General features: G+C 52.6%; 56 protein-coding genes and 5 pseudogenes (2 of these 61 cut by a window edge). 32 read left to right on the plus strand and 29 right to left on the minus strand.

The features are described from left to right. From sbp to cpxP, 4 genes are all read right to left on the minus strand, one after another. Positions 1 to 603: the 5' portion of a sulfate/thiosulfate ABC transporter substrate-binding protein Sbp gene (gene sbp / locus HV037_RS23280; RefSeq protein WP_016155247.1), read on the minus strand. 387 nt of this gene lie to the left of the window's left edge; the window shows 603 of its 990 coding nt (coding positions 1–603); it begins with the start codon at positions 601 to 603; its stop codon lies off the left edge, out of view. A 207-nt stretch (positions 604 to 810) separates the two neighbouring features. After that, positions 811 to 1,773: a 6-phosphofructokinase gene (pfkA, locus tag HV037_RS23285; protein WP_003028778.1), complete on the minus strand. Its 963-nt coding sequence runs from the start codon at positions 1,771 to 1,773 to the stop codon at positions 811 to 813. A gap of 185 nt (positions 1,774 to 1,958) precedes the next feature. Beyond that, positions 1,959 to 2,861, minus strand: a complete 903-nt coding sequence (gene fieF / locus HV037_RS23290) for a CDF family cation-efflux transporter FieF (protein WP_016155246.1) — start codon at positions 2,859 to 2,861, stop codon at positions 1,959 to 1,961. A gap of 147 nt (positions 2,862 to 3,008) precedes the next feature. Continuing rightward, positions 3,009 to 3,509 carry a cell-envelope stress modulator CpxP gene (gene cpxP, locus HV037_RS23295; RefSeq protein WP_016155211.1) on the minus strand — a complete coding sequence of 167 codons (501 nt, stop codon included), beginning with the start codon at positions 3,507 to 3,509 and terminating at the stop codon, positions 3,009 to 3,011. 150 nt (positions 3,510 to 3,659) lie between these two features. Between cpxP and cpxR the strand changes: the two genes are divergently transcribed. Both cpxR and cpxA read left to right on the plus strand, forming a co-directional pair. Then, complete coding sequence (gene cpxR, locus HV037_RS23300) at positions 3,660 to 4,358, plus strand: envelope stress response regulator transcription factor CpxR (RefSeq protein ID WP_006686193.1); 699 nt, start codon at positions 3,660 to 3,662, stop codon at positions 4,356 to 4,358. Next, positions 4,355 to 5,728 carry an envelope stress sensor histidine kinase CpxA gene (gene cpxA / locus HV037_RS23305; RefSeq protein WP_016155210.1) on the plus strand — a complete coding sequence of 458 codons (1,374 nt, stop codon included), beginning with the start codon at positions 4,355 to 4,357 and terminating at the stop codon, positions 5,726 to 5,728. The genes cpxR and cpxA overlap by 4 nt, the downstream gene beginning before the upstream one ends. Before the next feature lie 40 nt (positions 5,729 to 5,768). On the opposite strand, the pseudogene HV037_RS23310 reads toward cpxA, so the two are convergent. Next, positions 5,769 to 6,656, minus strand: a pseudogene (locus HV037_RS23310) (MFS transporter); the annotation flags it as partial. A 68-nt stretch (positions 6,657 to 6,724) separates the two neighbouring features. On the opposite strand from HV037_RS23310, the gene HV037_RS23315 reads away from it, so the two are divergent. Next, complete coding sequence (locus tag HV037_RS23315) at positions 6,725 to 7,705, plus strand: IS5-like element ISKpn26 family transposase (RefSeq protein WP_000019445.1); 981 nt, start codon at positions 6,725 to 6,727, stop codon at positions 7,703 to 7,705. After that, the gene (locus tag HV037_RS24860; protein WP_326926170.1) at positions 7,687 to 7,890 is read left to right on the plus strand and encodes a hypothetical protein; all 204 of its coding nucleotides are present in this window, start codon (positions 7,687 to 7,689) and stop codon (positions 7,888 to 7,890) included. Before HV037_RS23315 ends, HV037_RS24860 begins: the two co-directional genes overlap by 19 nt. On the opposite strand, the pseudogene HV037_RS23320 reads toward HV037_RS24860, so the two are convergent. The 4 genes and pseudogenes from HV037_RS23320 to yiiM all read right to left on the minus strand — a co-directional run. Continuing rightward, a pseudogene (locus HV037_RS23320) lies at positions 7,851 to 8,219 on the minus strand (MFS transporter); the annotation flags it as partial. The gene HV037_RS24860 and the pseudogene HV037_RS23320 sit on opposite strands and share 40 nt — an antisense overlap. Positions 8,220 to 8,337: 118 nt before the next feature. After that, the gene (locus HV037_RS23325; protein ID WP_047497555.1) at positions 8,338 to 9,294 is read right to left on the minus strand and encodes a TIM barrel protein; all 957 of its coding nucleotides are present in this window, start codon (positions 9,292 to 9,294) and stop codon (positions 8,338 to 8,340) included. An 8-nt stretch (positions 9,295 to 9,302) separates the two neighbouring features. Beyond that, a complete protein-coding gene (locus tag HV037_RS23330) occupies positions 9,303 to 10,007 on the minus strand; it encodes a GntR family transcriptional regulator (RefSeq protein ID WP_019077919.1) in 705 nt (234 codons plus the stop codon). A 227-nt stretch (positions 10,008 to 10,234) separates the two neighbouring features. Beyond that, on the minus strand, positions 10,235 to 10,909 hold the full coding sequence (yiiM, locus tag HV037_RS23335; RefSeq protein ID WP_049282362.1) for a 6-hydroxyaminopurine reductase: 675 nt from the start codon (positions 10,907 to 10,909) through the stop codon (positions 10,235 to 10,237). Positions 10,910 to 11,061: 152 nt separating this feature from the next. On the opposite strand from yiiM, the gene HV037_RS23340 reads away from it, so the two are divergent. After that, positions 11,062 to 11,958 (plus strand): dihydrodipicolinate synthase family protein, encoded by an 897-nt coding sequence (locus HV037_RS23340; RefSeq protein ID WP_103284382.1) that lies wholly within the window; start codon positions 11,062 to 11,064, stop codon positions 11,956 to 11,958. 41 nt (positions 11,959 to 11,999) lie between these two features. Here HV037_RS23340 and kdgT read toward each other — a convergent pair whose 3' ends face one another. Together kdgT and sodA are read right to left on the minus strand one after the other, a co-directional pair. Further along, the gene (gene kdgT / locus HV037_RS23345) at positions 12,000 to 12,983 is read right to left on the minus strand and encodes a 2-keto-3-deoxygluconate transporter (RefSeq protein WP_181545567.1); all 984 of its coding nucleotides are present in this window, start codon (positions 12,981 to 12,983) and stop codon (positions 12,000 to 12,002) included. A gap of 235 nt (positions 12,984 to 13,218) precedes the next feature. After that, positions 13,219 to 13,839 (minus strand): superoxide dismutase [Mn], encoded by a 621-nt coding sequence (gene sodA / locus HV037_RS23350; RefSeq protein ID WP_016155203.1) that lies wholly within the window; start codon positions 13,837 to 13,839, stop codon positions 13,219 to 13,221. 289 nt (positions 13,840 to 14,128) lie between these two features. On the opposite strand from sodA, the gene rhaT reads away from it, so the two are divergent. Next, entirely contained in the window at positions 14,129 to 15,163 is a 1,035-nt protein-coding gene (rhaT, locus tag HV037_RS23355; protein WP_046276208.1) for an L-rhamnose/proton symporter RhaT, read from the plus strand. Here rhaT and rhaR read toward each other — a convergent pair. Further along, entirely contained in the window at positions 15,160 to 16,008 is an 849-nt protein-coding gene (gene rhaR, locus HV037_RS23360) for an HTH-type transcriptional activator RhaR (protein ID WP_016155201.1), read from the minus strand. The genes rhaT and rhaR overlap by 4 nt on opposite strands. A 105-nt stretch (positions 16,009 to 16,113) precedes the next feature. Next, positions 16,114 to 16,962 (minus strand): HTH-type transcriptional activator RhaS, encoded by an 849-nt coding sequence (rhaS, locus tag HV037_RS23365; protein WP_016157890.1) that lies wholly within the window; start codon positions 16,960 to 16,962, stop codon positions 16,114 to 16,116. Positions 16,963 to 17,262: 300 nt separating this feature from the next. Between rhaS and rhaB the strand changes: the two genes are divergently transcribed. The 5 genes from rhaB to rhaM all read left to right on the plus strand — a co-directional run bounded on the left by rhaB (position 17,263) and on the right by rhaM (position 22,545). Beyond that, complete coding sequence (rhaB, locus tag HV037_RS23370; protein WP_103284384.1) at positions 17,263 to 18,732, plus strand: rhamnulokinase; 1,470 nt, start codon at positions 17,263 to 17,265, stop codon at positions 18,730 to 18,732. Then, on the plus strand, positions 18,729 to 19,988 hold the full coding sequence (rhaA, locus tag HV037_RS23375) for an L-rhamnose isomerase (RefSeq protein ID WP_019077926.1): 1,260 nt from the start codon (positions 18,729 to 18,731) through the stop codon (positions 19,986 to 19,988). The genes rhaB and rhaA overlap by 4 nt, the downstream gene beginning before the upstream one ends. Before the next feature lie 143 nt (positions 19,989 to 20,131). Further along, entirely contained in the window at positions 20,132 to 20,959 is an 828-nt protein-coding gene (rhaD, locus tag HV037_RS23380) for a rhamnulose-1-phosphate aldolase (protein ID WP_016155197.1), read from the plus strand. A 126-nt stretch (positions 20,960 to 21,085) separates the two neighbouring features. Next, positions 21,086 to 22,234, plus strand: a complete 1,149-nt coding sequence (gene fucO, locus HV037_RS23385; protein ID WP_016155196.1) for a lactaldehyde reductase — start codon at positions 21,086 to 21,088, stop codon at positions 22,232 to 22,234. Then, positions 22,231 to 22,545, plus strand: a complete 315-nt coding sequence (rhaM, locus tag HV037_RS23390; protein WP_080859893.1) for an L-rhamnose mutarotase — start codon at positions 22,231 to 22,233, stop codon at positions 22,543 to 22,545. Before fucO ends, rhaM begins: the two co-directional genes overlap by 4 nt. Positions 22,546 to 22,839: 294 nt before the next feature. Here rhaM and HV037_RS23395 read toward each other — a convergent pair whose 3' ends face one another. The 4 genes from HV037_RS23395 to HV037_RS23405 form a co-directional block, all read right to left on the minus strand. Then, entirely contained in the window at positions 22,840 to 24,240 is a 1,401-nt protein-coding gene (locus HV037_RS23395; RefSeq protein ID WP_103284482.1) for a carbohydrate porin, read from the minus strand. Next, positions 24,185 to 24,382: a hypothetical protein gene (locus HV037_RS24865; RefSeq protein ID WP_146053239.1), complete on the minus strand. Its 198-nt coding sequence runs from the start codon at positions 24,380 to 24,382 to the stop codon at positions 24,185 to 24,187. Before HV037_RS24865 ends, HV037_RS23395 begins: the two co-directional genes overlap by 56 nt. Then, positions 24,364 to 25,344 carry an IS5-like element ISKpn26 family transposase gene (locus HV037_RS23400; protein ID WP_000019445.1) on the minus strand — a complete coding sequence of 327 codons (981 nt, stop codon included), beginning with the start codon at positions 25,342 to 25,344 and terminating at the stop codon, positions 24,364 to 24,366. Before HV037_RS23400 ends, HV037_RS24865 begins: the two co-directional genes overlap by 19 nt. A gap of 429 nt (positions 25,345 to 25,773) precedes the next feature. Continuing rightward, positions 25,774 to 26,322 (minus strand): XRE family transcriptional regulator, encoded by a 549-nt coding sequence (locus HV037_RS23405; RefSeq protein ID WP_016155192.1) that lies wholly within the window; start codon positions 26,320 to 26,322, stop codon positions 25,774 to 25,776. A gap of 101 nt (positions 26,323 to 26,423) precedes the next feature. Between HV037_RS23405 and HV037_RS23410 the strand changes: the two genes are divergently transcribed. The 6 genes from HV037_RS23410 to HV037_RS23435 all read left to right on the plus strand — a co-directional run bounded on the left by HV037_RS23410 (position 26,424) and on the right by HV037_RS23435 (position 32,296). After that, a complete protein-coding gene (locus HV037_RS23410; protein WP_103284385.1) occupies positions 26,424 to 27,083 on the plus strand; it encodes an AzlC family ABC transporter permease in 660 nt (219 codons plus the stop codon). Further along, complete coding sequence (locus tag HV037_RS23415) at positions 27,083 to 27,406, plus strand: AzlD domain-containing protein (protein ID WP_016155190.1); 324 nt, start codon at positions 27,083 to 27,085, stop codon at positions 27,404 to 27,406. The genes HV037_RS23410 and HV037_RS23415 overlap by 1 nt, the downstream gene beginning before the upstream one ends. A 182-nt stretch (positions 27,407 to 27,588) precedes the next feature. After that, a complete protein-coding gene (locus HV037_RS23420) occupies positions 27,589 to 28,035 on the plus strand; it encodes a PTS fructose transporter subunit IIA (RefSeq protein WP_016157883.1) in 447 nt (148 codons plus the stop codon). 10 nt (positions 28,036 to 28,045) lie between these two features. Further along, positions 28,046 to 29,491 (plus strand): PTS fructose-like transporter subunit IIBC, encoded by a 1,446-nt coding sequence (locus tag HV037_RS23425; RefSeq protein ID WP_103284386.1) that lies wholly within the window; start codon positions 28,046 to 28,048, stop codon positions 29,489 to 29,491. Beyond that, positions 29,481 to 30,551: an aminopeptidase gene (locus HV037_RS23430; RefSeq protein ID WP_103284387.1), complete on the plus strand. Its 1,071-nt coding sequence runs from the start codon at positions 29,481 to 29,483 to the stop codon at positions 30,549 to 30,551. Before HV037_RS23425 ends, HV037_RS23430 begins: the two co-directional genes overlap by 11 nt. Continuing rightward, positions 30,551 to 32,296: a putative frv operon regulatory protein gene (locus HV037_RS23435; protein WP_103284388.1), complete on the plus strand. Its 1,746-nt coding sequence runs from the start codon at positions 30,551 to 30,553 to the stop codon at positions 32,294 to 32,296. Before HV037_RS23430 ends, HV037_RS23435 begins: the two co-directional genes overlap by 1 nt. 56 nt (positions 32,297 to 32,352) lie before the next feature. Here HV037_RS23435 and HV037_RS23440 read toward each other — a convergent pair whose 3' ends face one another. Both HV037_RS23440 and fdhD read right to left on the minus strand, forming a co-directional pair. Further along, the gene (locus HV037_RS23440) at positions 32,353 to 32,565 is read right to left on the minus strand and encodes a DUF1471 domain-containing protein (protein ID WP_003825262.1); all 213 of its coding nucleotides are present in this window, start codon (positions 32,563 to 32,565) and stop codon (positions 32,353 to 32,355) included. A gap of 128 nt (positions 32,566 to 32,693) precedes the next feature. Then, on the minus strand, positions 32,694 to 33,530 hold the full coding sequence (fdhD, locus tag HV037_RS23445) for a formate dehydrogenase accessory sulfurtransferase FdhD (protein WP_103284389.1): 837 nt from the start codon (positions 33,528 to 33,530) through the stop codon (positions 32,694 to 32,696). Positions 33,531 to 33,724: 194 nt separating this feature from the next. On the opposite strand from fdhD, the gene fdnG reads away from it, so the two are divergent. From fdnG to fdhE, 4 genes are read left to right on the plus strand one after another with little or no spacing between them, the layout of a single operon-like run. After that, positions 33,725 to 36,775: a formate dehydrogenase-N subunit alpha gene (gene fdnG / locus HV037_RS23450; RefSeq protein ID WP_088583081.1), complete on the plus strand. Its 3,051-nt coding sequence runs from the start codon at positions 33,725 to 33,727 to the stop codon at positions 36,773 to 36,775. Between the two features lie 12 nt (positions 36,776 to 36,787). Continuing rightward, positions 36,788 to 37,690 (plus strand): formate dehydrogenase O subunit beta, encoded by a 903-nt coding sequence (gene fdoH, locus HV037_RS23455; protein WP_003028691.1) that lies wholly within the window; start codon positions 36,788 to 36,790, stop codon positions 37,688 to 37,690. Further along, complete coding sequence (gene fdoI / locus HV037_RS23460) at positions 37,687 to 38,322, plus strand: formate dehydrogenase cytochrome b556 subunit (protein WP_003028686.1); 636 nt, start codon at positions 37,687 to 37,689, stop codon at positions 38,320 to 38,322. Before fdoH ends, fdoI begins: the two co-directional genes overlap by 4 nt. Continuing rightward, positions 38,319 to 39,248 carry a formate dehydrogenase accessory protein FdhE gene (gene fdhE / locus HV037_RS23465; protein ID WP_003028685.1) on the plus strand — a complete coding sequence of 310 codons (930 nt, stop codon included), beginning with the start codon at positions 38,319 to 38,321 and terminating at the stop codon, positions 39,246 to 39,248. Before fdoI ends, fdhE begins: the two co-directional genes overlap by 4 nt. A 36-nt stretch (positions 39,249 to 39,284) precedes the next feature. Here the strand turns inward: fdhE and HV037_RS23470 are convergent, their stop codons facing one another. Together HV037_RS23470 and HV037_RS23475 are read right to left on the minus strand one after the other, a co-directional pair. Beyond that, positions 39,285 to 39,659: a type II toxin-antitoxin system VapC family toxin gene (locus HV037_RS23470; RefSeq protein WP_049269424.1), complete on the minus strand. Its 375-nt coding sequence runs from the start codon at positions 39,657 to 39,659 to the stop codon at positions 39,285 to 39,287. Continuing rightward, positions 39,659 to 39,901 carry a CopG family transcriptional regulator gene (locus HV037_RS23475; RefSeq protein WP_016155181.1) on the minus strand — a complete coding sequence of 81 codons (243 nt, stop codon included), beginning with the start codon at positions 39,899 to 39,901 and terminating at the stop codon, positions 39,659 to 39,661. Before HV037_RS23475 ends, HV037_RS23470 begins: the two co-directional genes overlap by 1 nt. Before the next feature lie 205 nt (positions 39,902 to 40,106). Here HV037_RS23475 and HV037_RS23480 point away from each other — a divergent pair, with 205 nt between their 5' ends. The 3 genes from HV037_RS23480 to HV037_RS23490 all read left to right on the plus strand — a co-directional run bounded on the left by HV037_RS23480 (position 40,107) and on the right by HV037_RS23490 (position 41,602). Further along, positions 40,107 to 41,015 carry an alpha/beta hydrolase gene (locus tag HV037_RS23480; protein WP_049269423.1) on the plus strand — a complete coding sequence of 303 codons (909 nt, stop codon included), beginning with the start codon at positions 40,107 to 40,109 and terminating at the stop codon, positions 41,013 to 41,015. A 64-nt stretch (positions 41,016 to 41,079) separates the two neighbouring features. After that, a complete protein-coding gene (locus HV037_RS23485) occupies positions 41,080 to 41,322 on the plus strand; it encodes a type II toxin-antitoxin system ParD family antitoxin (RefSeq protein WP_016155179.1) in 243 nt (80 codons plus the stop codon). Continuing rightward, complete coding sequence (locus HV037_RS23490; RefSeq protein WP_049269420.1) at positions 41,315 to 41,602, plus strand: type II toxin-antitoxin system RelE/ParE family toxin; 288 nt, start codon at positions 41,315 to 41,317, stop codon at positions 41,600 to 41,602. Before HV037_RS23485 ends, HV037_RS23490 begins: the two co-directional genes overlap by 8 nt. A 5-nt stretch (positions 41,603 to 41,607) precedes the next feature. Here the strand turns inward: HV037_RS23490 and fabY are convergent, their stop codons facing one another. The 8 genes and pseudogenes from fabY to HV037_RS23530 form a co-directional block, all read right to left on the minus strand. Continuing rightward, positions 41,608 to 42,549, minus strand: a complete 942-nt coding sequence (gene fabY / locus HV037_RS23495) for a fatty acid biosynthesis protein FabY (protein WP_003825286.1) — start codon at positions 42,547 to 42,549, stop codon at positions 41,608 to 41,610. A gap of 44 nt (positions 42,550 to 42,593) precedes the next feature. Then, positions 42,594 to 43,031, minus strand: coding sequence for a D-aminoacyl-tRNA deacylase (dtd, locus tag HV037_RS23500; RefSeq protein WP_003028671.1), 438 nt, complete (start codon positions 43,029 to 43,031; stop codon positions 42,594 to 42,596). Beyond that, positions 43,028 to 43,900: a virulence factor BrkB family protein gene (locus HV037_RS23505; RefSeq protein WP_019077938.1), complete on the minus strand. Its 873-nt coding sequence runs from the start codon at positions 43,898 to 43,900 to the stop codon at positions 43,028 to 43,030. Before HV037_RS23505 ends, dtd begins: the two co-directional genes overlap by 4 nt. Beyond that, positions 43,894 to 44,423, minus strand: a pseudogene (yihX, locus tag HV037_RS23510) (glucose-1-phosphatase); the annotation flags it as partial. The pseudogene yihX and the gene HV037_RS23505, both read right to left, overlap by 7 nt. Continuing rightward, positions 44,417 to 45,528 (minus strand): IS3 family transposase gene (locus tag HV037_RS23515; protein WP_103283726.1). Its coding sequence is split into 2 segments (ribosomal slippage): positions 44,417 to 45,267 and positions 45,267 to 45,528, totalling 1,113 coding nucleotides; the frame shifts between segments, so codons are not numbered across the junction. The pseudogene yihX and the gene HV037_RS23515, both read right to left, overlap by 7 nt. Positions 45,529 to 45,608: 80 nt before the next feature. Beyond that, positions 45,609 to 45,704 (minus strand): annotated as a pseudogene (locus HV037_RS24870) (glucose-1-phosphatase); the annotation flags it as partial. A 104-nt stretch (positions 45,705 to 45,808) separates the two neighbouring features. Then, positions 45,809 to 46,612 (minus strand): DeoR/GlpR family DNA-binding transcription regulator, encoded by an 804-nt coding sequence (locus tag HV037_RS23525; protein ID WP_016155173.1) that lies wholly within the window; start codon positions 46,610 to 46,612, stop codon positions 45,809 to 45,811. Between the two features lie 33 nt (positions 46,613 to 46,645). Further along, positions 46,646 to 47,542 (minus strand): sugar kinase, encoded by an 897-nt coding sequence (locus tag HV037_RS23530; protein ID WP_103284390.1) that lies wholly within the window; start codon positions 47,540 to 47,542, stop codon positions 46,646 to 46,648. 166 nt (positions 47,543 to 47,708) lie between these two features. On the opposite strand from HV037_RS23530, the gene yihU reads away from it, so the two are divergent. From yihU to ompL, 8 genes and pseudogenes are all read left to right on the plus strand, one after another. Further along, positions 47,709 to 48,599 (plus strand): sulfolactaldehyde 3-reductase, encoded by an 891-nt coding sequence (gene yihU / locus HV037_RS23535; protein WP_103284391.1) that lies wholly within the window; start codon positions 47,709 to 47,711, stop codon positions 48,597 to 48,599. A gap of 19 nt (positions 48,600 to 48,618) precedes the next feature. Then, positions 48,619 to 49,494: a sulfofructosephosphate aldolase gene (gene yihT / locus HV037_RS23540; RefSeq protein ID WP_103284392.1), complete on the plus strand. Its 876-nt coding sequence runs from the start codon at positions 48,619 to 48,621 to the stop codon at positions 49,492 to 49,494. 12 nt (positions 49,495 to 49,506) lie between these two features. Continuing rightward, entirely contained in the window at positions 49,507 to 50,748 is a 1,242-nt protein-coding gene (gene yihS, locus HV037_RS23545; protein ID WP_016155169.1) for a sulfoquinovose isomerase, read from the plus strand. Positions 50,749 to 50,766: 18 nt separating this feature from the next. Further along, complete coding sequence (locus HV037_RS23550) at positions 50,767 to 51,609, plus strand: aldose-1-epimerase (RefSeq protein ID WP_103284393.1); 843 nt, start codon at positions 50,767 to 50,769, stop codon at positions 51,607 to 51,609. A gap of 48 nt (positions 51,610 to 51,657) precedes the next feature. Beyond that, positions 51,658 to 53,694, plus strand: a complete 2,037-nt coding sequence (locus HV037_RS23555) for an alpha-glucosidase (protein ID WP_103284394.1) — start codon at positions 51,658 to 51,660, stop codon at positions 53,692 to 53,694. Between the two features lie 45 nt (positions 53,695 to 53,739). Further along, positions 53,740 to 55,122, plus strand: a pseudogene (locus HV037_RS23560) (MFS transporter). Positions 55,123 to 55,168: 46 nt separating this feature from the next. Continuing rightward, positions 55,169 to 56,590, plus strand: coding sequence for an MFS transporter (locus HV037_RS23565; protein ID WP_103284395.1), 1,422 nt, complete (start codon positions 55,169 to 55,171; stop codon positions 56,588 to 56,590). 66 nt (positions 56,591 to 56,656) lie between these two features. Next, positions 56,657 to 56,855, plus strand: partial view of a porin OmpL gene (ompL, locus tag HV037_RS23570; protein WP_019077945.1) — the 5' portion only. Its footprint extends 494 nt past the window's final position; 199 of the gene's 693 nt are visible here — the first part of the coding sequence; its start codon is at positions 56,657 to 56,659; the stop codon falls past the right edge of the window.

Below are 56,855 nucleotides of genomic sequence, written 5' to 3' on the forward strand. Positions count from 1 at the left end.
TTCAACGAAGGTATTGGTTGAGCCACGCGCACCGGAGTCCAGCACTTCAACATTCTTATACAGGGCCTTCACGAAGTCTTGTGCCTTGGCCTGATCGTTGTTGTTGTGGTGCAAGGCGTAGCCCCATGCCGCCAGATAGTTCCAGCGTGCGCCGCCTGAGCTTTTCGGGTTTGGTGTAATGACCGACACGCCTGGTTTGATCAGATCGTTCCAGTCATGAATTTGTTTGGGGTTGCCTTTGCGGACCAGGAAAACGATGGTGGAGGTGTATGGCGCGGAGTTATCCGGCAGACGCTTAATCCAGTTTTTATCGATACGACCACGTTCAGCAATGGCATCCACGTCGTAAGCCAGTGCCAGCGTCACGACATCGGCTTCAATGCCGTTAATGACGGAGGTCGCTTGTTTACCCGAACCGCCATGCGACTGGCGGATCACGACGTTGTCGCCCGTTTCCTGCTTCCAGTGCGCGCTAAAGGCCTTATTGTACTGCTCGTACAGTTCACGCGTTGGATCGTACGATACGTTAAGTAACTGAATATCCTTTGCCAGAACGCTGGTCGATGCCAGCAATAATGTTAACCCTACGCCCCATTTGTTCATCGCCCAGCTCTCTTATGTGGTGTTGTGATGAGCAAAGCGTGCCAGAAAGGTATCCAAACATTAAAGAATAAAAAAAGATTTGCTATAACTTGGGGGAATAAATGCGGGGAATTGTGCCGAATGGTGGTTAGCGGCTCATCAGGCCTACAAGTCTTTGCAACCTGTAGGCCTGATGCGCTTAGCGCCATCAGGCGCGTAAAAAAACAATCAGTACAGTTTTTTCGCGCAGTCCAGCCAGTCACCTTTGAACGGACGCTTCATGTTTTCAATCGCGTCGATGATGTCGTGGTGAACCAGTTGTTCGTTCTGAATACCTACACAGCGACCGCCGTGACCGGCCAACAGCAGTTCAATGGCATATGCGCCCATACGGGACGCCAGGATACGGTCGTAAGGCACCGGAGAACCACCACGCTGGATGTGACCCAGTACGGTTGAGCGCGTTTCACGACCCGTTTCTTTCTCGATGTAATGCGCCAGTTCGTCAACGTCACACATGTGCTCAGTGATCGCCACAATCGCGTGTTTTTTACCTTTCGCGATGCCTGCTTTGATTTCAGCAACCAGATCGTCACGGCTGAATTCCACTTCCGGAACCACCACGAACTCACAGCCGCCAGCAATGGCAGCCGCCAGGGTCAGATCGCCACAGTAGCGGCCCATCACTTCAACGATGGAAATACGCTGGTGAGAAGAAGAGGTATCACGCAGACGGTCAATCGCTTCGACTACGGTACCCAGAGCGGTGAAATAACCGATGGTGTAGTCGGTGCCTTTGATATCGTTGTCGATAGTGCCTGGCAGACCGATGCATGGGAAGCCCATTTCAGTCAGGCGTTTTGCCCCCATGTATGAACCATCACCACCGATAACAACCAGTGCGTCAATGCCACGCTTTTTCAGGTTTTCGATAGCCACGGCACGCACGTTTTCGTCGCGGAATTCCGGGAAGCGGGCAGAACCGAGGAATGTACCGCCACGGTTGATCATGTCGGACACGCTGTAGCGGTCAAGTTGAACCATACGGTCTTCATACAAACCCAGGTAGCCATCATGGATCCCCATGACTTCCAGCCCTTCCGTCAACGCTGCACGTACAACACCACGGATTGCTGCGTTCATGCCCGGCGCATCACCGCCGCTTGTCAACACACCGATTTTCTTAATCATGACTACCTCTGAACTTTGGAATGCAAAATGAAATCTGCTGCCGGAAGTCGATTCCGCATATCGAAACGATCCAACGAATATGCAGATAGTATAACAATCACTTCCTGCTGAATTGATTCAGGTCAGGCCAAATGGTGGTAATTTATACACAAAATGCTGGCCCGGTTCACTTTTTTTACAACGAATTATAAAAGCTCAAACATCTTGCCTTCCTTGGGTACGACCGAACAGGGATCCTGATGAATGATGACATCCGATCCCGGGAAACGCCGTAAAATTGCCTGCTCTACCTGTTCAGCCACTAAATGCGCCTGAACGAGCGGCAGATTATCTTCCATTTCCAAATGAATCTGAATAAAGCGGGTCGGCCCTGACTGCCGCGTGCGAAGATCGTGAGCGCCGCTGACTCCAGGCCATGACGTCACAATATCAATAATTTCCTGACGTTCTTCATCGGGTAAAGCGCGATCCAGCAAAGACTGTACCGCCTCATAACCCATGCGTAATGCACTATATAAAATATAGATGCCAATCCCGAGCGCAAACAAGGCATCTGCGCGATGCCAGCCGTACCATGCCAGCCCAAGCGCCACGAGAATTGCACCGTTCATCATAACATCAGACTGATAATGAAGCATATCCGCCCTAACGGCCTGACTTTGCGTGCGCTTCACCACCCAGCGCTGAAACGAGACCAGAATGATTGTACACACTAACGCAATGATGGTGACAACCACCCCGACGCCAGGATCTTTCATTGGCGTGGGTTGGATGAGATGCTGAATCCCGGTCAGGAATAAAAACAGCGCCGAACCGGAAATAAACATGCTTTGCGCCAGCGCCGCCAGCGATTCCGCTTTTCCGTGTCCGAACGTATGTTCATCATCGGCCGGTTGCAAAGAATAGCGCACCACCAACAGGTTGGTTAACGACGCGGCGATGTCCACCAAAGAATCCACCAGCGCAGCCAGAATACTGACCGATCCGGTGTACCACCACGCAAAAATCTTGATCAAAAGTAACAGCGATGCCATTACGGTCGCCGCGATTGCCGCCCGGCTAACCAGCCGCCCATAGGTTTGATTCATAAACACTCCTGCCAGGATATGCCGCTAGTATAACGGATGAAGTAAAACAGTCAGGCAATAACCGAGTGACAAATTTTGGGCAAAAAAAACCCCCACATCATGTGGGGGAAGACAGGGATGGTGTCTATGGCAAGGAAAACAGGGTTACTACTGGGAACGTGAGTTGCTACTACTCAATAAATTCAACGATGAGCTTTTTTTCCAGTGCGCTACGTCGCGCAGTTGCTCCATTCGTTGTTCATGTCTCTCATTTAAAACCGCTTGCTGCTCGGGCGTTAACAGGCGATACATCTGGTTGCGAACCTTGGCTATTTCAACCTGGCGGGCAACCTGTTCTTGCGCCATTCTTTCTGCCTGAGCGCGCACAGCGCGTTCATCAAATTTCTCTGCGGTGACAAGGCGATGCATTGTCTCCATTTCGCTAACATTAACAGGAGGCTGTTCGTGTCTTGCCTGCTGCATTAAATCTCGCATCTGTTGACGTTGATGTTCGGTTAAACTGATACCGTCGAACATGTGGCTCTGAACGCTGCGTTGCGCGGAGCCTTCACCCAGGTGCCAGTGATCGCCTGTGACGACTTCAGCTGCATGGCTTAAAGTACTCAGTGCCAGCGTTGAGGCCATGACGGCAGCGGTAACTTTGCCCATCACTTGCTCCCAAAATCTTTTCTGTCGCGATTCAACGAGAGACAGTTTACGATTCGGGCTGCAAACATGCGTCAGGGGGTGTAAAACAACGTAAAGTCATAGATTAGCGACGCCTGATGACGTAATTTCTGCCTCGGAGGTACGTAAACAATGAATAAAATCCTGTTAGTTGATGATGACCGAGAGCTGACTTCCCTGTTAAAGGAGTTGCTCGAAATGGAAGGTTTCGATGTGCTGGTTGCCTATGATGGGGAACAGGCGCTTGAGCTTCTGGATGACAGCATCGATTTACTTTTGCTCGACGTCATGATGCCGAAGAAAAATGGCATTGATACGCTGAAAGCACTTCGTCAGACACACCAGACACCCGTAATCATGCTGACCGCTCGCGGCAGCGAATTGGATCGCGTACTTGGCCTTGAGCTGGGCGCGGACGACTATTTACCCAAACCGTTTAACGACCGTGAACTGGTCGCGCGCATCCGCGCTATTTTGCGTCGCTCACACTGGAGCGAACAGCAGCAGAACAGCGACAACGGTTCGCCGACTCTGGAAGTGGATGCGTTAAGCCTTAATCCGGGTCGCCAGGAAGCCAGCTTTGACGGGCAAACCCTGGAATTAACTGGCACCGAATTCACCCTGCTCTATTTGCTGGCACAGCATCTCGGTCAGGTGGTTTCGCGTGAACACCTGAGCCAGGAAGTGCTGGGCAAACGCCTGACACCTTTCGATCGCGCGATCGACATGCATATCTCGAACCTGCGTCGTAAGCTGCCAGAACGTAAAGACGGACACCCGTGGTTTAAAACCCTGCGCGGTCGCGGCTACCTGATGGTCTCCGCTTCATGATAGGGAGCTTAACCGCACGCATCTTTGCCATCTTCTGGTTGACGCTGGCACTGGTGTTGATGTTGGTACTGATGTTACCCAAGCTTGATTCACGCCAGATGACCGAGCTACTGGACAGCGAGCAGCGCCAGGGGTTGATGATTGAGCAACACGTTGAAGCTGAACTGGCGAACGATCCACCCAACGATTTAATGTGGTGGCGTCGCTTGTTTCGGGCGATAGACAAGTGGGCGCCGCCAGGACAGCGGTTATTGCTTGTTACGACGGAAGGACGCGTGATCGGCGCAGAACGCAACGAAATGCAGATCATTCGTAACTTTATTGGTCAGGCCGATAACGCCGACCATCCGCAAAAGAAAAAATACGGTCGCGTTGAGATGGTCGGGCCTTTCTCCGTCAGAGACGGCGAAGATAACTACCAGCTGTATCTCATTCGACCTGCCAGCAGCTCACAATCTGACTTTATCAATCTGTTGTTCGACCGACCGCTGTTGTTGCTGATTGTCACCATGTTAGTCAGCTCTCCACTACTGCTCTGGCTTGCCTGGAGTCTGGCGAAACCGGCGCGTAAGTTGAAAAACGCGGCGGATGAGGTGGCCCAGGGCAACCTGCGCCAGCATCCGGAACTGGAAGCCGGTCCGCAGGAGTTTCTGGCGGCAGGCGCCAGCTTTAACCAGATGGTGACGGCGCTGGAGCGAATGATGACCTCGCAGCAACGCCTGCTGTCGGACATCTCCCACGAGTTGAGAACGCCGTTGACGCGTCTGCAGTTGGGCACCGCGCTGCTGCGCCGTCGTAGCGGTGAAAGCAAAGAGCTGGAGCGTATTGAAACAGAAGCACATCGGCTGGACAGCATGATCAACGACCTGCTGGTGATGTCACGCAATCAGCAGAAAAACGCGCTGGTCAGTGAAACGGTGAAAGCCAATCAGCTGTGGGGCGAAGTGCTGGATAACGCCGCCTTTGAAGCCGAGCAGATGGGTAAATCACTCACGGTGAATTTCCCGCCGGGCCCGTGGCCGCTGTACGGCAACCCAAATGCGCTGGAAAGCGCGCTGGAAAACATTGTGCGCAACGCCCTGCGTTATTCACACACGCAGATTGAAGTTGGCTTCGCGGTGGATATCGATGGGATTACCATCACTGTCGACGACGATGGCCCGGGCGTTAGCCCTGAAGACCGAGAACAGATTTTCCGTCCGTTCTATCGTACCGATGAGGCGCGCGATCGCGAGTCTGGCGGAACAGGTCTGGGTCTGGCGATTGTTGAAACCGCAATCCAACAGCATCGTGGCTGGGTGAAGGCCGAAGACAGCCCGCTGGGTGGTTTGCGGCTGGTAATTTGGTTGCCGCTGTATAAACGCGCTTAACAGGCTTCCCCGGTAACGTCGTACCGGGGAAGTTCTCACATTATGCTGCCACAGTCGCAGCCGCTAGCTTTTGCTTTTTAATCCGCTTCACCAGAATGGTCGAACAGATAAAGCCCATTAAGCTGAACGCAATCATCACGCTAAAGACATAGTTATAGCCCGTGATGCCGCTATTGGTATCCAGTAAATAGCCGTATAACGTATACGCAAACATGGCGGGCATATAACCGATAATACAGCCAAATGCCATCGCCGAACCGGCATATTCACGCGGGGTACCAATCTCATCCATTGGTGCAAAGAAAATGGCGCGCTGTGAGAAAATAATCGCCCCAAATCCTAGCGTCGCCGCCATACCGATATACACATTCATCGTTTGATGTGGCAACAGCATAAAAACAACCATAGCAGCAGCAGAGATCAGAAACGTCCACTTCAGGTAAACCGTAGGTGATTTAGCAACCTTATCCGCCAGCAGCCCACCAATCGGCCCTCCCACCATTTTCAATGCATACTGGTTGATGATGCCGTACGCGCCGACGAGCGCTACCGGCAGCATGTAGATATCTTTTAAGAATGGGATGAAGTAAGTCAGGCCACAGTACGCGGCGTAAACGAAGAAAATCCCTAAAGAAGCCAGCCAGACGTTAGGGCAGGACAACACATGTTTGATACCCTTTAAGACTTCCATGTTGGCACTGGTTTTCTCGCCGCCTTTCACTTTGTCATCATCGACAATAAAGTAAGTGAGAACGCCCGCAGCCAGCGTAATTAGCGTATAAAACAGCAGTCCAGCCTGCATCCCCGCTTTACCTTCACCAAACTGGACGAAAACAAACAGAGCGCCAGAAGCGACGATAACATCCACCACGCCGCGTCCGGCTTCTAAAAAGCCAAACATGCGCCCTTGTTCTTCTTGCGTACCTAGGGAAGGTGCGAACAAGTTCCTGATATGAGATCATCATATTCATCCGGAGCGCATCCCAGAGGGACATCATGAGCCATCAACTCACCTTCGCCGATAGTGAATTCAGCACTAAGCGCCGTCAGACCCGAAAAGAGATTTTCCTCTCCCGCATGGAGCAGATTCTGCCATGGCAGAATATGACCGCTGTCATCGAGCCGTTTTATCCCAAGGCGGGCAATGGCCGACGGCCCTATCCGCTGGAGACCATGCTGCGTATTCACTGCATGCAGCATTGGTACAACCTGAGCGACGGTGCCATGGAAGATGCCCTGTACGAAATCGCCTCCATGCGCCTGTTTGCCCGATTATCCCTGGATAGCGCCCTGCCGGATCGCACCACCATCATGAATTTCCGCCACCTGCTCGAGCAGCATCAACTGGCCCGTCAATTGTTCAAGACCATCAATCGCTGGCTGGCCGAAGCAGGCGTCATGATGACCCAAGGCACTTTGGTGGATGCCACCATCATTGAGGCACCCAGCTCTACCAAGAACAAAGAGCAGCAACGCGATCCGGAGATGCATCAGACCAAGAAAGGCAATCAGTGGCACTTTGGCATGAAGGCCCACATTGGTGTCGATGCCAAGAGTGGCCTGACCCACAGCCTGGTCACCACCGCGGCCAACGAGCATGACCTCAATCAGCTGGGTAATCTGCTTCATGGAGAGGAGCAATTTGTCTCAGCCGATGCCGGCTACCAAGGAGCGCCACAGCGCGAGGAGCTGGCCGAGGTGGATGTGGACTGGCTGATCGCCGAGCGTCCCGGCAAGGTAAAAACCTTGAAGCAGCATCCGCGCAAGAACAAAACGGCCATCAACATCGAATACATGAAAGCCAGCATCCGTGCCAGGGTGGAGCACCCGTTTCGCATCATCAAGCGGCAGTTCGGCTTCGTGAAAGCCAGATACAAGGGGCTGCTGAAAAACGATAACCAACTGGCGATGTTATTCACCCTGGCCAACCTGTTTCGGGTGGACCAAATGATACGTCAGTGGGAGAGATCTCAGTAAAAACCGGAAATAACGCCAGAAATGGTGGAAAAAATAGCCTAAATAGGCTGATTCGATGTGTTTGCGGGAAAAAAATCGGCCCAGATCCGCGAAATTTTAATCAGCGAGTCAGCTTGGGAAGAAATGACCTGCTTATTCGCACCTTCCCTAGCAGACGCACAGCTTTCAGTAACACCGGCCAATAAACCACATCGGCAAAGAACGCCATTGCGGCAAAGCAAATAAGATAACCGGTAAATGACGGTAGCGTCGCCAAATATAAACCGCATAACCCAACGCCGATCAGACCAAATGGTAATAATATTTTCTTGGAATAACGGTCTGCGATATAGAGCGACAGAAAAAGTCCGGTTGTCTGAACAATCGTATAAACAGTAAAACTTAAACCAATTTGCGTATTGGTTAAACCCCAGTCACTTTGCATTGGCACATAGAAAACATCTTTCATACTTGAAAGTTTGAATATTGTGCCGCCGCCTAAAATTAAAAAACAGAGCCTTGCCCATTTATTCATGAACATAGTTAAACCCTCATTACTTGTTGAGAGAAATATTTAATTTAAATCATATAACTAATAAATTAAGAGAGTTATTTTCATAACCCTTTTCGTATTTAATAATATTTAAAGAAGTTTATTTATTACTTGTAAACTTGTCGCATAAATCACGGATATACTTTATTTGAGCAAGAGCATGTTCTTTTTCCTGCGCCAGTCGCGCATCAATCATGTCACTGTCGGGCAGCGGCGTATAGCTTGCATCGCGCCATGGGATCCAGGGATTATCACCTTCATCATCGAAACGAAATGCCGGAGCATAATATTCAACTTCCTCTTCCAGACCAAAAGCATTTACTTGCGGTTTATCCTCACCTAAAAGTAATAATGCCTTAAGCATCTCTTCCATTGGTAAATCACCGTATCCTGAACGACAAGCCTCATGCCCCCAGCCTTTACCTTCTTTAATAATTTTTGCGTCTTTGATATGCACCTGAGTGATTAGAGGGGACATGACCTCTAACGCAGAAAGCGGCTGCTCATTGGCGTTAATCATGTTGCCAAAATCAAACAGAATAGAGAGATTCTTCATTCCACTATTATTAACCAGCGTCACCAGTTCATGGCCTTGCAGATCTTCATGCTGTTCGATAGTAAAGCTTAGTCCGCAATCGTCATACTGAGACAACCACGCAATATCATTGGCAATCTTTGCCATGACATCGTTGAGATGTCCTTCATAGCGCGGGTAGAAACGTACTGAAGTTGCGCCAGTTGCCACAGCAATACGGATCGCATCCGTCAATGTCGCCTTGTCCGATGCGCTCGTTTCAATATGTACATCGAGGTTATATTTTTTTGCCTTTTCTTTAAAATCGTGCAACTGCCGATCGTTTAGTTTCTGCAGCGATTGGGACTCACCATCCTCAACATGTATTTTCACTCCCTTTAATTGTTGCTGATGCGCAATATCCAGAAGATCGCCCGGAAGGACTCTCTCATAGCGCATATTCAGATGAAAGGCATAAGCATGTAGGTACAGTGGTATATTTCTCGCACGTTCAGCGAGAAGTTCTTGGTTGCATTTTCCCATTATTTTTCTCATTCATCACGAATAACAAGTTCCACAGATTCAAGTCGCCAGTATTCAAAATCAACCTGAACCACTTTTTTATCTCGGGTAGCCCGATGTTTTTCTACTAAAATTCCATAAGTATTAGGCGCAACGCCCAACTCTTTGCAGGCCACTTCTGGCATATTAACCGGTTTAAAAATCATTTCTTTGATATTTAAAGCATGACCAAACGCATCTTCCCAGACGCTGGCAAAAGACTGATTGCCCAATTTGTTAATGAATCCTGGCGCAACATCAGCATCAATATAGGACTCATGGTAAAACACTTTATGCGAATCAAGACCACACCAACCGGTAACTAAATAGCGATCACCGGAGGAGAGAAAAACATCATCAACATGGTGCGGAACCGTCGCAATCGTTTCTTTGGTTAAATACCCCCAAAAAGGCTTGCGCCCCTGAGCACAGGCTTCAGCATTAAAGCTGGAAAGTGATTTGGGATTATAAATAAATCGCTTCGATGAAATAAACCAACCACTGCGGTTCTTTCGGAAGATACGCGCATCGATCTCAAGCTCAATCAGAACCTGACGTAAGGTCATGCGCTTCGCATCCAGCAACTCACATAACTCTCTCTCCGAAGGCAATTTAGAGCCCGCTGGCAAATTATTCTCGTTTAACCAGCTTTCAAAGCGCTCTCTAAGCACATCAACATTGTTTTTCTTTTTCATCTTGCTCATCTGGTTTAAACCAATTTGAAGCTAAGATATTTGAGTGCAGGAAATACTCAAGTTTTTTTTCAACGCAGAGTTTCTTTTTGTGGGCCAGGTATCAAGAATGGACTGAAAACATGGCGTGACAGGCAGGTTTTTTACCCGCTTTAGTATGCAGAGATAAGAACCACGAGAGAGGCAAATCAGGTGTTACCACCTGATTTAATTGCATGGCCAGAATGGCTTTATTTTCCCCACAAACGGCGGGAATTGTCTTCGATCTTGCCGCTTAAACGACGCTTTTGCATCGTTCGGGTCCAGCTTTTCGATAACCCGGCAGCCGAGAGTAAACGGTGATATTGTGAGTCATCAAACGGCATATGCCAGGCAATGGCAATCGCCTCCCGCACGCTGACGTCGCTGACGCGTGAAGCCAGGATCAACGGCGCGTCCGCCGATACCTGGCCTGGAGCGATGACGCTGCACAACCAGCCCGTCTTGCCTGCATCCTGCATCTGGCTAGCCATATCGCTGATGCCAAAATGGAAATTCAGCTTAAAGCACGGCGAGCGCGGCTGCGTGACCTGAATCAGCGCATCTCCCCACTGGAAAATATCGCCAATGAATACATTCTCTTCCGTTAGCCCCTCAGTAGAGAGATTCTCGCCAAACGCGGGCGCGACAAAGCGCTCTGCCTGCTCCGGAAACTCTTGTCTCCAGTGCTGATAGTGTTCACGCGGATAGTGGCACAGCGCGCGATCCGGCCCACCGTGAATTTTCGTTTCCGCCTGTTCATCACCCGTCAGCCCCAGTTCGGTCAGCATCAGCTCGCCGTCAACCTGGACCTTAGCAATCGCGCTGGGACGGCTTCCCGTGTAGTCCCGAACCTTGCCTGTAAAAACATCGACCGGATATCGCATCTGTTCCCTCTCCCGATAAATTTCCCCCATTACACCACATTTATTTTACCCCAGTCGCTCAAAATGAGAGCACGGTTCACATGAAACTTAGGGACACATGCTATCAATGCAATCTGGTTTTGAAACATCATTTCAAATAAGGAGTCAACAACGTGACTGGTCAATCGCAATTTGCTGGCGTCTGGTGTCCTTCCATTACGCCAATGGATAATGACGGCAAGATCGATCTTAACGGTCTGAGCCAGCATCTCAAACGCCTTACCGAGGCCAAAATCGACGTGATTTTGCTGATGGGTAGCATCGGGGAATTTGCCTCCTTTACGCTCGAAGAAAAGCTGTTACTGATCCGCGAGGCCCGCGCTATGAGCTCGCTGAAGATGGTCGCCAACGTCTCATCCACCTGCCAGAATGATGTGCTGTTGATGGCGCAGGAAGCGTATCGCGCCGATTACGATGCCGTGATGATCCTGCCGCCTTACTACTACGGGCAAACGGCAAAACAGCTGGTGAGCTACTTCCGTCAGTTGGGGCAGAAGCTCAGCGGTAAATGGTTTGCCTATAACTTTCCGGCGCGCACTGGCTGCGATTTAACGCCCGAACTGGTTGCCACCCTCGCCGCCGAGTTCCCCAACTTCGCAGGCATTAAAGATACCGTCGACTGCCAGTCCCATACTCGCAGTATGATCCAGACCACCCGCGCCGTACGGGAGGATTTTGCCGTGTTGTCCGGCTATGACGAATACTACATTCCTAACCTGCTGGCAGGCGGCGCGGGGGTGATTTCAGGATTAAACAACGTCATGCCTGAACTGTTTGTCAGCGCACGGGAAGCATTTAAACAGGGCGACCTGACAGCACTTCGCGACATTCAGGACCAGATTGGCACCTACATGTCCATCTACGCCATCGGCGAAGATTTCGTCACCACCATCAAAACCGTGGTATCGCGTAAGTTTGGCTATTGCACCGGCGTGTCACGAAATGCCGGCGGAGAGTTGAACGAGGGTGAGTGTCGGACCATCGATGAGGTATTTGTCGTCAAAGCGTAAATCGTTAAGCCGGATGGAACAGACCATCCGGCAAAAGAGACTTACTTCACGGCGCTACGAATATCAATTTCCGCCGCCCTGGCTTTAACTCTTTTCGACCAGATGGAAGTGATAATCGGCACCAGAATGGAGGTCACAATCACCGACGTGGCGACAAGGGAAGTTGCTGCCGGCGCCATCGGTTTAAATGCCGGAACCATTTCAGCAATCAGCACTGGCGTAGCGACCGCCGCACCAGCTGAGCTGGAGGCCGCAATCCCCGCTGTGCCATCGCCGCCGCCAATCAGTTTATCGGCGATAATCAATGGAATACCGGTAATGATAATTACCGCCACGCCCAGCAAAATACCCAGTACACCGGTCTGCGCAATCACGCTCAAATCAATGGTGTTACCAAGCGCGAAGGCAAAGAAAGGAATCAATGTCTGCACCGCTTTGCTGAAGAACTCCCGCAGCTCAGGGTCCAGATTCCCCAGCGCAAAGCCAATCAGGAACGGTAATACGGCCCCCACAAACACGTGTGGTTCAAACGAAGCGATCCCGGCGGTTCCCAGAATCACCATAGTCATCAGCGGGCCAGACTCCAGCGACATCAGGACAAACGCCCCGGCCTCTTCTTTGGTGCCGTACTGCTGCATAATCGAGGCATACAGCCCGCCGTTGGTCATATCCATGGCGGCCACCAGCGCCAGCGTAGACAACCCGGCGAAGAAACCAACTTCTACACCATTTTCCGGCAGAATACGTGAAGCAATCGCCGCGACCACCCACGCTACCAGGATCTTGGTTATGACCAGCGAGCCTGATTTACGCAGTACGGTACCGGTAGCGCTTAGCTTGATCGACGCCCCCATACAAAAGAACCAGACCGCCAGAATAGGCACCGTACCGGTGATCATACCGTTGGTAAAGGAGCCGAAGTATTTCCCGGCGCCGGGGGAAAAGGTGTGACACAACGCGCCCAAAAAAAGCGGCACCAGCATCATGCCGCCTGGGATTTTCTCTATCGTTCGTTTGATCTGCATTTCCATCACCTGTAGACATAAAAATGGGGCAATTTTTATGGGCGATTGCATCTTGCTTATGAGATGCGCCCGTCTTGATGAAACGAAGATAGACATTCATAGAGACTATAAAAGTGATCCCACTCGCATAATAAAACCTTGTTTCAATTTAAGTGGATCATTGTTTTTATATTGATTTTGATCACAAAAAAACCCCCACAAGCATCGCTTGCAGGGGCTTGTTAAAGCGTAGAACTTATTTTTTCGCTGCGAAACGCGCGGCAGCTTCGTCCCAGTTCACCACGTTCCAGAACTCTTTGATGTAGTCCGGGCGACGGTTCTGGAATTTCAGGTAGTAAGCGTGTTCCCAAACGTCCAGGCCCACGATCGGGAAGCCGGAGGCGCCAGAGATAGCTTCACCCATCAGCGGGGAATCCTGGTTAGCAGTGGAAACAACAGCCAGTTTGTCACCTTTCAGAACCAGCCACGCCCAGCCGGAACCAAAACGGGTTGCCGCAGCTTTTTCAAATTCAGCTTTGAAGTTGTCCACGGAGCCGAAGTCACGTTCGATAGCCGCTTTCAGGTCGCCCTGCAGCGTAGTACCGGTTTTCAGACCTTTCCAGAACAGGCTGTGGTTAGCGTGGCCGCCCGCGTTGTTACGCAGTACGGTTTTCTTGTCTGCTGGCAGTTGATCCAGTTTGGTGATCAGCTCTTCAACAGGCAGGCTCGCGAATTCAGGCAAGCTTTCCAGCGCAGCGTTCGCGTTGTTTACGTAAGCCTGGTGGTGTTTGGTATGGTGGATTTCCATCGTCTGCTTATCAAAGTGCGGTTCAAGGGCATCATAAGCGTACGGCAGGGATGGCAGTGTATAACTCATAATCATCTCCAGTATTGTCGGGCGGCCAGTGTTAACGCCGCGTAAGCAGTTGGGTCATTATAGTTAATTAAATGATATTGAAAATGATTATCAATGCCGTACTTTTTACAAGGTTTTGATGACTCAAGTCCATTGCTAAAGATGTGAGCCGAATCACCCACTTAACGTGATGATTGCCAACATGCGCCAAATGGCGGCAATCGTTAAAAGGTTAACTACCTGCATAATTTTTAAACTCGTTTGGTCGGAGGGGTAATTACCGACGATAAAAAATAACGAGGATTAAGTCATGAGTAACGCGATTACGATGGGTATCTTTTGGCATTTGATAGGCGCAGCCAGTGCCGCCTGTTTCTATGCCCCATTCAAGCAAGTCAAACATTGGTCATGGGAAACGATGTGGTCGGTTGGCGGGATCGTCTCCTGGCTTATCCTCCCATGGACCATCAGCGCCATGTTACTTCCCGATTTCTGGGCCTACTTCAGCTCCTTTAGCCTCTCCACGCTGGCGCCGGTGTTTCTGTTCGGTGCGATGTGGGGGATTGGTAATATCAACTATGGCCTGACCATGCGCTATCTCGGTATGTCGATGGGCATCGGCATTGCGATTGGTATTACGCTGATTGTCGGCACGCTGATGACCCCGATTATTAACGGCAACTTTGATGTACTGATCAACACCTCTGGCGGACGCATGACGCTGCTTGGCGTGCTGGTCGCGCTGATTGGCGTGGGCATTGTTACCCGTGCGGGTCAGTTAAAAGAACGCAAAATGGGCATCAAAGCGGAAGAGTTCAATCTGAAAAAAGGGCTGGTTCTGGCGGTCATGTGCGGCATTTTCTCTGCCGGGATGTCATTTGCGATGAACGCTGCTAAACCAATGCACGATGCCGCCGCCGCGTTGGGCGTTGATCCGCTGTATGTCGCCCTGCCAAGCTATGTGGTTATCATGGGCGGTGGCGCGCTAGTCAACCTGGGTTTCTGCTTCATTCGTCTGGCAAAAGTGAAAAACTTGTCGATAAAAGCTGACTTCTCGTTAGCCAAACAGCTAATTATCACCAACGTGCTGCTCTCCGCACTTGGTGGCTTGATGTGGTATCTGCAATTCTTCTTCTACGCCTGGGGCCACGCTCGTATTCCGGCACAGTATGACTATGTAAGCTGGATGCTGCACATGAGCTTCTATGTTCTGTGCGGCGGAATTGTCGGACTGGTATTGAAAGAGTGGAAAAACGCGGGTCGCCGTCCGGTCAGCGTGCTAAGTCTTGGCTGCGTAGTGATCATTGTCGCGGCAAACATTGTTGGTCTGGGAATGGCCAGCTAATCATGTTGGGTACTGAGATGACGCCACTGGCTCGGCGTCATCCCGGTTTCGCGCGTGAATACCACCGAAAAGTAGTTACTATCCTCAAAGCCGCAGCGCATGGAAATCTCACTAATCATCAACCGACTATGCTTGAGCAGATACTGTGCATGGCACACCCGCACCTGGCGCTGATACTGGTTGATAGTCATCCCGGTCTGGCTGCGAAACTGCTGGCGCAAAACGCGTTCGCTGCACCGTTCACGCTCGCAAAACGTATCCAGTTCGAACGCATGCTCATGGCTACCGGCTAACGCGGTGATCAGTTTATCCAGCAGCGTTTCACTTGACGTCGCCGGGAGCGTATCCGTGGCATAACGATGACGTTTAAGGTGAGTTACCAGTTGACCAAACAGCAGCTCAGCCATGGTAAAGGCCTGCGCATCGCGCTGATTACTTTCATGCTCAAGCTGGCTTATCACCTGTCTGGCCTGGGTCATGCCAACGCTGCCGAGTCGCCAGTGCGGCTGCCTTGGCGTACCGTCAAATCCGGGGATCGCCCCTTGCCAGTCAACATTCAGCGTTAACCGCTCCGGGCAGTAGATGATATTTTGCAACACAAGGTCGTTAACGGAGGTGTAGGAGTGTTTATCTTCGGCGCGAATGTAAAACAGATCGCCACGGGTTATCCGGTACGGACGATCGTTAAGGACATGCAGTCCATTGCCGCGCCAAACCAGAACCAGCTCGCAAAACTCGTGGGTATGCTCAGCAAAGACATCCTGCGGATAACGATCGGCCACGGCGACAGCCTGCTGCTCATGCGCAAAAAAGTCTGATTTCAAAAGAACCAGATGATTCGCCATCATATCACCTCAACCTGTACGCTTGCCGGATGCGCTGCGCTTATCCGGCATGAAAGGGTATGATTATCAGCAAACGGACGGTAAAAAACGTTGATAGCTTTCGCGTTACTGAAGGCTGCTTCCCGCTATAAGGTCACGCCCCTGACGAATATCGCGTGGCGACCACTCGAACTCACGGCGAAAAAGCGTCGAAAAGTGGTTACTGTCACCGAAACCGCAGAGATAAGCGATATCAGTCACGCTGTCATCACTGTGGCGGAGCAGATGTCGGGCTTTAATCAGTCGCAGACGGTTAAGGTAGCGCTGCGGCGTCAATCCTGTTTGCTGTTTAAGCTGGCGATGCAGAGTGCGTAAAGAGAGCGAAAACTTCTCGGCCAGCGCCTCCCAACACACCTCTTCGGCAAAGTTATCCTCCAGCCATGCCATCAAAAGGTTAAGCCGCGCATCGTTATCGGTCGCCGCTTCCATCAGGCTGCTTTTACGCAGCAGTACCAGCAACTGCATAAACAAGATCTCGCGATTTGCCGCCGTGGGCGTATCCATCTCCTCGCCGAGCGTCTCCATCTGCCCCACCAGGTGACGAACCTGCTGCAGTACGCCCTGGTTTACGCGCCAGTGGGAGGGATACTGCCCATTTTGTTCCTGAGGCAAAAGCTGATTCAGCCCGGCCAGAAATTGAAACGCATCCGGAGAGCGATACAAAACATTGGTCAGACACAGATTGTCAGTATGTTCATATAAATGCCTGTCATGATCGCGGACGAAACACACCGTACCACCGCTGATGGTGTAAGGCTGTCCGTTGAACACATGGATCCCCGTTCCATGTTCGACCACCACAATTTCATGAAAATCATGATGATGTTCAGGAAACGCGGGCTGAGGAAGCCGCGGTTCAATAGCCACAGGCGCTTTACCTGTCGGAAAAAAATCCACGCAATGCAGTACGGTCATGACGGCTCCCCCTGATTAACGAATATGGCTGAATAGTAATTAAGGGTTCCTACCCTCACCTTAATTTTTTGACGCCAAAGTGCGTAAACACGGTTAATTCTTCAAGAAATGACAGGAAAGATCGGGAAATGCGGAAGGCGTCACATCCGCCAAAATCCGCGCTATTAGTGGAAACTGTGAACAACATCACGTTCACCTTTGCCATGTTGCCAGCCGCTAATTGGGGCTGTCACTGTCAAGAAGGTACGCTTTATTCGGGGTTCTTAGACTGAGTGCAATAAAACTCAGAAGGACCTCGCCATGACTTTTCGCCATTGTGTCGCTGTCGATCTCGGCGCATCCAGTGGGCGCGTAATGCTCGCACGTTACGACAGTAAACACCGCACCCTGACGCTGCGTGAAATCCACCGCTTCGTTAACTGTCTGCAAAAAACGGACGGTTTTGACACCTGGGACATCGACAGCCTGGAAAACGACATTCGCCTTGGACTGAAAAAAGTCTGTGATGAAGGCATTCGGATAGACAGCATTGGCATTGATACCTGGGGCGTGGATTACGTATTGATCGATAACGCCGGACAACGTGTTGGTCTGCCGGTCTCTTACCGTGACAGCCGCACGACCGGCATTATGTCACAGGCGATGGCGCAGCCAGGTAAAGGTGAAATCTACCGCCGTAGCGGCATTCAGTTTCTGCCGTTTAACACCCTGTATCAGCTGCGTGCGCTGGTTGAACAGCAGCCAGAACTGCTTGCGCAGGTGGCACATGCCCTGCTGATCCCCGACTACTTCAGCTTTCGCCTGACCGGCAAATTGAACTGGGAATACACCAACGCCACCACCACCCAGTTAGTCAATATCAACACCGACGACTGGGATGACACGCTGCTGGCGTGGACCGGGGCAGACAAAGCCTGGTTTGGTCGCCCGACGCATCCGGGGAACGTCATTGGTCACTGGATTTGCCCGCAGAAAAACCAAATTCCGGTTGTGGCCGTCGCCAGTCACGACACCGCCAGCGCGGTCATCGCTTCACCGCTGGCCGATAAAAATAGTGCGTATCTCTCTTCCGGTACCTGGTCGCTGATGGGCTTTGAGAGCAGAACGCCGTATACCAACGATGCGGCGCTGGCGGCGAACATCACCAACGAAGGGGGCGCGGAAGGGCGCTACCGCGTACTGAAAAACATCATGGGACTGTGGCTGCTCCAGCGCGTTTTAAAAGAGCGCCAGATTACCGACCTGCCAACGCTTATTGCCCAAACGCAAGCGCTGCCGGCCTGCCAATTCCTGATAAACCCGAACGACGATCGCTTTATCAACCCCGACGATATGAGCGCGGAAATTCAGACTGCCTGTCGTGAATCGGGTCAACCCGTTCCCCAGCAAAACGCTGAACTGGCGCGCTGTATCTTCGACAGCCTGGCATTGCTATACGCTGACATTCTGCAAGAACTGGCACAACTGCGTGGTGCAGCATTTAGCCAACTGCACATCGTTGGCGGCGGCTGCCAGAACGCCCTACTGAACCAGCTGTGCGCGGATGCCTGCGGTATTCGCGTGATGTCCGGGCCGATTGAGGCCTCCACGCTCGGCAATATTGGCATCCAGTTGATGACGCTGGACGAGCTTAACAACGTCGATGATTTCCGTCAGGTGGTGCGTGCCAACTACGACCTGACCACCTTCATTCCAAATCCTGAAAGTGAAATTGCCCGCTACCAGGCGCAGTTTCCATCACTACGACAGACAAAGGAGCTTTGCGCATGACCACTCAACTTGAACAAGCCTGGGAACTGGCAAAACTGCGTTTCGCCGCGGTAGGCATTGATGTCGAGGCGGCCTTACGCCAGCTCGATCGTCTGCCGGTCTCCATGCACTGCTGGCAAGGCGATGATGTCGCCGGTTTCGAGAATCCGGAAGGCTCGCTCACAGGCGGTATTCAGGCTACCGGCAACTATCCGGGCAAAGCGCGTAACGCCACCGAACTGCGCGCCGATCTGGAGCAGGCGCTGAGCCTGATCCCGGGTCCAAAACGTCTGAATTTGCACGCGATCTATCTGGAGTCCGATACGCCGGTTGCCCGCGACCAAATCAAACCTGAACATTTTAAAAACTGGGTCGAGTGGGCGAAAGCAAACCAGTTAGGGCTGGATTTCAACCCCTCCTGCTTCTCTCACCCGCTGAGCGCCGACGGCTTCACGCTGGCCCACGCCGATGACACCATTCGCCAGTTTTGGATTGACCACTGCAAAGCCAGCCGTCGCGTCTCAGCGTATTTTGGCGAGCAGTTGGGTACGCCGTCAGTGATGAATATCTGGATCCCGGATGGCATGAAAGACATTACCGTTGACCGGTTAGCGCCGCGCCAACGTCTGCTTGAAGCACTGGATGAAGTGATCAGCGAAAAACTCGACCCGGCGCACCATATCGACGCCGTCGAGAGCAAGCTGTTTGGCATCGGCGCCGAAAGCTACACCGTGGGCTCCAACGAGTTCTATATGGGTTACGCCACCAGCCGTCAAACCGCGCTGTGCCTGGATGCGGGTCACTTCCATCCGACTGAAGTGATTTCCGACAAAATCTCCGCCGCCATGCTGTACGTACCGCGTCTGCTGCTGCACGTCAGCCGTCCGGTGCGCTGGGACAGCGATCACGTGGTGCTGCTGGATGACGAAACGCAGGCGATTGCCAGCGAGATCGTCCGCCACAACCTGTTTGACCGCGTACACATCGGCCTCGACTTCTTCGACGCCTCTATTAACCGCATCGCCGCGTGGGTTATCGGCACCCGCAATATGAAAAAAGCCCTGCTGCGCGCGCTGTTAGAACCGACCGAGCAACTGCGTCAGCTTGAAGCCAGCGGCGACTACACCGCTCGTCTGGCCCTGCTGGAAGAGCAAAAATCGCTGCCGTGGCAGGCCGTCTGGGAGATGTATTGCCAGCGTCACGACACGCCAGCAGGAAGCCAGTGGCTGGACAGCGTGCGCGCCTATGAGAAAGAGATTTTGAGCAAACGTAGCTAACCGTGACACCAGGCTTACAGGCCGGATAAGACGCCCCACGTCGCTATCCGGCAATGAATGAAACACGATTGCCGGATGGATCTTCACTTATCCGGCCTACGTAAGACCCGATAACGATCGGGCAATCAACAGGATCACCGAATATGCAAAACATGACTAATTCCTGGTTCGTCCAGGGGATGATCAAAGCCACTTCCGACGCGTGGCTGAAAGGCTGGGACGAACGTAACGGCGGCAACCTGACGCTGCGTCTGGATGAGGCTGACATTGCGCCATTTAGCGCCGATTTCCACGAAAAACCGCGCTATATCGCGCTAAGTCAGCCAATGCCTTTGCTGGCGAACACGCCGTTTATCGTCACCGGTTCCGGTAAATTTTTCCGTAACGTTCAGCTCGATCCCGCGGCAAATTTGGGCGTGGTGAAAGTAGACAGCGACGGCGCGGGCTACCACATCCTTTGGGGCCTGACCCACGAAGCGGTGCCAACCTCTGAGTTGCCGGCTCACTTCCTCTCCCATTGCGAGCGTATTAAAGCGACGAACGGCAAAGACCGCGTGATCATGCACTGCCATGCTACCAACCTGATCGCCCTGACCTACGTGCTGGAAAACAACACCCCGCTGATTACCCGCAAACTGTGGGAAGGCAGCACCGAGTGTCTGGTGGTGTTCCCGGATGGCGTCGGCATTCTGCCGTGGATGGTGCCGGGTACGGATGAAATCGGCCAGGCAACCGCCGAGGAAATGCAGAAACACTCGCTGGTACTGTGGCCGTTCCACGGCGTGTTCGGCAGCGGTCCCTCCCTCGACGAAGCATTTGGCTTGATAGATACCGCAGAAAAATCCGCCGAAGTTTTAGTCAAAATCTATTCGATGGGCGGTATGAAGCAGACCATCACACGTGAAGAGCTGGTAGCACTGGCTAAACGCTTTGGCGTGACCCCGCTGGCCAGCGCCGTAGAGCTGTACTGATACCTGCCAACTCAACGCCGGATGCGGCTTCGCTTTATCCGGCCTACATGACGATGCACGTTTCACCGTCGGCCCGATAAGCGTAATGCCATCGGGCACCAGGGATTTTTTTTAAGGAGAATAGTGATGAGCTTTATGTTGGCACTGCCAAAAATTAGCCTGCATGGCGCCGGCGCGATTGCCGATATGGTGAATCTCGTGGCGAATAAACAATGGGGCAAAGCGCTGATCGTCACCGATGGTCAACTGGTGAAGCTGGGCCTGCTGGATAGCCTCTTTGCCGCACTGGATGAACATCAAATGTCTTACCACCTGTTTGATGAGGTGTTCCCGAATCCGACAGAAGAGCTGGTACAGAAAGGTTTTACGGCATATCAGGGGGCAGAATGTGACTATATTATCGCCTTCGGCGGCGGCAGCCCGATCGATACCGCCAAAGCGGTGAAGATCCTGACCGCCAACCCTGGCCCTTCTACCGCTTACTCCGGCGTGGGCAAAGTGAAAAATGCGGGCGTGCCGTTGGTTGCCATCAATACCACAGCTGGTACAGCAGCAGAGATGACCAGCAACGCGGTCATTATCGACTCTGCCCGTAAGGTCAAAGAGGTGATCATCGACCCGAACATCATCCCGGATATCGCCGTGGATGACGCCAGCGTGATGCTGGAAATCCCAGCCTCCGTTACCGCCGCAACCGGCATGGACGCCCTGACTCACGCGGTGGAAGCCTATGTTTCCGTTGGCGCGCATCCGCTCACCGACGCCAACGCCCTGGAAGCAATTCGCCTGATCAACCTGTGGCTGCCGAAAGCGGTCGACGATGGTCATAACCTCGAGGCCCGTGAGCAAATGGCGTTTGGTCAGTATCTGGCGGGTATGGCATTCAACAGCGCCGGTCTTGGACTGGTTCATGCGCTGGCACACCAGCCAGGCGCGACCCACAACCTGCCGCACGGCGTCTGCAACGCCATCCTGCTGCCGATCATCGAAAACTTTAACCGTCCGAACGCCGTGGCGCGTTTTGCCCGAGTGGCGCAGGCGATGGGAGTGGACACCCGCGGGATGAGCGACGAAGCGGCAAGCATGGAGGCCATCACCGCGATTCGTGCCCTGAGCAAGCGTGTAGGTATTCCGGCTGGTTTTAGTTCCCTTGGCGTGACGAAAGAGGATATTGAAGGCTGGCTGGATAAAGCGTTGGCCGATCCATGCGCACCGTGTAACCCACGCACCGCCAGCCGCGACGAAGTCCGCGAGCTGTATCTGGAGGCGTTATGATCCGCAAGGCTTTTGTGATGCAGGTGAATGCCGACGCGCACGTTGAGTATCAACGTCGGCACAATCCCATCTGGCCAGAACTGGAAGCGGTGCTGAAAGAGCACGGTGCCCATCACTACGCAATTTATCTCGACCAGGAACGCAACCTGCTGTTCGCCACCGTCGAGATTGAGTCAGAAGAGCGCTGGAACGCCGTTGCCAGCACCGATGTTTGCCAGCGTTGGTGGAAGCATATGCGTGATGTAATGCCGGCAAACCTGGACAACAGCCCGGTCAGCGCTGAGCTAAAAGAAGTGTTTTATCTGCCTTAACCGCTCTGTTTCCTCCCCTGACGGACGGGGGAGGAAACCTTTTTCTCCCGTCAGCAGCATTGCGTTCGTTTTGTCATCCACGCCTTTTCCTCACAACCCGGCACCTGCTCAGGCTTGCCAATGCTGAAAGTCTCCGGCGTCACCAAACTGGAAGACGGGACGGCATTTAACTACTCATGTAGCTACAACCGCGCCGACAAGTTCAAAATCAAAAATAACTGGGTGGGAAAATAAAAGCCTGATGACCAGGCTCTAAGAAAAAGCGCCTGAATCCAGGCGCCTGAGAACAGAAAATCAGAAGAAGTATTTGAAGCGGAGACGCGCGCCGTAACGGTCGTCGTCGTCGGTATAATTCTCCGGATTGCTGTTATCGCTGTTAATCATCGAATAATAAGCGCCGAGATAAATATTAAAGTTCTGCATATCCATCACGTTCGGAATTAAATAAGACGCGTGAATGGTATGAATATCGTAAGTGCCCTCATTGTAGAACCAGTCATTATCATCGTGATCGATCAGACCGTTAAATTCGTCGATCTTGTTATGAGCATAGATATAGCCCAGTTCAAAGCGCTTCCACAGAGCGTTGACCGCCGCCGTAAAATCTTTTTCGTTATCCGCATCGAGATAAGCGGTGTTCAGGTTAAACACCAGGCCATTTTCCGGATCGGCTTTCAGACCGTTCCAGGTCATCGTCATACCGTAACCGGTACGATCGGACTGATCGACAAAGTTGCCCTGAGCATCGGTATATCCATAGGCGTTATTGATAACGTTCGATTCCATGGCCGCAGAAATCGTCAGCGCATCCACCGGTGTCCAGGCGACGACCGGGCGCAGATAAGCCACGTTTTTCTCCTGCGACATTTCACGACCATGATAGCGGCTATCCTGATAAAGCGAGGTACCATCTTCCAGCAGGGTATTTAACTCGAAATACCAGTTATCGAGCTGTTTGCTCATCAGGAAGCTGCCGCCGGAATCTGAACGGCCACGACCTTCTTTCATCATGTAGATGTAGCCGCTACCGTCATCATACAAATCGTTGGCGGTATGCCCTGAATGCTCAACAAAGGTATCCTGATTCAGCGGGAACATATCGTAAGCTTCGAAACGACCGACTTTTACTTTCCAGTCATTTTCCTGACCGAAGAAGAAAGCGGCGTCATCAAGATTGACCGAACCCGTCATGTCAGCCAGCGGTTGCGCTGAGAAACCGGCGAAATAGCCGTTATCCAGCTTACGCATACCGTCAAAGCCCAGCAGGATGCGTCCGTTCAGATCCCAGCGTTCATTAGTTGGGTCGCCCACATTCGAATTGGTTGCCGCCAGCACGCCTTTGTTGCTTTCCGCATCCATGTTGAATTCCACGTCGCCGTAGATTTTCAGATCGCCATAGCCGGAGAGCACCAGGTTAGGGGTGGTGGCGTTCTTTTTGGTCTCTTGCGCGGGCGTAGTGCCGTTGACTGGCGTATTTCCCTGAGCAACTTTAATTTCCTGGATCTCCGCAGCCTGCTGTACCTGCAATTGCTGCACCTGATTTTCCGCTTTTGCCGCGCGGTTTTCCGCAGCTTCCAGCCGAGCCTCCAGCTGTTCGAGCCGCTGTTCCAGAGTCATTTTTTGCGTTTTAGCAAAGCCATTATTTGCCACTAATAATAGACCTATTGCTAAGGAAGGTGCGAATAAGCAGGTCATTTCTTCCCAAGCTGACTCGCTGATTAAAATTTCGCGGATCTGGGCCGATTTTTTTCCCGCAAACACATCGAATCAGCCTATTTAGGCTATTTTTTCCACCATTTCTGGCGTTATTTCCGGTTTTTACTGAGATCTCTCCCACTGACGTATCATTTGGTCCACCCGAAACAGGTTGGCCAGGGTGAATAACATCGCCAGTTGGTTATCGTTTTTCAGCAGCCCCTTGTATCTGGCTTTCACGAAGCCGAACTGCCGCTTGATGATGCGAAACGGGTGCTCCACCCTGGCACGGATGCTGGCTTTCATGTATTCGATGTTGATGGCCGTTTTGTTCTTGCGCGGATGCTGCTTCAAGGTTTTTACCTTGCCGGGACGCTCGGCGATCAGCCAGTCCACATCCACCTCGGCCAGCTCCTCGCGCTGTGGCGCTCCTTGGTAGCCGGCATCGGCTGAGACAAATTGCTCCTCTCCATGAAGCAGATTACCCAGCTGATTGAGGTCATGCTCGTTGGCCGCGGTGGTGACCAGGCTGTGGGTCAGGCCACTCTTGGCATCGACACCAATGTGGGCCTTCATGCCAAAGTGCCACTGATTGCCTTTCTTGGTCTGATGCATCTCCGGATCGCGTTGCTGCTCTTTGTTCTTGGTAGAGCTGGGTGCCTCAATGATGGTGGCATCCACCAAAGTGCCTTGGGTCATCATGACGCCTGCTTCGGCCAGCCAGCGATTGATGGTCTTGAACAATTGACGGGCCAGTTGATGCTGCTCGAGCAGGTGGCGGAAATTCATGATGGTGGTGCGATCCGGCAGGGCGCTATCCAGGGATAATCGGGCAAACAGGCGCATGGAGGCGATTTCGTACAGGGCATCTTCCATGGCACCGTCGCTCAGGTTGTACCAATGCTGCATGCAGTGAATACGCAGCATGGTCTCCAGCGGATAGGGCCGTCGGCCATTGCCCGCCTTGGGATAAAACGGCTCGATGACAGCGGTCATATTCTGCCATGGCAGAATCTGCTCCATGCGGGAGAGGAAAATCTCTTTTCGGGTCTGACGGCGCTTAGTGCTGAATTCACTATCGGCGAAGGTGAGTTGATGGCTCATGATGTCCCTCTGGGATGCGCTCCGGATGAATATGATGATCTCATATCAGGAACTTGTTCGCACCTTCCCTAAAGCTAATGTCGATTTCTTCATTATTTGCTTTCCTTGAAATAAAGATCGTCCAACGTCTTCCGACCGGAAGACGCGCAACATGCAAATCCAAAAAATATTTTTATAGGTAATACGATACCGATGACTGAAATAAAATCAGAACATTAAAACGTGGCACCAGTGCAGGCTAATATTTATTATCATACTGATTTTTTTATGTGTAACGTAGATATAATTAAGAATGTGAGGGATATAACAATAGTGCTGAAATTAACGAAAAATAATAAAAACAATTTTATATGAATAACAACAATATATAATTAAAAATAATAAAAGCGCGAACAATAATCGCCGCGCCTTTATTTAATATGCGTTCAATTAACTTTGCTCAGAAACCAGAATCGCCTGAGTGTCAGGCTCCAGTGCTTTAAAGATATGCGCTTGATCGGCAGGGTAACAAATATAATCGCCCTCACCTAACTCCTCCGGCGCTTCCGTCAATCCCACCATCGCCTTACCCTGCGTTACGATAATATGTTCAACCGATCCCGGTGGATGCGGTTGTGAAATACGATCCGCGCCCGGCTGCGTCAGCAGCAGATAGATATCCCGCCGCGCACCCGGTGGGCAGGCGGCCAGTAAAATGGCCTGATAGTGGGCCTGCTCAGCCACGACTTTTGTCCCTTCGCCGCGGCGAATCACCTGCGTTTTTTGCTCCTGCGGTTCCAGCAGGCGCGCAAAGGGAATATCTAACGCCACACACAGCGACCAGAGCGTTTCCAGGCTAGGATTTCCATTGCCCGCTTCCAATTGCGAGAGTGTCGATTTTGCAATCCCCGCGCGACGGGCAATCTCCGCCAGCGACAAACCAGTGCGCTGACGTTCACGCACCAGACTTTTCGCGATCATACTGATGGGCTGGGTCATTCACGACTCCATGTTTTTTATATCGAACGAATTGTTCGACTTGTAAAGCCAATTGGTCGCGTTCATTATAATGGAAACTCGTTCGATATGGCTAAAACGGTATGAAACATTATTTTTCCAGTCTCAAAGGCGACACGATAAAAGCAATATTTTTAGTCTGTCTGGCCGTCGGTGTAGTCGGCATGTCATACGGCTCGCTGGCGATGGCCTACGGCTTCCCGCTGTGGGTACCGTTTGTACTCTCTATTACTGTGCTGGCGGGCGCGTCCGAGTTTATGTTTATCGGCATTATCGCCAGCGGTGGTAATCCACTGGCGGCTGCGGCTGCCGGTTTACTGGTTAACGCCCGACACGTGCCGTTCGGCGTCACCGTGCGCGATCTGGTAGGCACCCGAGCTGCCAGTTTCTTCGGCTGTCATATTATGAATGACGAAAGCGTGGTCTTTGGCCTGTCGCAAAAAACGCCTGAGCAACGTAAAGCCGCCTACTGGCTGTGCGGTCTGGGCGTCGCAATTTTCTGGCCTGTTGGCACCCTGATCGGCGCAGGCGTCGGCAAACTGCTCCCTGCCCCGGAAACCATCGGTCTGGATGCCGTCTTCCCTGCCATTCTGCTGGCTCTGGTCGTCCCGGCATTCAAAAACCGCACTACGCTGATTCGTGCCTGTAGCGGCGCCACGTTGTCGCTTGCCGCCATTCCCTTTGCGCCGGTCGGTTTACCGGTTTTGCTCTCACTCTTTGGCTTACTGACGAGGAAAAAATAATGGGCAACATGACGCTGTTTATCGTCGGTATCGCCATGCTATCTCTGGGAACGTATTTAATGCGTTTAGGGGGAGCCAAGCTTGGAAGCCGTTTAGCGTTCTCAGAACGCTCGCAGGCGCTGCTTTCCGACGCCGCAACGGTATTACTGTTCTCCGTTGCGCTGGCGACCACCTTTTACGAGGGCGAACACTTTGCCGGAATGGCGCGCGTACTCGGCGTGGCTTTTGCGGTATTTCTCGCCTGGCGTAAGATGCCGCTGATCGTGGTGATCGTTGCCGCTGCGGTGGTAACCGCGCTGTTACGAATGGTGGGTATACACTAAGAATATAATTACCCTGGCGAAATATTCATCAGGGTAATCACCTGTAGCGTTATGTGTTTTACCCCACAAAACCAGGCGCTAACTCTGCCTCAAATTGTCACTTCCCGCTGACATATTGCTGCTCATCTCTTCACCATCTCACCGTTAAAATCAAATCAAACAGTTTTTAACGGAGTCCCACCATGACAGCCCTTACAGCTAACTGCATTGACCTGAATATTCAGGGGAATAGCGTTTATGCCATCCTCAAGCAACTGGCGAATATGGCGCTTCAAAATGGCTACGTCTCTGACCGCAGCGCCTTCCTGCAAACGCTGCTGATACGCGAAAAGCTGCATTCCACCGGCTTTGGTTCGGGCATTGCCGTCCCACACGGTAAAAGCGTCTGTATCACACGCCCCTTCGTCTTGTTTGCGCGCAAATCAGAAAAAGTGGACTGGAAAGCCAGCGACGGCGAGGACGTTAACTGCTGGATCTGCCTCGGCGTGCCACAAACGGGCGAGGACGATCAGGTCAAAATTATCGGCACCCTGTGCCGCAAAATTATCCATCAAGATTTCATCAACCAACTGAAGCAAGGCGACACCGACCAGGTACTCGCCCTGCTCAATCAGACCTTAACCTCATAAGGAAGCGGCTATGGAGTCATCCTTGCGTTTAGTGGCGATTACCAACTGTCCGGCGGGTATCGCCCACACTTATATGGTGGCAGAAGCGCTGGAGCAAAAAGCGCGCTCGCTCGGCCATACGATTAAAGTCGAAACCCAGGGCTCAAGCGGCGTCGAAAACCGACTGACCAGTGAAGAAATTGCCGCTGCCGATTACGTTATTCTGGCTACAGGTCGCGGCCTGAGCGGCGAAGACCGGGGGCGTTTCGCCGGGAAAAAAGTCTATGAAATAGTCATTTCCCAGGCGCTGAAAAATATCGACCTGATTTTTACGCAGTTACCGACTCATTCACAACTTTTTGCCACTGATAGCAGCGTGAAGCTGGGAAAACAGGAGGTCCAGCACGGTAGCGTGATGAGCCACCTGATGGCTGGCGTTTCCGCCGCGCTGCCGTTTGTTATTGGCGGCGGTATTCTGGTTGCCATCGCTAATATGCTGGTGCAGTTCGGTTTGCCCTATGCCGATATGTCGAAAGGTGCGCCGTCGTTCACCTGGGTTGTTGAATCCATCGGCTATCTGGGCTTCACCTTTATGATCCCCATTATGGGGGCATACATCGCGTGGTCGATTGCCGATAAGCCCGCTTTTGCCCCGGCGTTTCTGGTGTGTTACCTGGCGAACGATAAAGGTCTTCTCGGCACCCAGTCCGGTGCGGGGTTTCTCGGCGCGGTCGTACTCGGGCTGGCAATTGGCTACTTTGTGCTTTGGTTTCGCAAGGTTCGGCTCGGCAAAGCGTTGCAGCCGCTGCTCGGCTCCATGCTGATCCCGTTTGTCACTTTGCTGGTGTTTGGCGTACTGACTTATTACGTCATCGGTCCGGTGATGTCCGACATCATGGGGGGCCTGCTGCACTTCCTGAACACTATTCCACCATCAATGAAAATGGGCGCAGCCTTCCTCGTTGGCGCAATGCTGGCATTTGATATGGGCGGGCCAATCAATAAAACGGCCTGGTTCTTCTGCTTCTCACTGCTGGAAAAACATATCTATGACTGGTACGCCATCGTCGGCGTGGTGGCACTGATGCCGCCCGTCGCGGCAGGTATCGCTACCTATTTAGCGCCAAAACTGTTTACCCAGCAGGAGAAGGCCGCCGCCAGCAGTGCGATTGTGGTGGGTGCCACCGTCGCCACCGAACCGGCAATCCCCTATGCGCTGGCCGCGCCGCTGCCGATGATTACCGCCAATACGCTCTCCGGTGGTATTACCGGCATGCTGGTCATCGCCTTTGGAATCAAACGTCTCGCGCCGGGTTTAGGTATCTTTGATCCGCTGATTGGCCTGATGTCTCCGGTGGGGTCATTTTACCTGGTGCTGGCTATCGGTCTGGCGCTGAACATTTCGTTAATTATCATCCTGAAAGGATTGTGGCTGAAACGTAAAGCCGCACAGCAGGAGCTTGCCCATGAACATTGAGTTACTTCAGCAGTTATGCGAAGCCAGCGCCGTCAGCGGTGATGAGCAGGAAGTTCGCACTCTTCTCATTAATGCGCTGGATTCCAGCGTCGATGAAATCACTTTTGACGGCCTCGGCAGCTTTGTCGCACGCAAGGGCAACCGTGGGCCGAAGGTTGCCATCGTTGGTCACATGGATGAAGTGGGCTTTATGGTCACGCATATCGACGAAAGCGGCTTTTTGCGCTTCACCACCATTGGCGGTTGGTGGAGCCAGTCGATGCTGAACCACCGGGTCGCCATCCGCACCCGCAAGGGCGTCAAAATCCCTAGCATAATCGGCTCCGTAGCACCGCACGCCTTAACGGAAAAGCAGAAACAACAACCTCTGACATTTGACGAAATGTTCATCGATATTGGTGCCAACAGCCGCGAAGAAGTAGAAAACCGCGGAATTGCGATCGGTGACTTCGTTAGCCCGGAAGCCAATTTCGCTCGCTGGGGCGAAGATAAGATCGTCGGCAAAGCGCTGGATAATCGCGTCGGCTGCGCCCTGATGGCCGAGCTTTTACAAACCGTGGATAACCCTGAAATTACCCTGTACGGCGTGGGCAGCGTGGAAGAAGAAGTGGGTCTACGCGGGGCGCAAACCTCAGCGGAGCATATCAAGCCCGATATGGTGATCGTGCTGGATACTGCGGTTGCGGGCGATGTGCCCGGAATCGACGGCATTAAATACCCACTCAAGCTTGGCGAGGGCCCAGGGCTGATGCTGTTCGATAAGCGCTATTTCCCTAATCAGCAGTTGGTTGCCACATTAAAAGCGTGTGCAGAAAGCAGCGGCGCGTCATTGCAGTTTTGCACCATGAAAACCGGGGCGACGGACGGTGGACGCTATAACGTTATGGGCGGCGGTCGTCCGGTGGCGGCGCTATGCCTGCCGACTCGCTATCTCCACGCCAACAGCGGCATGATTTCCGCATCGGATTACGACGCGCTGTTTACGCTGGTGCGCGAACTGCTCACCTCGCTGTCGACCGAAAAGGTCCGCGCGCTTACTGACTTTCGCCGGGAGAGTTAATGCTTTCGGAACGCCAGTTAAAATTGGTGGATCTTCTTGAACAGCAGCCGTGTTTGCTGGGCGACCTGGCGCGGCAAACTGGCGTTTCAGGCAGAACCATCCTGCGCGATATTGACTACCTCAATTTTACCCTCAGCGGTAAGGCCCGCATTCAGCCCGGTGGCAGTGCGGGCTATCAGTTGGAAATTGTCGACAGACGCGGTTATTTTCAGCTTCTGCAACGCCATGATAATGATGACCGGTTGCTGGCCTTTCTTCTGCTCAATACCTTTACACCGCGTGTACAGCTGGCTTCGGCGCTCAATTTACCTGAAACCTGGGTGGCCGATCGTCTCCCACGGTTGAAGCAGCGCTATGAGCGGGCCTTTTGTCTTGCCAGCCGCCCGGGCGTCGGTCATTTCATTGATGAACCAGAAGAAAAGCGCATTATCCTGTTGGCGAATCTGCTTAAAAAAGATCCCCTCTTAATTCCACTGCCGGGTATTACCCGAGACAACATCGACAGGCTCAATGCAGCATGTGAAAAACTTAATGAATTCCCGCTCATCTCGGGAGAGTACCTGGCAAGTCTGGTGCTGGCCGTCTATGCCCTGCGTAACCAGCTCTCCGGGGCATGGCCGGAGTGTCGGTATGTTTCACTGAAAAATGCGGTGGAACAAGGAGGAGTCTACCTGGGCGAGAACGCCTTCAGAACACTGACCGGCCTTCTGGAAATCAGACAACGGCAGGCAATGACAATCTCTGCCGATGCGGTGACCTTGTTGTTAAAAAGCGTTCCCGGCATCGCTGCGTTGAACGTTATCGATACCCAACTGGTTGATAATATTACCGGCCACCTGCTGAGATGCGTCTCTGCCCCGGTTTGGGTACCGGAACATCGCCAGAGCAGTATGCACAACCTGAAGTCGACCTGGCCTGCCGCCTTCGATTTGAGTCTGCGTTTTATTGCCCTGTTGCGTGAAAAACTGGATATCCCACTGTTCGATAGCGACCTCATCGGGCTTTACTTCGCCTGCGCACTGGAGCGCCATCAAAACGAGCGCCAGCCGGTCATTTTGTTATCCGACCAGAATGCTATCGCCACCATCAACCAACAGGCCATTGAGCGAGATGTTCTGAATTGTCGGGTGATCATTGCGCGAAATACGAGTGAAGTCAGCGCCATCAGTGAAGAAATCACCCCACTGTTAATCATCAACAATAGTCACTATTTACTTGATGAATCTATAAAAAATACCTTAACCATCAAGAACATCATCACCGCTGCAGGTACCGAGCAGATTAAACACTTCCTCGCGACGGCCTTTATCCGCCAGCAGCCCGAACGTTTCTTTTTACAGCCGGGCAGCTTCCATTACGCCAATATGAAGACCGAAAGCTGGCAGAGTATCATCGGCCGGATCTGCGGCCAGCTTGTGGCACAGAGCCATATCACCGAGGACGAAGCGCTGCGCATTTGCGCCCGGGAGCATGAAGGTGAAAACCTGATCGTGAATCGCCTGGCGATTCCTCATTGCTGGAGCGAACAGGAGCGCCGCTTTCGTGGTTTCTTTATTACCCTCGCACACCCTATTCTGGTGAATAACGAACCGGTCAGCCATGTCCTAATCGCCTGTGCCGCCGCCGAGGCGCGGCATGAGCTAAAAATCTTCAGTTATTTATCCAGCGTGCTGAGCAGCCATCCGGCAGAAACTATTGCGGGATTGAAAGACTATAACGCGTTTATCGCATTGCTCAGGCAGTGAATGCCGGAAATGAAAAAAGCGCCTCAAGGGCGCTCTTTCGACAGTACTGAGGTATCTTATTTCAGCAGTTCAGCGGTCATGTGCACGCGGTTGCCGGTGTATGCCTGAGTGATTTTATAATCGCTGGCACCTGCACGTTCAGCCTGAGCGGCAATTTTTGCTTCAGCGCTTTCCAGTGTAGAACCAGTTGCGGTAACTGTCTGAGCAGCGAAAGAACCGAAAGAAGTAGCCAGAGCGATAACTGCGACAAAAGTTTTGATGCTTTTCATGATATAAACCCTTTAACTTAGTTGTTTGATTAAGGCACCGTGCCTTGATGTGATAAATAATAGCCATCTCATCGCACAACTAAAAGCGGAAGGATTTGCCAGTCTTATTCAAATTAATTGAATACTGGTTACTCAGTTATCAGACGCTCGGGATGTGTATAAATCGTCGCCCGGCCCGGTTTGCAAAAACCCACCAGCGTCAGGTTACAGCGTTCGGCAACTTCCACAGCGAGCGTTGTCGCCGCAGAAACAGCAAACAGGATTTCCACGCCGCACATTGCCGACTTCTGCACCATCTCGTAGCTGGCGCGGCTGGAGACTAATACCGCGCCCTGCCGCCAGGTTTCCCCTTCGATCGCACGTCGTCCCAGCAGTTTATCCAGCGCAACATGACGTCCAACATCTTCATGTCCGCCCGCCAGATGACCTGACGGCTGTACCCAGGCAGCCGCGTGCGTGCAGCCTGTCAGTTGCCCAACAGGCTGGAAATCAGGGAGATGCCTTAAGGCGTTATCGAGATGCGCCAGATTGAATGTCTGGGTAAACGGCAGCGGCTGGACCGGTTTGCCAATATCATTAAGTTGTTCCACGCCACAAACACCGCAGCCAGTCCGACCGGCCAGTGCGCGACGACGCTCTTTCAGCCCCATAAAGCGCCGGCTGGACAGCTCAACCTGCACTTCTAATCCGTTGCAGGAAGGCACCACGTCCATCCCGTAAATATCTTGCGAGGACTCAATAATGCCTTCAGAAAGTGAAAAACCCATCGCAAAGTGCTCAAGATCTTTCGGTGATGCCATCATCACCACGTGTGAAATCCCGTTGTATACCAGCGCCACAGGCACTTCTTCAGCTACCTCATCTGGCTGAGGATGTTGCAAGTCCTCGCGCTTCCAGAGGGTCAACTGACGAGATCCTGTCGGAGATGTCACATTCTTGATGTTTTCTTGAATAATCTTATTCACTTTCTTTTAACCGTATTGGAACACGCATACCAACATTGTGGTATTCTTTACAAACCCCTCCTGGACGGAGGGAAATTCACCCAATTCTGGACCTTTGCGGTCCCGTCCGCAAAGAAAAATAACAACCACTTCCCTCGCGTTCGCGTTATAGGAAAACGAAGGGAACGTGACAATGTCGAAACAAGGAGCGAACCATGCAGGTCAGCAGAAGGCAGTTCTTTAAGATCTGCGCTGGCGGTATGGCAGGCACCACGGCAGCGGCACTGGGCTTTGCACCCGGCGTAGCGCTAGCGGAAACACGGCAATATAAATTGCTGCGCACCCGCGAAACCCGTAACACCTGCACTTACTGTTCCGTTGGCTGTGGACTGTTAATGTACAGTCTCGGTGACGGAGCAAAAAACGCCAAAGCATCCATCTTCCATATCGAAGGGGACCCGGATCACCCGGTGAACCGTGGCGCACTGTGCCCGAAAGGGGCAGGACTTGTGGACTTCATCCACTCTGAAAGCCGCCTGAAATTCCCGGAATACCGCGCACCTGGCTCTGATAAGTGGCAACAGATTAGCTGGGATGAGGCATTTGACCGCATCGCTAAGCTGATGAAAGAAGACCGCGACGCTAACTACGTTGCACAAAACGCCGAAGGCGTAACCGTTAACCGCTGGCTTTCCACCGGGATGCTGTGTGCTTCCGCTTCCAGTAACGAAACCGGCTATTTAACACAAAAATTCTCCCGCGCGCTTGGTATGCTCGCGGTCGACAACCAGGCACGCGTCTGACACGGACCAACGGTAGCAAGTCTTGCTCCAACATTTGGTCGCGGTGCGATGACCAACCACTGGGTCGACATTAAAAACGCCAACCTCGTTGTGGTAATGGGCGGTAACGCCGCTGAAGCTCACCCGGTCGGGTTCCGCTGGGCGATGGAAGCCAAAATTCACAACGGCGCGAAGCTGATTGTTATCGATCCGCGCTTTACGCGAACCGCGGCGGTGGCTGATTTCTATGCTCCGATTCGTTCCGGTACTGACATTGCTTTCCTGTCAGGCGTTTTGCTGTACCTGCTGAACAACGAAAAATTCAACCGCGAATACACTGAAGCCTATACCAACGCCAGCCTGATCGTGCGTGAAGATTACGGTTTCGAAGATGGCCTGTTTACCGGCTACGACGCGGACAAACGCAAGTATGACAAAACCAGTTGGAACTACGAACTGGATGAAAAAGGCTTCGCCAAACGCGATGTCACCCTGCAACACCCGCGCTGCGTATGGAACCTGCTGAAACAGCACGTCTCCCGCTACACGCCGGACGTCGTAGAAAATATCTGCGGTACGCCAAAGGCCGACTTCCTGAAGGTCTGTGAGTACATCGCAGAAACAAGCCGCCCAGATAAAACCGCGTCGTTCCTGTACGCACTGGGCTGGACGCAACACTCCGTTGGTGCGCAGAACATCCGTACCATGGCGATGATCCAGTTGCTGCTGGGCAATATGGGGATGGCAGGCGGCGGCGTTAACGCCCTGCGCGGACACTCTAACATTCAGGGTCTGACCGACTTAGGTCTGCTGTCACAAAGCCTGCCGGGCTATATGACGCTGCCAAGCGAGAAGCAAACTGACCTGCAAACTTACCTTGCCGCCAACACGCCAAAACCGTTGCTGGAAGGCCAGGTGAACTACTGGGGCAACTACCCGAAATTCTTCGTTTCGATGATGAAAGCCTTCTTTGGCGATAAAGCGACAGCGGAAAACAGCTGGGGCTTCGACTGGCTGCCGAAGTGGGATAAAGGGTACGACGTCCTGCAGTACTTCGAGATGATGAACCAGGGCAAAGTGAATGGCTATATCTGCCAGGGCTTTAACCCGGTCGCATCATTCCCGAATAAAAACAAGGTGGTGGCTTCGCTATCCAAACTGAAGTTCCTGGTCACCATCGACCCGCTCAACACAGAGACCTCCACCTTCTGGCAGAACCACGGTGAGTCGAACGATGTTGACCCGTCGAAAATCCAGACCGAAGTCTTCCGTCTGCCGTCCACCTGCTTCGCCGAAGAGAACGGTTCTATCGTCAACTCCGGTCGCTGGCTGCAGTGGCACTGGAAAGGTGCGGATGCCCCAGGAATTGCCGTTACCGATGGTGAAATCCTCGCCGGTATCTTCCTGCGTCTGCGCAAGATGTATGCCGAGCAGGGTGGCGCGAACCCGGAACAGGTACTGAGCATGACCTGGAACTACTCCACACCACACGAACCGGCTTCGGAAGAAGTGGCGATGGAGAGCAACGGTAAAGCCCTGGCCGACATTATCGACCCGGCCACCGGTGCCGTTATCGTCAAGAAAGGCCAACAGCTTAGCTCGTTCGCCCAACTGCGTGACGACGGTACCACCTCCAGCGGCTGCTGGATTTTTGCCGGTAGCTGGACGCCGGAAGGCAACCAGATGGCACGTCGCGATAACGCCGATCCTTCAGGCCTTGGCAATACGCTGGGCTGGGCATGGGCGTGGCCGCTCAACCGCCGCATTCTGTATAACCGCGCCTCCGCTGACCCGCAGGGGAATCCGTGGGATCCAAAACGTCAGATCCTGAAATGGGACGGGGCGAAATGGAGCGGGATGGATATTCCTGACTACAGTGCCGCCGCACCGGGCAGCAACGTTGGGCCGTTCATCATGCAGCCGGAAGGGATGGGACGCCTGTTTGCTATCGATAAGATGGCAGAAGGTCCGTTCCCGGAACACTACGAGCCGTTTGAAACGCCGCTGGGGACTAACCCGCTGCACCCGAACGTTATCTCTAACCCTGCCGCACGTATCTTTAAAGGTGACGCGGAAGCACTGGGTAAAGCGGATAAGTTCCCGTACGTCGGTACGACCTACCGTCTGACCGAGCACTTCCACTACTGGACTAAGCATGCGCTGCTTAACGCTATCGCCCAGCCGGAGCAGTTTGTGGAAATTGGCGAGAAGCTGGCGAATAAGCTCGGTATCTCTCATGGCGATACCGTCAAAGTCTCCTCTAACCGTGGCTACATTAAAGCCAAAGCGGTGGTGACCAAACGTATTCGCACGTTGAAGGCCAACGGTCAGGATATCGACACTATCGGAATCCCGATTCACTGGGGCTACGAAGGTGTGGCGAAAAAAGGCTTTATCGCTAACACGTTAACGCCATTCGTCGGTGATGCGAACACGCAGACGCCGGAATTTAAGTCCTTCCTCGTGAACGTGGAAAAGGTGTAACGGAGACGACCTATGGCTTATCAATCGCAAGACATCATTCGTCGTTCCGCCACTAACGGTTTCACCCCCGCGCCTCAGGCGCGGGACCATCAGGAAGAGGTGGCGAAGCTTATCGACGTCACCACCTGTATCGGCTGTAAAGCGTGTCAGGTGGCGTGTTCAGAATGGAACGACATCCGTGATGAAGTGGGCAACAACGTTGGGGTGTACGACAACCCGGCTGATTTGACCGCTAAATCCTGGACGGTAATGCGCTTCTCGGAAGTGGAACAAAACGACAAACTGGAGTGGCTAATCCGCAAGGATGGCTGTATGCACTGCGCCGATCCGGGCTGCCTGAAGGCGTGTCCGGCCGAAGGAGCAATCATTCAGTATGCCAACGGTATCGTCGACTTCCAGTCCGAGCAGTGCATCGGCTGTGGCTACTGTATCGCGGGCTGCCCGTTCGACGTGCCGCGCCTCAACCCGGAAGACAACCGCGTTTACAAATGTACGCTGTGCGTTGACCGTGTAGTGGTCGGACAAGAACCAGCCTGCGTGAAAACGTGTCCAACCGGCGCTATTCATTTCGGCACTAAAGAGTCGATGAAAACGCTGGCCGGTGAGCGCGTGGCGGAGCTGAAAACGCGTGGTTACGAAAACGCGGGTCTGTACGATCCGGCAGGCGTTGGCGGTACGCACGTGATGTACGTATTGCACCATGCGGACAAGCCGAATCTGTACCACGGTCTGCCGGAGAACCCGGAAATCAGCGCCACCGTGAAGTTCTGGAAAGGCATCTGGAAACCTCTCGCAGCCGTCGGCTTTGCAGCGACATTTGCGGCCAGTATCTTCCACTACGTCGGCGTAGGCCCGAACCGTGCGGAAGAGGAAGAAGACAATCTGCATGAAGAAAAAGACGAGGTGCGCAAATGAAACGTCGTGACACCATCGTGCGCTACACGGCGCCGGAACGCATCAACCACTGGATCACCGCCTTCTGCTTCATTCTGGCGGCAGTGAGCGGGATGGGTTTTCTCTTCCCGTCTTTTAACTGGCTGATGCACATCATGGGCACGCCGCAACTGGCGCGAATTGTGCACCCGTTTGTCGGCGTGATCATGTTTGCCTCGTTTATCATCATGTTTTTCCGTTACTGGCACCACAATCTAATCAATCGGGATGATATCTTTTGGGCGAAGAATATTCGTAAGATTGTCGTCAACGAGGAAGTAGGTGACACTGGACGTTATAACTTCGGCCAGAAATGCGTATTCTGGGCGGCGATTATCTTCCTGGTCCTGTTGCTGGTGAGCGGAGTGGTCATCTGGCGTCCGTATTTTGCGCCTGCTTTCTCAATCCCGGTGATCCGATTCGCGTTAATGCTGCATTCATTTGCCGCAGTAGCGTTAATTGTGGTTATCATGGTGCACATTTACGCCGCCCTTTGGGTGAAAGGCACCATTACCGCGATGGTGGAAGGATGGGTTACCAGCTCATGGGCGAAGAAACATCACCCGCGCTGGTACCGTGAAGTCCGCCAGAAACAGGAAAAGTCATCTGAATGAGTATTCGCATAATCCCGCAAGATGAGCTGGAGAAGAGCGAGAAACGCACGGCGGATATGATTCCGCCGTTATTATTCCCCAGACTCAAAAATTTGTATAACCGCCGCGCTGAACGTCTGCGCGAGCTGGCCGAGAACAACCCACTGGGTGATTACCTGCGTTTTGCCGCGCTGATCGCTCACGCGCAGGAAGTGGTGTTGTACGACCATCCGCTGCAGATGGATCTGACCGCTCGCATCAAAGAAGCGAACGATCAGGGCAAACCGCCACTGGATATCCACGTTCTGCCACGCGACAAGCACTGGCAAAAACTGCTGCAATCGCTAATTGCTGAGCTGAAGCCGGAAATGAGCGGCCCTGCGCTGGCCGTGATCGAGAATCTGGAAAAAGCCTCGGAGCAGGAGCTGGAACTGATGGCCAGCGCGCTGTTTGCCTCCGATTTCGCCTCCGTCAGCAGCGACAAAGCACCGTTCATTTGGGCTGCCCTGTCGCTCTACTGGGCGCAGATGGCGAGCCTGATTCCCGGCAAAGCCCGTGCGGAATACGGCGAACAGCGTCAGTACTGCCCGGTGTGTGGTTCAATGCCGGTCTCCAGCATGGTGCAAATCGGTACCACTCAGGGGCTGCGCTATTTGCACTGCAACCTGTGCGAAACCGAGTGGCACGTGGTGCGCGTGAAGTGCAGCAACTGTGAGCAGAGCCGTGATTTGAACTACTGGTCGCTGGATAACGAACAGGCGGCAATTAAAGCTGAAAGCTGCGGCGATTGCGGGACTTACCTGAAGATTCTCTATCAGGAAAAAGACCCGAAAGTCGAGGCCGTAGCCGACGATCTCGCTTCACTGATGCTGGACGCACACATGGAGCAAGAGGGCTTTGCCCGCAGCTCCATCAACCCGTTCCTGTTCCCGGGTGAAGGGGAGTAAGTTCTTCGCACTACCGGGCGGCGCAGGTCGCCCGGGTTATAACGTATACGGTGTGACCACGCCGGATATGCCTGCAAAATCCCTGGTATTACGCGTAACCAGTGTAAGACGATGAATCTGCGCAGTGGCCAAAATGATGGCATCCGGCAATTTCATCCCATATTCCTGCCTGATACTCACGCTTCGTTCAGCAATATCCTGTGAAACACCTATCACATTAAAAGCGCCTAGCGCAACGCGTGTGCGAGATTCCTGATGATATTTTTTTGCGCCCACCATCAACTCCATCCATGTAATGAGGCTGATTGCGTTCTGCGGCGGCCATGTTTCTATCGCTAGTTTTGCTTCACTTCGCCCGCTAAACAGGTCGATGAGGATGTTGGTATCAAAAAGCGCAGATCCTGTGGCCATTACCATTCCTCACGGAGTTTACGCTGATAATCAACGCCATCTTCCTCACAACCTTGCCATAGCCCAAGAGCACGTGAAATTGTCGTTTCAGCTTGATCCTGCCTCTCAAGATACTGTTCAACAGCCTCCCGCAAAAGCTCGGCCCGCGGCAGATTACGCTGCACCTTGAGATCATCAAGACGTTTGATCACTTCGTCTGATAAATCGAGTAAAATTCTGCCCATATCCATCCCAGCCATCATACTCACATATACCTCCAGTATATCATTGGCGATTAATTTCCACACAACATACACCCGAGAAAAGCGAGAAAATAGCCTTCACGCGAACGATTTTTACTTTTGCGAGCCGCTTTCCAGAATCGTACACCCCGCCACTTTTCCCATTCTCATTCGTGGTTATCCAGGTTATAAAACTGTATATCCATACAGATAAGGAAAATAATAAATGGCACTGGAAAGCGGGATTGCACAGCTGGTTGAGGCATTTATCGCGGCGGGACGCCCTTCTTCGCGCGAGCAAAATATTGATGACCGGAGAGCAGGCTACATTGCCAGCACGGTACTGGCAGGAGAAACTGAAACCCGCGTACAGGTTGAAGATTTTGAACTCGATGCAATGACATTTCGTGTTGTTTCGCCGCGGGACGCCACGGGAAATCTCCCCTGCGTTATCTATTATCACGGTGGCTGCTTTGTCAGTGGCGGATTCGCGACGCATGATAACCAGCTAAGGCAGCTCGCCTGGTACAGCGGCTGTCGAGTCATTGCGGTGCATTATCGCCTCGCACCAGAGCATACTTTCCCGGCTGCACATAACGACGCTGAAACGGGAGCCAATATTATCTGGAAGTATGCCCAGAAACTGGGTGTCGACCGCGGCAGGATTACGCTTGCTGGCGACAGCGCGGGCGGGCATCTGGCGCTGGTCACCGCACTGCGCCTGAAAGCTGCCAATCAATGGCAACCTGCGCAGCTAATACTGATTTACCCGATGCTGGACGCAACCGCCAGGTTTGAGAGCTACGATCGAAATGGGCAGGATTACATTATCACGCGTGACACGTTGCTTTCGGGCTACGAGATGTATTTGCCGCAAACCGACCTGCGGCATCCTGAAGCCAGCCCTGTCTGGCGTGAAGACTTCAACGGTCTGCCGCCCACGCACATCATTACAGCCGAATTCGACCCACTGCGCGATGAGGGCGAGGCCCTGTATCAACGGTTCCAGGAGCAGGGCGTGGAGTGCACCTGCCAACGCTATCTTGGCGTTATCCACGGATTTTTCCAGTTGGCAGGAGTGAGCCAGGCGGCACGAAATGTTATGCGAGATGTGGCCTGGCGGCTTGGCCGTTAGGGTTGTTTATGTTTTCGTCCACGGGTGCTATCTTGTGTGAATAGATAACACAAAGGACAAACTTATGCCCAGAACTACCAGCATTACAATCGGCGAGCATCTCGATCGTTTTATTAACGAAATGATTGAAAGTGGGCGCTATGGCTCCACCAGCGAAGTTGTTCGTTCGGCATTGCGTTTGCTGGAGGAACAAGAATTGCGAAATAATGCATTGCGCGACGCGCTGGAGGATGGGATACACAGTGGCACAAGCGACCTGACTCTACAGGAGGTCGCGCTCCGGAAGAAGCGCAGTCTGAATGTATAAACTCTCTAATCGGGCAGTCGAAGACTTTGAATCTATCTATGAATACACCTGGAGAAAATTCGGTTATCAACATGCAGATAAATACACGACAGAGTTGGAGCAGCTTTTATTACTATTAGAGAAAAACTCTTTGATGGGTCGCAACAGCTCTGAAATTAAGGAAGGTACCCGTCAATACAACCACCGCCAACATGCAATTTTTTATCAAAATGCGGATTATGGCATTTTCATAATCCGCATTTTACATCAGCAAATGAACCCAATATTGCATATTAACTAGAGAAACTACTCTTCCTCATTCCCGCCCTCTTCATATGCGCCAAACGGTTTCGCGGGTAGCACAATGTAGGTACCTTCAAACACGACGCCCGGCGTGTCATCGCCAAACACCCCGACCTGCATCTGAACGCGCGCCTTGCGGCCTCTTGCCAGACGGTCCAGGTCACCGCTCAGCGAGCCCAGATCGGCAATAGCGGTAGGTTTCCCGGTAATTGGCCTGCTGTATCGGATATGCGCGTCGGCGAGGATTATCGTCCCCCCCAGATGACGCTCGCGCAGCATCAGCCAGATAAGCCCCCAGCCCGTTAACGTCGCCAGTGAAAACAGGCTTCCGGCAAACAGCGTATGGTGCGGGTTCTGATTGCCTGTCTCTGGCATCGTAGTAATAAATTTCTGCCCGGTGTACTGCTGAATGCGCACGCCCATTTTCTCACTCAATGGAATATGTTCGTACCAGGCTTGCTGTAGCTGTCCGCACCAGTCCCCGCGATGGAGAATGTCGTCCAGCGTTGCGATGGGTTTAATCATCAAAAAATGGCGCACCGGCGTGGTTTGCGGCGTGGTAATTTCGCCCTGACTCACAAACCCCAGTTTGGCGAAAAATTCGACCGCATCTTCACGGGCGCTACAGGTTACGCGTTTTACCCCTTCCTGACGCGCCACAGACTCCAGGGTCATCGCCATCAGCGTGCCCAACCCTTTCTCCTGCACAGAGGGGTCAACGGCCATAAAGCGTATGGAGGCTTCGTTATCCGCATTGATATACAGACGCCCGACCGCGACCAGATTTCCCTCTTCGTCCACCACCATCTGGTGATGCGCCATCGCGTCCCAGGCATCCCGTTCGGAGCCTTTGGGCTGGTGCAACGGTTTACGCAACATCTCCCAGCGAAACTGGTAGTAACGCTCCAACTCTTCTTCTGTTTGCGGTACTCGAAGGTGATACATAGTCGTATTCTCTCTTGTTGCCCGCGGCCACACCGGTAGCTGGTTCATACTTGTAACCAGAACGTCACGGGGCCATCATTAACCAGTGAAACCTGCATATCCGCAGCGAATCGACCGGTTTGCGTATTCATTTCCTGTTGGCGGCAACGCTCAACAAAGTATTCATACAGCGCTTCTGCCCGCTCGGGCGCAGCGCCTTTCGAAAACCCCGGGCGCATGCCACGTTCGGTATCTGCCGCCAGCGTGAACTGTGAAACCACCAGCACACTGCCACCTGATTGCTGCACGTTGAGGTTCATTTTTCCTTCGGCATCGCTAAAGATTCGATAGCCGAGTACGCGCTCGCACAGACGGTTCGCTTTCTGTTCGTCATCATCCCTTTCGACACCTAACAGGACCAAAAGTCCTGGGCCAATTTCACCCGTCACCTCGCCCTCCACGGTGACGCTGGCCCGGGTTACGCGCTGAATTAATGCAATCATGGTTGATCTGCTTCTTCTTGTTCTGCGGCTTGTTTAAGTTTGCGGTATTCCCCGAGAGTGACAGTTATTTCTGCACCAAGCAAGACGATACACCACGTCCAGTATACCCAGACAAATAAAATGGGGATCACCGCCAGGACACCGTAAATGAGCTGATACGACGGGAACATCGTGATGTAGAGCGCAAATCCTTTCTTTCCGGCCTCGAACAACACGGCGGCCACAAAGGCGCCAATAACCGCATCACGATTGGGCACACGCGTAGTTGGTACAATGCTGTAAAGCAGCCAGAACGAGAGCCAGGAAAGCACCAGAGGGAAAATACGCAAGACGTCATCAATCACCGAGTTGAGATCGCTGGCCCAGCGCAATGACAACAAATAAGAGCTGATCGCCAGACTAGCCCCCGCCAGCAGCGGCCCCAGCGTTAAAATCATCCAGTAGACGGCGAAAGAGTAAACTTTGGGACGAGTGCGCTTACTGCGCCAGATAGTATTCAGAGCATTATCAATGGCATACATCAGCAATAACGCCGTGACAATCAGCCCACATGCCCCAACGGCCGTCATTTTGTTCGAGTTGGCGACAAACTGTTCGATATAACGCTGGATGACGTCTCCCGTTGCCGGGATAAAATTTGCGAAAATAAAATGACGTAGCTGGGCACTGACGTCGGAAAACATCGGAAATGCGGCGAAAAGAGCAAACACAACGGCGATAAGCGGCACTAATGAGAGCAGTGAAACGTAGGCAAGATTCCCTGCCAGCGTCGTCATGTTGTCCTCATCAATCCGCTGCCATAGTAGCTTCAGCCAGGCCCGTACAGGACGCGTATGGTGCCTGGCTTGTTGCTGAACATTTTTTAGCATAACAACTTCGCGAAATAGTCAGGAATGGTCGTTTTATCGACGACCTGGATACTGGTAATCCCTAACCGGTTAGCTCCTTCAATATTATCGGCGTTGTCGTCAAAAAAGACCGCATCGTCCGCAGAAAAACCTTCAGACTGCAGGACATGCTGGTAAATCCGCGCTTCCGGTTTTCGCATGCCCAGATCCTGGGAAAGATAAATATGGTCAGCGGCCTGACGAATTTCAGGATATTCATCCGGCCAAAATGTTGTGTGCAGACGGTTAGTATTCGACAAGACGACCACCCGATGCCCCTGCTCACGCAGCTTATGCATGATGTCGATGACTTCAGGGCGCAATGCCACAAAAACGGCCTGCCAGCCGTGAGAGAACTGCTCGTAACTTAGCGGCAGCGCCATGTCATGACATAGCGCCTCGGCAAAGGCTTCATCCGTTATTTCACCTCGCTCGTGCTGGTGAAAAGCCTCCCCCATGGTGAAACTTTGCTTCAGCGAGGCTGTAAATAGACCCGTTTTAGTTCCATGCATTTTTTGAGATCCCGGCCAAATAATGGTGCTGTCGGTATTCCTCCGGTGTCATATTGTTCAGTGATTCATGCGGGCGTTCACAGTTATATTCTGACAACCATTTCTCCGTAATTTCCCGCACTTCATTCAGCGTTCTGAACAGATAAAAATCGAGTATTTCTGTACGGTATGTCCGGTTAAAGCGCTCAATAAAAGCGTTCTGCGTCGGCTTACCCGGCTGAATAAATTCCAGTTTTACTGCATGTTGCTCTGCCCATTCAGCCAGTGCCAGAGAGATAAATTCCGGACCATTATCCATGCGTAGCATGACCGGATAGCCGCGATTTGCCGCAATCCTCTCGAGTACACGGACCACGCGCAAAGCTGGCAGATTCAGATCGATTTCAATCGACAATGCCTCACGGTTAAAGTCATCAACGACATTGAACGTGCGAAAACGACGGCCACAGACCAGAGCATCATGCATAAAATCGACAGACCAGCTCTGGTTCAGCGCTTCCGGTGTGGCCAGTGGCGAGGGATTACGCACCGGCAACCGTTGTTTGCCTTTACGGCGAAAATTCAGCTTCAGCAGACAATAAATACGATGGATCCTTTTGTGATTCCACGGGTATCCCTGCCGCCGCAGAACCTGGAAAAGTTTTGGAAAACCGTATCGTGGGTATCGCTCTGCCACTGCCTGCAACGCGACAATAACAGGTTCGTCACGCGTGGTATCCGGACGGTAATGGTAAACCGTTCTGCTCAGGTTCAGACTCCGGCAGGCCTGACGGATACTGAGTCCAAATGTCGTTATCAGATGAGTGACCAGCTCACGCTTAAAGGCTGGTTTTAAAGCTTTTTTTCGATAACGTCTTTCAGCGCCCGGTTCTCAAGGCTCAGGTCGGCAAACATCTGTTTGAGACGTCGGTTCTCGTCCTCAAGATCCTTGATCTTTTTAATATCAGAAGCCTCCATGCCGCCGTATCTGGACTTCCAGTTGTAGTAGGTGGCTTCAGAGATACCGGCCTCCCGGCAGACATCTTTAACAGTTCGTCCGCCTTCAACCGACTTAATCACAGCGATGATCTGATGCTCAGTAAAACGGGCTTTACGCATAGCGATCTCCTTCGTTGGCAGATTGGTTATGCCGGATGATCTCTAAATGTGAATGGCACGATTATGCGGGATGTTTACAAGGCCAGCGGTACACGGCTCAGATCGCTCCATGTGCCCAACACGCGGTTGAAGTCGATATCGACAATCACATTACCTAAATCAAAGATATAGAGCATGCCCTTCTCCTTATTCGCCGTGGATGAATAACTGTAGCGGGAAAGGAGAAGTTTGACTATGTGAGAGTGATGGCTTCGAACTTATCGAGCCATCATCTGAGGAATTACACGGCCAGAGCATCATCTTGTGAAGGACTCACCTGCACAATTTCAACCTGTTGTGACTGGAGTAAATTATGCAATGCGGGACCTGGGTATTCATCGGTAAACAGCGCGGTCACCTGAGAGACGTTACCAATTTCTACCGCGGCAGAAGCCGTATATTTCGTATGATCCGCTGCCAGCAGAATGTGTCTTGAGTGCGACATCATCGTTTTCACTACGCTGGCTTCATTGACATCAAACTCCAGCAGCGCGCCATCACTTTCGATCGCGCCAACGCTGGTTACCAGGTAGTCGGCCCTAAAATCAGCGACAAATGCCGAGGCAGAAGGACCAATGATGCCACTGTTGTGCGGGCGTAACGTTCCCCCCGGCACCATGACTTCAAAACGTGGATTGTTATAAAGAATGTGCGCCACGCGCAGACTGTTGGTGATAATGCGCAAATGATTATGGTTTAACAGCGAGCGGGCCACCTGCTCAACGGTGGTGCCAATGGTAATAAACACCGTTGACCCATCGGGAATGTAGTCCGCCACCGCTTCCGCGATGGCTTTTTTCTCCTCCGTCCAGGAGACTTCACGCTGCTCAAACGCCGTATTCACCACGCTGGAGGCTCTACCCGCGCCACCATGATGACGCGTAATTAATCCCTGCTCGCTGAGTTTACGAATATCACGACGCACGGTCTGCGTGGACACGTCCAGCAGGCTGGCCAGCTCGTCGATATTCATATAACCGCGCTCGCTAATCAGCATAAGCAGTTGATCGTGTCGCGGGTTACCGGTCAGTTCGGTAAGACTCATGAAATTTCCTCGAAAAACCATTGCCCTGGCATTTTATACAAAAAGTGACAGAAAAGATCGGGTTTGATCACAGTCAGGGATTCCGGCCCTTCCTCCCGGACGCGTATATTTTAGCGCAGCAACCCCGCTGGCAAACCTGACGGCCTCTTCCGGGAGGTCGCCACCGGCCAGGCTAAACGCGAGCGCACCATGGAAAACATCCCCCGCCCCCGTAGTGTCAACAACGTCGACTTTAAATCCAGATTGATGCTGCAACGTATTATTTTTTATCCAGTCGCAGCCTGCACTGCCCCGCGTTACATATACGTGACCATTTGTGAGCGTTTGTGCTTGTTTCAGTCCGGCTTCAGGATCGTTTATCCCGGTTAAACGCGCCAGACCGGGTTCAGAAAACGCAGCATGATCGCTTAACGCCACCAGCTCGCGGATATCTTGTGGCGTTACGTCACCATCCAGTACCGTCATCACTCCCGCCCGACGTGCCAATGTGAACGCCTGCCTGGCCCCTTCGTGCCAGCGAACATCCGCCAACACCACATCCCACTGGGTAAAATCGATCTCATTGAGCCAGTCAGCATCATGCAGTAAATCCGGGCTGGGATAGTTAACGATAATCCGTTCCCCTTGCGCATCAACCATAATTGCCGATTGTGAAGACTTCGCCCCCGCGTAGCGCCGGGAATAGCGGGTATTTACCCCCAGGGACTCCAGCTCCGCCAGCAAGCTATTTCCGGTGTCGTCATCGCCCACACGGCCAATAAAGTCCACCTTAGCGCCCAGCTTCGCTGCAGCCACTGCGGCCGTTGCAGCAGGCCCGCCGCCCACTTCCGTATAACGCTTCGCCACATACTTACCTCCTTCAGTCGGTAAACCTTCCACGTAATAGATGCGATCCATCACGGCAATACCTACACAAGCAATACGAATCATGGTCGTTCCTTAGGCGTTTCAAGATGGGATCATTTTAATTTCACAAAATGTTTAAAAAGTGACGGCTGTCAATTTTTTGACCATAAATTACAAATACGATCAAAAACAGACAGAAACAAACGACCTTAAATGACAAAAAATGACATCCACGTCTCAGGAGAACGTTATGGCAGTTATAGCATTTATCGGATTAGGTCAGATGGGTTCACCCATGGCGAGCAACTTGCTGAAGCAGGGTCATCAACTCAGCGTCTTTGACGTTAACCCGGATGCCGTTCAGCGCCTGGTGGAAAAAGGAGCACAGCCTGCCAGTAGCCCGGCTCAGGCAGCAAAAGGTGCAGAATTTGTCATCACCATGCTGCCAAACGGCGATCTGGTGCGCAGCGTATTGTTCGGCGAGCAGGGTATTTGCGAAAGCCTCTCCCTGCAGGCGTTAGTAATTGATATGTCGACTATTCACCCACTGCAAACCGATAAACTCATCGCCGATATGCGTGCCAAAGGCTTCGATATGATGGATTGCCCGGTTGGACGCACCTCCGATCACGCCATAGCGGGAACGCTGTTGCTGCTGGCAGGTGGAACGGCACAGCAGGTAGAACGCGCCACACCGGTTCTGATGGCGATGGGTAATGAATTGATCAATGCAGGTGGTCCCGGCATGGGGATCCGCGTGAAGCTCATCAACAACTACATGAGTATCGCGCTAAACGCCCTCTCTGCCGAAGCCGCCGTGTTGTGCGAGGCACTTGGTCTCTCCTTCGATGTGGCTTTGCAAGTCATGAGCGGCACCCCCGCCGGAAAAGGCCACTTTACTACCTCCTGGCCGAACAAAGTGCTGAAAGGCGATCTTTCCCCGGCTTTCATGATCGATTTAGCTCACAAGGATCTTGGCATCGCCCTGGACGTTGCCAACCAATTGCACGTGCCGATGCCGCTCGGCGCCGCTTCCCGCGAAGTCTATAACCAGGCACGCGCCGCTGGCCGTGGCCGGGAAGACTGGACCGCAATACTCGAGCAGGTTCGGGCATCTGCCGGACTGAATTCCCAACTTTGATAAGTAAAAGGACTGAACAATGACCAAGTACACCCTGAAAGATATCACCCGAGCTTCCGGCGGGTTTGCCATGCTGGCGGTCGATCAGCGCGAAGCCATGCGCTTAATGTTTGCCGCCGCGGGTGCAAAATCCCCGGTCAATGACAGCGTGCTGACTGATTTCAAAGTCAATGCGGCGAAGATCCTTTCCCCCTATGCCTCCGCCATTCTGGTCGATCAGCAGTTCTGCTACCGCCAGGTTGTAGAGCAAAACGCGGTCGCCAAAAGCTGCGCCATGATTGTGGCCGCTGATGAGTTCATTCCGGGTAACGGTATTCCGGTCGATAGCGTGGTGATTGATAAAAAAATCAACCCGCAGACCGTGAAGCAAGATGGTGCCAAGGCCCTCAAACTGCTGGTGCTGTGGCGTAGCGATGAAGATGCCCAACAACGTCTTGATATGGTGGGAGAATTCAATGAACTGTGCCATTCCAATGGCCTGCTGAGCATCATCGAGCCGGTTGTTCGCCCACCACGTCGTGGCGATAAGTTCGATCGTGAACAAGCCATTATCGATGCCGCGAAAGAACTGGGTGATAGCGGTGCCGATCTCTACAAGGTCGAAATGCCTCTGTACGGCAAAGGAACCCAACAAGAGCTGCTTAGCGCCTCTCAGCGCCTGAATGAAAATATCAACATGCCGTGGGTCATTCTCTCCTCCGGTGTGGATGAAAAACTTTTCCCACGCGCGGTCAGCGTAGCAATGACCGCTGGCGCATCCGGCTTCCTGGCCGGACGTGCGGTCTGGTCATCCGTGGTTGGCCTGCCGGATACCGAACTGATGCTGCATGATGTTTCCGCACCTAAGTTGCAGCGTCTGGGCGATATCGTCGATGAAATGATGGCCCGGCGCTAAGAGGATCTCAGAATGAAATGGTTTAACACCCTAAGCCACAACCGCTGGCTGGAGCAGGAAACAGACCGCATCTTTAACTTTGGTAAGAACGCTGCGGTACCTACCGGATTTGGCTGGCTGGGAAACAGTGGTCAGGTCAGAGCAGATATGGGGACACATCTGTGGATCACCGCCCGTATGCTGCACGTCTACTCCGTTGCCGCGTCAATGGGCCGGCCTGGCGCATACCAACTCGTCGATCACGGCATTAAAGCGCTGAACGGTGCGCTACGCGACACACGCTACGGCGGTTGGTACGCCTGCGTAAATGACGAAGGCGTGATGGACGCCTCCAAGCAGGGTTATCAGCATTTCTTCGTTTTGCTCGGCGCGGCAAGCGCGGTCACTACCGGTCATCCACAGGCCAGACAATTGCTGGATGACGCCATCGAGGTGATTGAAAAGTACTTCTGGAGCGAAGACGAGCAGATGTGCCTGGAGTCCTGGGACGAAGCCTTCAGCCAGACGGAAGATTACCGTGGCGGTAACGCCAACATGCACGCGGTCGAGGCTTTCCTGATCGTTTATGACGTTACCCATGACCGTAAATGGCTCGATCGCGCACTGCGAATTGCTTCGGTGATTATTCACGACGTGGCCCGCAGCGGGGAGTATCGCGTCAACGAGCACTTCGATTCACAGTGGAACCCAATCCGCGATTACAACAAGGATAACCCTGCTCACCGTTTCCGCGCATACGGCGGCACGCCGGGCCACTGGATCGAATGGGGTCGCCTGATGCTGCATCTGCATGCCGCGTTGGAAGCCCGCTTCGAAACGCCTCCCGCCTGGCTGCTGGAAGATGCCAAAGGCTTGTTCCACGCCACCATCCGTGATGCCTGGGCACCGGACGGTGCGGATGGTTTTGTCTATTCGGTGGACTGGGACGGTAAACCAATCGTTCGCGAAAGAGTGCGTTGGCCGATAGTCGAAGCCATGGGTACCGCCTATGCCTTGTATACCCTCACCGGCGACAGTCAGTACGAAGCCTGGTACCAGAAGTGGTGGGATTACTGCATCACCTACCTGATGGACTACGAGACCGGTTCATGGTGGCAGGAGTTGGATACCGATAACAAAGTGACCACCAAAGTCTGGGACGGTAAGCAGGACATTTATCACCTGCTGCACTGCCTGGTAATCCCGCGTCTACCGCTGGCTCCGGGCCTTGCTCCGGCGGTTGCTGCCGGTCTTCTGGATATCAACGCCAAATAAGTCACAAGGATAGCAGCCATGCATAGTGGTGGAAAAACCATTCATCTTCAGGCCGGACACTACGAGGCGAAAATCGTCACGGTTGGCGCTGGGCTGGCAGAATTGATGCATCGTGGGCGTCACATCGTTATTCCACATAAGCCGGAAGAGATGCCGCAGGCGCATTTAGGAAAAGTGTTAGTCCCATGGCCAAACCGCGTTGCAGACGGCTGCTATCAACATAACGGCAAGACCTTCCAGCTTGCCGTTAACGACCCTGTTTCGCATACCGCCATTCATGGGCTGTTGGCCTGGCGGGACTGGCAGATTAACCAGCAATCGGCATCGGAAGTGTCGCTGATGATTTTTCTGCCGCCCTCTTATGGTTATCCCTTTGCGCTGGTTTCAGAGGTGATTTACCGACTCGGGGCAGAGTGTGGATTGCACGTGTTTATTCGTACACAGAATGTGGGAGATGAAATCGCACCGTATGGCGCGGGAGCACATCCTTACTTGACCTGCAATCTACACCCCATCGATGGCTGTGAATTAACGCTTCCGGCGAGTGAAGAAACATGTGGTGAACGGGATTTCACCACGCCGCGACTCATTGCGCAGACCACTATCGATCATACGTTCAGGACGTTGCCACCTGATGCCGAGTGGGAAGTCAGGATAACCAGTCAATCGCAAAACATGTCCACCTTTTTACGCAGCCACCAGCCCTGGCTGCAGATATATACCGGCGAGAAATTAGCAAGGCGCGGCCTGGCAGTTGAACCGATGACCTGCCCGCCAGACGCCTTTAACTCCGGAATTAGCCTGATTCATCTCGCGCCCGGAGAAGCGCATCAGATGCATTTTTTAATCGGCAGTGAATAACAGTTTTCCGACAAATTACCGAATTACCCTATTTTTACGGAGACGATAATGAATTCGCTACAACAACGGTCAACCGCTTTAGAACTAACGACGTTACAGAATGGCTTTACGCTGACATACCACCAGCGCCTGATTTTACGTCACAGCACAGAAACCCCCTGCCTGTGGATCGGCGCTGGCGTTGCCGATATTGATATGTTCCGCGGCAACTTCAGCATTAAAGACAAGCTCAATGAGAAGATTGCCCTGACCGACGCCACGGTCAGCGAGTCGCCTGACGGCTGGCGGGTGCATTTCAGTCGCGGTAACACCATCAACGCCACGCTGCACATCTCCACCGATGAACAGGGTCGCCTGAAGCTGGATCTGCACAACGATGACCTCAGCCATAACCGCATCTGGCTGCGTCTGGCTGCCAACCCGGACGATCATATTTACGGCTGCGGTGAACAGTTCTCTTATTTCGACTTACGCGGTAAACCGTTCCCACTGTGGACCAGCGAACAGGGCGTGGGCCGTAACAAAAATAGCTATGTCACCTGGCAGGCAGACTGCAAAGAAAATGCTGGTGGTGACTACTACTGGACCTTTTTCCCGCAGCCGACCTTCGTCAGCACGCAGAAGTACTACTGCCACGTTGATAACAGCTGCTATATGAATTTCGACTTCAGCGCGCCGGAGTATCACGAACTGGCATTGTGGGAGGACAAAACCACCCTACGATTTGAATGCGCTGACACCTACATCTCTTTACTGGAAAAACTGACCGCGCTGTTAGGACGCCAGCCGGAGCTGCCGGACTGGATCTACGATGGCGTCACGCTCGGTATTCAAGGCGGTACTGAGGTTTGCCAGAGCAAACTGGACACCATGCGTAACGCAGGCGTGAAAGTAAACGGCATCTGGGCGCAGGACTGGTCCGGGATCCGCATGACCTCCTTTGGCAAACGCGTGATGTGGAACTGGAAGTGGAACAGCGACAACTATCCTCAGTTGGATAGCCGTATTAAGCAGTGGAAAGAAGAAGGCGTGCAATTCCTCTCCTACATCAACCCGTACGTCGCCAGCGATAAAGATCTCTGCGCCGAAGCGGCTGCACACGGTTATCTGGCGAAAGATGCCTCTGGCGCTGACTATCTGGTTGAGTTTGGCGAGTTTTACGGCGGCGTGGTGGACCTGACCAACCCTGAAGCCTACGCCTGGTTCAAAGAAGTCATCAAAAAGAACATGATTGAGCTGGGATGCGGCGGTTGGATGGCCGACTTTGGCGAATACCTGCCAACCGACACTTACCTGCACAATGGCATTAGCGCTGAAATTATGCATAACGCCTGGCCTGCGCTGTGGGCGAAATGTAACTACGAAGCGTTACAGGAGACTGGCAAGCTCGGCGAGATCCTGTTCTTTATGCGTGCGGGTTACACCGGCAGCCAGAAATACTCCACCATGATGTGGGCAGGCGATCAGAACGTTGACTGGAGTCTGGACGATGGTCTGGCCTCGGTCGTGCCTGCTGCGCTGTCACTGGCGATGAGCGGCCATGGTCTGCACCACAGCGATATCGGCGGCTACACCACCCTATTTGAAATGAAACGCAGCAAAGAGCTGCTGCTGCGCTGGTGTGACTTTAACGCCTTCACACCGATGATGCGCACCCACGAAGGTAACCGCCCTGGCGATAACTGGCAGTTTGATGGCGATGCTGACACCATCGCTCACTTTGCTCGTATGACCACCGTCTTTACCACCCTAAAACCGTATCTGAAACAGGCGGTCGCGCAAAACAGCGCTACCGGTCTGCCGGTGATGCGTCCGCTATTCCTACATTACGAAGACGATGCACGGACCTACACACTGAAATATCAGTACCTGCTGGGACAGGATGTGTTGGTTGCGCCGGTTCACGAACAAGGCCAGCAAAACTGGACTCTGTATCTGCCGGAGGATAGCTGGGTCAACATCTGGACCGGGGAAACTTACCAGGGCGGTGAAATTACCGTGGATGCGCCTATTGGCAAGCCTCCGGTGTTTTATCGCGCGAAGAGTGAATGGGCGTCACTGTTTGCCACTTTACGCAACATCTAATGCGGCTCGCCCGTGGGGAAACTCGCGGGCACATGGAGAATAATAATGAGTCAGACTTCCTCTAATCCGGCAACCCTACGCTTGCCGTTCAAAGAAAAACTCGCCTATGGGATGGGTGATTTAGGCTCCAATATCCTGCTGGATATTGGTACGCTCTATTTACTCAAGTTTTATACCGATGTCCTTGGTTTACCTGGAACTTATGGCGGTATCATTTTCCTCATCGCCAAGTTTTTTACCGCGTTTACCGATATGGGCACCGGGATTATGCTTGATTCCCGTCGCAAAATTGGCCCGAAGGGAAAATTCCGTCCGTTCGTTCTTTATGCCGCATTTCCGGTTACCTTGCTGGCGATTGCAAACTTTGTCGGTACACCGTTTGAAGTAACCGGTAAAACGGTCATGGCAACGGTGCTGTTTATGCTGTACGGATTGTTTTTCAGCATGATGAACTGCTCTTATGGTGCGATGGTTCCCGCGATTACGAAAAATCCTGACGAACGCGCGTCGCTTGCCGCCTGGCGGCAAGGTGGCGCAACCCTGGGTCTGTTGCTGTGTACCGTCGGTTTTGTTCCCGTAATGAACCTGATCGAAGGCAACTCGCAGCTGGGTTATATCTTCGCCGCCACGTTGTTTTCTCTGTTTGGCCTGCTGTTTATGTGGCTCTGCTATGCCGGGGTAAAAGAACGTTACGTGGAAGTGAAACCCGTTGATGCCGCGCAAAAACCGGGATTGCTGCAATCCTTTCGCGCCATCGCCGGTAACCGCCCGCTGTTTATTCTGTGCATTGCCAACCTTTGCACGCTTGGCGCGTTTAACGTCAAGCTGGCGATTCAGGTCTACTACACCCAGTACGTTCTTAATGACCCGATCCTCCTTTCCTAGATGGGCTTTTTTAGCATGGGTTGTATCTTCATCGGCGTCTTCTTGATGCCTGGCATGGTCAGACGTTTCGGCAAGAAAAAAGTCTACATCGGCGGTTTGCTGATTTGGGTGGCGGGCGATCTGCTTAATTACTTCTTTGGCGGCGGCTCCGTCAGTTTTGTCGCGTTCTCTTGTCTGGCGTTCTTCGGCTCGGCATTCGTCAACAGCCTGAACTGGGCGTTGGTCTCCGATACCGTGGAATATGGCGAATGGCGTACCGGCGTACGCTCTGAAGGTACGGTATACACCGGTTTCACCTTCTTCCGTAAAGTGTCACAAGCGCTGGCAGGATTCTTCCCGGGATGGATGCTGACGCAAATCGGCTACGTCCCCAATGTGGTGCAATCTGCAAGTACGGTCGAAGGATTGCGTCAGTTGATCTTTATTTATCCCTGCGCCTTGGCGGTGATCACCATTGTAGCTATGGGCTGTTTCTACAACCTTAACGAGAAGATGTATGTCCGCATCGTTGAAGAGATAGAAGCGCGTAAACAACCCGTTTGATAATAATAATGAATAGCGCTCTACGGGGCGCTATTGAGGAGCGATTATGTCTTTTCATGATCCGCTAACGCTAAAACTGAGCCTGCGTGAAAAATTCGCCTACGGAGTGGGTGACTTCGGCTCAAATTTGATGCTGTGTATCGGTACGCTGTATCTGCTTAAATTTTATACCGATGAACTAGGGATGCCGGCGTATTACGGTGGGATTATCTTTTTGGTGGCGAAGTTCTTCACCGCTTTCACTGATATGTTGACCGGTGTGTTGCTGGACTCAAGGCGTAATATTGGCGCAAAAGGGAAATTCAGGCCCTTTATTTTGTATGCATCATTTCCTGTTGCTGTCGTTGCCAGCGCGCAGTTTTTAGCGACAGATTTTACGCTAACGGTGAAAACCGGGCTGGCGACAGTGTTGTTTATGCTGTTCGGGCTGTTCTATAGCCTGATGAACTGCTCCTACGGCGCGATGGTGCCCGCGATCACGAAAAACCCGCATGAACGAGCTCAGCTCGCCGCCTGGCGTCAGGGCGGCGCTACCGTAGGCCTGTTACTGTGTACTGTTGGCTTTATGCCTATTCAGGCGCTATTTGTTAGTTCACCTTCGCTGGGTTATCTGATTGCCGCACTGATCTTCTCCGTCTGCGGACTGTTCAGCATGTGGTGGTGCTTTAGCGGTGTGAAGGAACGCTATATCGAAATCGTGCCGGATCACCATAAGCCCAGCATTCTCAAGTCGTTCTGCGCCATTTTCCGTAACCCTCCACTGCTGGTGCTGTGTGTCGCCAATCTGTGCACGTTGGCGGCATTCAACATCAAGCTGGCGATCCAGGTGTATTACACCCAGTACGTGCTCAACGATATTCATCTGCTGTCGTGGATGGGTTTCTTCAGCATGGGATGCATTCTGGTTGGGGTACTGCTGGTTCCCACAGCTGTAAAACGCTTCGGTAAAAAGCAGGTTTACCTCGGTGGCCTGGCGCTATGGGCTATCGGTGATGTGCTGAACTTTTTCTGGGGCAGTACGTCATTTTTATTCGTCACGTTCTCTTGCATGGCCTTCTTCGGAACCGCTTTTGTTAACAGTTTAAACTGGGCACTGGTTCCGGATACGGTCGATTATGGCGAATGGAAAACGGGGATCCGTGCAGAAGGTTCGGTGTATACGGGTTATACCTTTTCTCGCAAAATTTCTGCTGCGCTCGCAGGCTTCCTGCCGGGCATCATGCTGACGCAAATCGGTTATATCCCCAATATAGTCCAGAGCGATGCCACACTGCTCGGTTTGCGTCAGCTTATTTTCCTCTGGCCTTGCGGACTTGCAATTATTGCAGCACTCACGATGGGCTTCTTTTATAAGCTCAACGAATCTCGTTTTGCTTTTATTATTGAGGAAATCAGCCAACGGAAGAAAAACAACATCCAACCGGACCCTATTACTAATAAAAAGAACACCTCTGCTGTAAACGTATAAAAATAATTGCCGCCTATTCCATCCCAATGGATGGCGGCCTCCCTACGCGTAAAAAATGGATTTATCATGAAAAAATTAACGACAATAATTCTCTTATCCTCTGTGGTATCAACCTCTGCTTTCGCTGGAGCCTATGTAGAAAACCGCGAAGCATATAACCTTGCATCCGACCAAATGGAAGTCATGCTGCGTGTTGGCTATAACTCCGATATGGGCGCGGGTATCATGCTTACGAACACCTACACTATGCAACGCAAAGATGAGT

Source organism: Citrobacter sp. RHBSTW-00017 (assembly GCF_013797615.1).
In the GTDB taxonomy this organism is placed as follows: domain Bacteria; phylum Pseudomonadota; class Gammaproteobacteria; order Enterobacterales; family Enterobacteriaceae; genus Citrobacter; species Citrobacter braakii.

Bases quoted from the DNA above. Each gene is read 5' to 3' on its own strand.
- HV037_RS23315 (WP_000019445.1), top strand. From the start codon at position 6,725: ATGAGCCATCAACTCACCTTCGCCGATAGTGAATTCAGCACTAAGCGC.
- fieF (WP_016155246.1), bottom strand. From the start codon at position 2,861: ATGAATCAAACCTATGGGCGGCTGGTTAGCCGGGCGGCAATCGCGGCG.
- HV037_RS23490 (WP_049269420.1), top strand. From the start codon at position 41,315: ATGTATAAACTCTCTAATCGGGCAGTCGAAGACTTTGAATCTATCTAT.
- HV037_RS23475 (WP_016155181.1), bottom strand. From the start codon at position 39,901: ATGATGGCTGGGATGGATATGGGCAGAATTTTACTCGATTTATCAGAC.
- HV037_RS23530 (WP_103284390.1), bottom strand. From the start codon at position 47,542: ATGATTCGTATTGCTTGTGTAGGTATTGCCGTGATGGATCGCATCTAT.
- HV037_RS23425 (WP_103284386.1), top strand. From the start codon at position 28,046: ATGGAGTCATCCTTGCGTTTAGTGGCGATTACCAACTGTCCGGCGGGT.
- HV037_RS23440 (WP_003825262.1), bottom strand. From the start codon at position 32,565: ATGAAAAGCATCAAAACTTTTGTCGCAGTTATCGCTCTGGCTACTTCT.
- HV037_RS23405 (WP_016155192.1), bottom strand. From the start codon at position 26,322: ATGACCCAGCCCATCAGTATGATCGCGAAAAGTCTGGTGCGTGAACGT.
- HV037_RS23400 (WP_000019445.1), bottom strand. From the start codon at position 25,344: ATGAGCCATCAACTCACCTTCGCCGATAGTGAATTCAGCACTAAGCGC.
- fabY (WP_003825286.1), bottom strand. From the start codon at position 42,549: ATGTATCACCTTCGAGTACCGCAAACAGAAGAAGAGTTGGAGCGTTAC.
- HV037_RS23435 (WP_103284388.1), top strand. From the start codon at position 30,551: ATGCTTTCGGAACGCCAGTTAAAATTGGTGGATCTTCTTGAACAGCAG.
- HV037_RS23410 (WP_103284385.1), top strand. From the start codon at position 26,424: ATGAAACATTATTTTTCCAGTCTCAAAGGCGACACGATAAAAGCAATA.
- HV037_RS23420 (WP_016157883.1), top strand. From the start codon at position 27,589: ATGACAGCCCTTACAGCTAACTGCATTGACCTGAATATTCAGGGGAAT.
- yihS (WP_016155169.1), top strand. From the start codon at position 49,507: ATGAAATGGTTTAACACCCTAAGCCACAACCGCTGGCTGGAGCAGGAA.
- dtd (WP_003028671.1), bottom strand. From the start codon at position 43,031: ATGATTGCATTAATTCAGCGCGTAACCCGGGCCAGCGTCACCGTGGAG.
- rhaA (WP_019077926.1), top strand. From the start codon at position 18,729: ATGACCACTCAACTTGAACAAGCCTGGGAACTGGCAAAACTGCGTTTC.
- HV037_RS23415 (WP_016155190.1), top strand. From the start codon at position 27,083: ATGGGCAACATGACGCTGTTTATCGTCGGTATCGCCATGCTATCTCTG.
- cpxR (WP_006686193.1), top strand. From the start codon at position 3,660: ATGAATAAAATCCTGTTAGTTGATGATGACCGAGAGCTGACTTCCCTG.
- HV037_RS23480 (WP_049269423.1), top strand. From the start codon at position 40,107: ATGGCACTGGAAAGCGGGATTGCACAGCTGGTTGAGGCATTTATCGCG.
- cpxP (WP_016155211.1), bottom strand. From the start codon at position 3,509: ATGGGCAAAGTTACCGCTGCCGTCATGGCCTCAACGCTGGCACTGAGT.
- fdoH (WP_003028691.1), top strand. From the start codon at position 36,788: ATGGCTTATCAATCGCAAGACATCATTCGTCGTTCCGCCACTAACGGT.
- rhaB (WP_103284384.1), top strand. From the start codon at position 17,263: ATGACTTTTCGCCATTGTGTCGCTGTCGATCTCGGCGCATCCAGTGGG.
- rhaM (WP_080859893.1), top strand. From the start codon at position 22,231: ATGATCCGCAAGGCTTTTGTGATGCAGGTGAATGCCGACGCGCACGTT.
- HV037_RS23430 (WP_103284387.1), top strand. From the start codon at position 29,481: ATGAACATTGAGTTACTTCAGCAGTTATGCGAAGCCAGCGCCGTCAGC.
- cpxA (WP_016155210.1), top strand. From the start codon at position 4,355: ATGATAGGGAGCTTAACCGCACGCATCTTTGCCATCTTCTGGTTGACG.
- fdoI (WP_003028686.1), top strand. From the start codon at position 37,687: ATGAAACGTCGTGACACCATCGTGCGCTACACGGCGCCGGAACGCATC.
- yihU (WP_103284391.1), top strand. From the start codon at position 47,709: ATGGCAGTTATAGCATTTATCGGATTAGGTCAGATGGGTTCACCCATG.
- rhaD (WP_016155197.1), top strand. From the start codon at position 20,132: ATGCAAAACATGACTAATTCCTGGTTCGTCCAGGGGATGATCAAAGCC.
- fucO (WP_016155196.1), top strand. From the start codon at position 21,086: ATGAGCTTTATGTTGGCACTGCCAAAAATTAGCCTGCATGGCGCCGGC.
- HV037_RS23395 (WP_103284482.1), bottom strand. From the start codon at position 24,240: ATGACCTGCTTATTCGCACCTTCCTTAGCAATAGGTCTATTATTAGTG.
- fdhE (WP_003028685.1), top strand. From the start codon at position 38,319: ATGAGTATTCGCATAATCCCGCAAGATGAGCTGGAGAAGAGCGAGAAA.
- HV037_RS23470 (WP_049269424.1), bottom strand. From the start codon at position 39,659: ATGGCCACAGGATCTGCGCTTTTTGATACCAACATCCTCATCGACCTG.
- HV037_RS23565 (WP_103284395.1), top strand. From the start codon at position 55,169: ATGTCTTTTCATGATCCGCTAACGCTAAAACTGAGCCTGCGTGAAAAA.
- rhaR (WP_016155201.1), bottom strand. From the start codon at position 16,008: ATGGCGAATCATCTGGTTCTTTTGAAATCAGACTTTTTTGCGCATGAG.
- yihT (WP_103284392.1), top strand. From the start codon at position 48,619: ATGACCAAGTACACCCTGAAAGATATCACCCGAGCTTCCGGCGGGTTT.
- rhaS (WP_016157890.1), bottom strand. From the start codon at position 16,962: ATGACCGTACTGCATTGCGTGGATTTTTTTCCGACAGGTAAAGCGCCT.
- HV037_RS23550 (WP_103284393.1), top strand. From the start codon at position 50,767: ATGCATAGTGGTGGAAAAACCATTCATCTTCAGGCCGGACACTACGAG.
- HV037_RS23525 (WP_016155173.1), bottom strand. From the start codon at position 46,612: ATGAGTCTTACCGAACTGACCGGTAACCCGCGACACGATCAACTGCTT.
- sodA (WP_016155203.1), bottom strand. From the start codon at position 13,839: ATGAGTTATACACTGCCATCCCTGCCGTACGCTTATGATGCCCTTGAA.
- HV037_RS23330 (WP_019077919.1), bottom strand. From the start codon at position 10,007: ATGAAAAAGAAAAACAATGTTGATGTGCTTAGAGAGCGCTTTGAAAGC.
- kdgT (WP_181545567.1), bottom strand. From the start codon at position 12,983: ATGCAGATCAAACGAACGATAGAGAAAATCCCAGGCGGCATGATGCTG.
- pfkA (WP_003028778.1), bottom strand. From the start codon at position 1,773: ATGATTAAGAAAATCGGTGTGTTGACAAGCGGCGGTGATGCGCCGGGC.
- HV037_RS23325 (WP_047497555.1), bottom strand. From the start codon at position 9,294: ATGGGAAAATGCAACCAAGAACTTCTCGCTGAACGTGCGAGAAATATA.
- HV037_RS23485 (WP_016155179.1), top strand. From the start codon at position 41,080: ATGCCCAGAACTACCAGCATTACAATCGGCGAGCATCTCGATCGTTTT.
- HV037_RS23555 (WP_103284394.1), top strand. From the start codon at position 51,658: ATGAATTCGCTACAACAACGGTCAACCGCTTTAGAACTAACGACGTTA.
- rhaT (WP_046276208.1), top strand. From the start codon at position 14,129: ATGAGTAACGCGATTACGATGGGTATCTTTTGGCATTTGATAGGCGCA.
- yiiM (WP_049282362.1), bottom strand. From the start codon at position 10,909: ATGCGATATCCGGTCGATGTTTTTACAGGCAAGGTTCGGGACTACACG.
- HV037_RS23505 (WP_019077938.1), bottom strand. From the start codon at position 43,900: ATGCTAAAAAATGTTCAGCAACAAGCCAGGCACCATACGCGTCCTGTA.